Below are 57,671 nucleotides of genomic sequence, written 5' to 3' on the forward strand. Positions count from 1 at the left end.
TCCGCTCACGCTCCCAAGCTTCATCCAATTCCGCCGCGTAGCACTCGCTGAGCAGGTCTGCGAGCATCATAGCCAAACTAGCTCTACGACCTGCTCGCTTCTCAAACCGCGCTAACTAGACGGTGCCGGTTCACCGGACGTATCCGATCGACGGACGGTCCTCAAAACGTTGGGTGCCGCCGGTGGACTGACAGCGACTGCCGGATGTACGCTGTTGAGCAGCAGCGGTTCCAGCGATTTCGACGGCCGAGACGAGATCCGGTTCGGACTGGTCACGGCGACGCAGTCCACCCTCGGCAAGGGCATGGTGCGGTGTGCCGAGACAGCAATCGAGGATATCAACGACAACGGAGGCATCGCCGGGAAGGACGCGAAGTTAGTCGTCGGTGATACGAAGGCCGATCCACAGGAGGGGCTGACCGCCTACCAAGAACTCCGCGACAGCGAGGAGATCGACGTCCTCTCGGGGATCTGGATCAGCGAGGTCGGCATGACGCTCCTCGAGCGAATCGCTCGGGACAACATGGTGACGATGGCCACGGCGATGGGGACGCCGGAGGCGACCAAGAAGGTCGACGAGAACTACGAGAAGTACAAGTACTACTTCCGGTCGCAGGTCCACACGAACCAGATGGTGGAGTGGTCGAAAGACTACATCCAGGAGTACATGCTCGAGCAGTTCGACGTCGGACGAGTCGGACTGCTCGTCGAGGACGCGCTCTGGACCGAACCCTACGGGGCCGGGCTCCGTGACTTCTTCGAGAACGAGACCGACGTGACGCTCGCGTACGACGAACGGCCCGCGACGGACACGAACGACTTCAGTCCGCTTCTGCAAAGCGCCGCAGACTCGGACGTAGACGTGCTGTATACGATCTTCTCGCATCTCAGCGGAACGAACTTCTTCCAGCCGTGGAAACAGAACGAGTTCGACTACCTCCTCGACGGGTTCATCGCCACGGCCGGGAGCTTCAACTACTGGAAACAGACGAACGGAACGTCGAACTACGCGGCCTCACAGCTTCAGGCGGGGATGTCGTCGAAATCGCCGGACTTCTACCAGCGGTTCATCGAGCGCCAGCCCGACGACGATATCGTGTTCCCCAATCCGCAGACGTACGACGGTATCCGCATCCTCGCGAACGCCATCGGCTCCGCCGAGACGCTGGATCCGGACGAACTCGTCTCTCAACTCGAGCAGACGAGCCACGACGGGCTCAACGGCCTGATCGAATTCCACGGGAAGGACGAAGACCACACGCATAACCTCGTGATGGACAAGGACCACTTCTACATGCGCAAGGTCCAGTGGCAGGGGCTCGACGAGACGGACCCCGTGACCGGCGACGGCTACCCCTACTCCATCTGGCCCGCCCACGACGTCGACGCCGACACGAGCGGTGTGCCGACCATCGAACAGGGCGAGTACGAGGTCCCGCCATGGGTCAGCCAGTAACGATCACGGAGGGACCATGGTAAACATCGGATCGATACTCATCTCGGGGCTCGTCATGAGCGCCCTGTACGCGCTCGTCTCACTGGGGTTCACACTGATCCTGAGCCTTCGAGGAGTCGTGAACCTCACGTACGGCGGGTTCTTCCTGATCAGCGCCTACACCTACTTCACGCTGGTGAGTCAGTACGGGGTCAACGCCTTCGTCGCGGCGTTCGTCGGTATCGCGGCAGCCGCCGTCGCGTCGTTGGCGTTGTACCTCGCGCTCGTACGGTACATCGAGCACAACGAGGAACAGACGTTCATGGCGACGTTCCTCATCGTGTTCATCCTTCAGGAACTGTTCACCTATCAGTACGGGAGTCCCGACCAGTTACTGGTGAATCCGGTGGAGGGCGTCGTCGACGTCGGTGGGATCGCCGTGTCGTACTCCGAGATCGGTGCGCTGCTGTCGGCGATCGTCATCATCGGCCTGTTCGTGGCGTTCGTCAACTACACGACGACCGGACAGTCGATCATCGCGATGTCCCTCGACGAGGTCGGTGCCACGCTCGTCGGCGTCGACGTCGACCGCGTCAACTACCTGACGTGGCTCATTTCGGGGGCGATGGCCGGGGTTGCCGGCATCTTCCTCGGACTGTTCTTCAGCGCGTCTCCGACGATGTGGCTCGACCCGCTGCTCATCGCGTTCGCGATCGTCATCGTCGGCGGTATCGGTAGCATCAAGGGAACGGTCGTCGCCGCGCTCCTGATCGGCTACGTACAGACGCTCACCGTCACGGTGTGGTCGCCGGCCTGGCGCGGCGTCTTCGCGTACGCCATCTTGATCGCCATCATCCTCGTCCGTCCGCAGGGCCTGTTCGGCCGGGAGGTGCTGGAATGAGCGTCGAAGAGGGACTCATCTCAGGACGGCTCACGCTACTCAGGGAACGGCCGGCGTATATCGTCCCGGTCGTGCTCGCGGCCTCGCTGTTCGTGCTTCCGTTCGTAACGACCAGATACGTCCACTCGATCGTTATCATCGCCAACATCTTCGCGATCTACGCGATGGCCTGGGACATCCTCTCCGGCTACACCGGCTACATGAACTTCGGTCCCTCGTTCTTCGTCGGTGCCGGGGCCTACGTCGTCGGGATCCTGACCGTCAACTTCGGGGTTCCGGTCTACGTAGCGATCCCCGCCGCGTTCGTCGTGTCGATCGTTACCGGCCTGATCGTCGCCTACCCGTCGTTGCGAACCAGCGGCGTGTACTTCACGCTCATCACCATCCTGCTACCGCTGCTCGGCCTGAAGTTCGTGACGATCTTCTCGGGCTACACCGGCGGGCGACTCGGACTGCAGGGGCTTCCCCTGCTGTCGGTCATGGAGAGTTACTACCTCTCGGTGGTGTTCATGATCGTGACGTTCCTCGCGCTGTACTGGCTGGCAGCCTCCGACTTCGGGCTCGTGCTCCGCAGTATCAAGGCGAACGAGCTCGCCGTGGCGAGCGCCGCCATCAACCCGACGAAGTTCAAAGTCGGCGCGTTCGTCGTCTCCGCGCTGTTCTCCTCGCTCGGCGGGATCATCTACGCCTTCTACGTGGGGATCGTCGCTCCCTCGACGACGATCGACCTCCACATCTCGATCGTCCTGATCATCGCCGCCGTCATCGGCGGAACCGGGACGATCTACGGCGCGATCGGCGGCGCGTACTTCTTCATCGTCGCGAGAGAACTACTGTCTCCCCTCGGTGATATCCGATTTGCCTTCCTCTACGCGTTCGCGCTCGTCGTCGTGCTGATCTTCCCGAAGGGACTGACCCGATTCGCCTGGGAACGAACCAAAGAGATCGTCGAAGGTGATGCAGATGACTGACCCGATCCTCGAGCTCTCGTCCGTGACCAAGGACTTCGGCGGGCTCACCGCCATCGACCGCGTCGACCTCTCCGTCGACGACGGCGAAATCCTCGGACTCATCGGTCCGAACGGCGCCGGGAAATCGACGCTGTTCAAGCTGATATTCGGCGTCCTCCCGGTCAGCGACGGAACGATCTCGTTCAACGGCGCGGAGATCACGGACGAACCGACCCACGAGATCGCCGAGAGAGGTATCGCACAGTTCTATCAGGAGTCGACCCTGATGGACGATGTCACGGTCCGGGACAACGTCCGCGTCTCCGTCGTCCCGAACTCCCTCAGGAAGTTCAGGACCAGCCGCCGGCGAAGCGACCTCGTCGACGAGACGCTGGCGATGGCGAATCTCACCCACGTCGCCGACGAGAAGCCGGCGGACCTGACGCACAAGGAGAAACAGCAGCTCGAACTGGCGAAAGCGATCGCCTGCGAACCGTCGCTACTGCTGTTAGACGAGCCGTTCGCCGGCCTCACGAAAGACGAGGCCGACGAGATCGTCGACATCATCGAAACCCTCAACCACGACGGCGTCACGATCTGTATCGTCGATCACAATCTCCGATGGCTTCGGTCGTTCGTCGACCGAATCGTCGTGCTGAACTACGGACAGATCATCGCCAACGGGCCCCCGTCGGAGATCGTCACCGACGAGGAGGTCCAGTCGGCCTACATCGGCGAGCGCAGCGAGGAGGTGACCGACGCGTGAGCCTCCTCGAGATCGACGACCTGTCGGTCAGTTACGGCCAGTCCGCAGTACTGAGCGGCATCGACCTCTCGCTCGAGGTCGGCTCCCAGACCGGCCTCATCGGCCCCAACGGGGCGGGAAAGACCACGATGTTGCGCGCTATCTCCGGCCTCAAGGAGTACGACGGGTCGATCACCTATCGGGGGACCGAGGTGAGCGAGCTCTCGACGAACGAGCTCGTCGACAGGGGTCTGGTTCAGGTCTCGGAGGCCGGCAATCTCTTCGGCCCGATGACCGTCCGGGAGAACCTCGAGTTGGGCTCGATCGCTGCCGAGGATACCGAGACACAACTCGAGCGAGTCTTCGACGTCTTCCCGCGACTCGAGGAACGAAGCGGTCAGGACGCCAACACGCTTTCCGGTGGCGAACAGCAGATGCTGGCCATCGGTCGGGGCCTCATGGCCGATCCCGATCTGCTGATGGTCGACGAACCGACCCAGGGTCTGGCCCCGGTAATCGTCGACGATCTCTCGGAGGCGATGGACAAACTGTACGACGACCTCACGCTGTTCATCGTCGAACAGAACGCGTTCTTCGTCTTCGAACACACCGACTACGCCTACCTGCTCGAGAACGGGCGGGTCCATCGGTCCGGTGCGACGGCGGACCTCAGAACTGACCAGCACATCAGGGACGCGTACCTCGGCGTCGACTGAATACGCGACGCGGAACGGGCCCGACCGACGGGATTCCCGTTCGTGTCGACGGCGGCGTGTGAGGAGGCGTTCCTCCGCGACCACAAACGCCAGTTTCTCCGACGGCGAGGCCAACGGAGGTTTCCGGCGACGGTCCTGAACTCTATCTGGAACCGGTTCGCCGGGACATCCGTGGTGTCACTCGCAGTCGCTTCGGTGCCGATGGTCGTTCCGCTGCGGTCTCGGAACCGCCAGCGGATCGATCGTCGACGCAACCGCGAGCCAACACTTCTCTGGGCTCGATCCCTGAATCGCGTTTCAGTAGTCGATACCGTTATACGACTGTCCGGTGATAAAACGTATAGCGGGGACGGGCGATATACCGTGTCGTTGACCGCATCAGTCACTCACAGTCACCCGTTCGCACCGTCCTCCGCTACCCTTTCGGCCGCGTTCTCGCTGAACCGTTCGCTGAGCGCACGGTCTCTCACCGACCGGGAACGTCGTCGCGACACGCGATAGTGAAAATATCGCTCTCGAAATGACCTTTCGACCCTGTTCTCCGGTGCGAGCGAGCATTGGGAACAGGGTAGGTACGACAACAGTCCACGTTCCGATCCGAGCCTCATACGACCGTTCCTAACGGTTCCCGCTCCGGTAGGCCAGAATAGTTTGGAGGCTTATTATTATCCGTTCATACCACATATAGTATATATCTGTTTTCTATTTCAGTTTCCACGGTTTTCACCCCGAAACGGCAGTCGTGACGGTGATCGGTAGCCTGTGACGGCAGTGCTCCACCAGCAAGGGACTGCGTCGTCGACGCGCTCTGTTTCGTGGAGTTCCCCGAGCGATCCTCGGACGATGCCGGTTATTTCGCCTGACTGCGGCGACACGAGGCAGAGGGTCGGTACGGAATCGACGCCAGTGTACGGCCGATACCGGTACTCGTCGGGTCGACCGCAGTTCATCGACCGCACCGCGACCCGGACTCGCTCCGTCGAGTAGTTATACCCCACCGTTCGCTCGTACATTATGATTCGATTATAATATAACCCAAATATAATTTTTTAGAACTGAATATTCAAGTGGTTGTTTCCAAGCGGACTTGGACACCGGGCTTCGTCGACGTCACGGTGTAGTCGTTCGTTCGAGAACCCGCAAGCGCTCTCGCTCGAGGGGTCGGTACGCCGATCGGAGGCGAGCACGTCCGCGACCGGCCGGACTCCACACCGGCTCGGCGATCGGTCTCGATGGAAACGCGACCGCGGCTCGAGACCACTACCGTTTTCAGTCGGCCCGTCGACCCCGACGTATGGGAGACGTTACTGCCACCCTGCACACGAACAAGGGCGACATCGAGGTCGAACTCTACGATGAGCGCGCGCCGCGGACGGTCGACAACTTCGTCGGGCTCGCGACCGGCGGCAAGACCTGGACCGACCCGGAGACGGGCGAAGAGGTCGAGGGCGAGCCGCTGTACGACGACGTGGCCTTCCACCGCGTCATCGAGGGCTTCATGATCCAGGGCGGTGACCCGACCGAGACCGGTCGCGGCGGCCCCGGCTACCAGTTCGACGACGAGTTCCACGAGGAACTGCGCCACGACGACGAGGGGATCCTGAGCATGGCCAACTCCGGGCCGGACACGAACGGCTCGCAGTTCTTCATCACGCTCGATCCACAGCCCCACCTCGACGACCGCCACTCCGTCTTCGGGAAGGTCATCGACGGCATGGACGTCGTCCGCGAGATCGGCAACGTCGACACCGACGCCAACGATCAGCCGAAAGAGGACGTCGTCCTCGAGTCGGTCTCCGTCGACTACGAGTAACACGTTCCGGTCACCGACGACGGGTCCCCTGCATCGCCGACTCGAGCCGGCGGACGCGTGCGATCCGACCAAGATATTTTACTGCACGCGACGCTGTATTCGGGTAGAATGGACCCGTCGTCACCCACGGACGCGGCACACGGTACGCAACTCCGTCGGCAGGAGGTGATCGCCGACCTCAGCCAGCAGGCACTGGAGACGGACGATCTCGAGGGCCTGCGACGCGACGCAGTACGCGCCGTCGCGGAGACGCTGGCGGTCGAGTACGCTGCCGTGTTCGAGGTGCCGCCGAGTACGGACGGTGCGGTACTCGAGGCGGGAGTCGGCTGGGACGCGGAGACCGTCGAACCGACGGTTCCGACGGAGCCGGGATCGCAGCCGGGGGAGGCACTCCGGGACGGGGAACCGGTGATCGTCGACGATCTGTCCGACGACGACCGAATCACTGCCAGCCAGCTGATCGCTGATCCCGACATCGAAAGCGGTGTGAGCGTCCGCCTCGGCTCGAGCGACGAACCGCTGGGCGTTCTTGGTGCGTACGCGACCGAGCGAGGGGCGTTCACCGAGGCCGACGCCGACTTCGTCGGGCGCGTCGCCGAGATCCTCTCAGTGGCCATCGAACAGGAACGGGAACGGGGTGACCTCGAGGAAGTGTACGGCCGCATCTCCGACGCCGTCTTCGCGCTCGACGAGGAATGGCGGTTCACGTACATCAACGAGCGGGCACAGGAGTTGATCAACCCCGACGAGCGGCTGCTGCTCGGTACCCGTATCTGGGACGAGTTCCCCGAAGCGCTCGAGCGGGCGTTCAAGCCGAAGTACGAGCGGGCGATGAACGAGGGCGAAACCATCGCGTTCGAGGAGTACTATCCCGAGCCCCTCGAGTCGTGGTTCGAGGTACGGGCGTATCCATCCGAGACCGGTCTCTCCGTCTACTTCCGCGATATCACCGAGCGTAAGGAACGCGAACGCGAGCGCGAACTGTTTCGAACGCTGCTCGACCAGTCCACCGACAGCGTGCTGGTCGTCGACCCCGAGTCGGGCCAGTATCTGGACGTCAACGAGACGGCCTGCCAGCGCCGCGGCTACTCGCGGGAGGAACTGCTGTCGCTGTCGGTTCCCGATATCGAGACCGAAATCGCCGATCGAGCCGAGTGGCGTGCGTTCGTCGACGAGCTACGGACGAGCGGGACGATCACGTTCGACGGCCGCCACCGGCGACGCGACGGGACGACGTATCCGGTCGAAGTCAACGTCAGCCACGTCGAACTCGATCGGGAGTACGTCCTCGCGATCGCCCGCGACGTTACCGAACGCCGAGAGCGCGAGCGTGAACTCCAGCGGACCGAGCGGCGCTTCGAGGCGATCTTCGAGGATCCGAACATCCTCGTCGGCCTCCTCGAGCCCGACGGAACGGTCGTCGACATCAACAGGACGGCGATGGAGTACGTCGACGCGGACCTCGAGGAGGTGGCCGGCAAGCCGTTCTGGGAGACGCCCTGGTGGGACGGCAGCGAGACGAGCGAGGCCGACATCAGGGGATGGATCGACCGCGCCGCGGCCGGCGAATATGTCGACTTCGAGGCCGATCTCGTTCGGCCGGACGGCGAGCAGTACACGGTCAACGGCGTCTTCAGACCGGTCACGAACGACGACGGCACCGTCGTCTCGATCATTGTCTCGGACCGCGACGTGACCGAACAAGTCGAGCGCGAACGGCAACTCGAGGAGTCCGAACGGCGGTACCGCACGCTCGTCGAACAGTTCCCGAACGGAGCCGTCGCCCTCGTCGACGAGGACCTTCGGTATCAGACCGTCGGTGGCGATCCAGTAGACGGGACCGAGGTCACGACGGCGGACCTCGAGGGGGAACCGATCGAGGACATTCTGCCATCCGCGTTAGTCGACGAACTCGTCCCGCGCTACGAGGCCGCGCTGGATGGGGAGACTAGCGCGTTCGAACTCACGTCCGGCAGCTCCGTATACAACGTCCAGACCGTTCCCGTCCGTGACGACGACGGCGACGTCTTCGCCGCGTTAGGGATGTCCCAGGACATCACCGAACGCCGCGAGTACGAACGCCGGCTCGAGGAGTCGGAACAGCGCTACCGGACTATCGCCGAGCACGTCCCGAACGGGCTCGTCACGTTGTTCGACCGGGACTTCGAGTACACGCTGGCTGCGGGCCAGGGCTTCGACCGGATCCCGGTCGAGCCCGCTGATCTCGAGGGACGGGCGTTCAGCGACGTCTGGCCAGAAGAGACCGTCGACGAACTCCGGCCGGCGTTCCAGACCGCCCTCGACGGGGCGGAGCGGTCGGTCGAAATCGAGTACGCCGGCCACGAGTGGCTCTTCCACGCGGTCCCGATCACCGACGAGCGCGGTGAGGTCTTCGCTGGGATGACGATGGCGCAGGACATCACCGAACGGAAAGAGCGCGAACGGTACCTCCGGGACGCCAAGTCCCAGCTCGAGGCGGCGACGGAGGCCGGCGCGGTCGGGACGTGGGAGTTAAACGTCCAGAACGACGAGATGTTCGTCGGTCCGTCGTTCGCCCAGACGTTCGACATCGACCCGGACGTGGCCCAGCGGGGCGTCTCGCTCGACCGATTCGTCGACGCCATCCACGAGGACGACCGCGAACGCGTGGTCGCCGAGATCGAGGACGCCGTCGAGGCCTGCGGCGAGTACGAATCGGAGTACCGCGTCTGGAACGCAGACGGCGAACTCCGCTGGGTCGTCGCCCGCGGTCGCGTCGAGTGCGACGACGACGGTGAAGCACTGACGTTCCCCGGCGCACTGACCGATATCACCGCGCGCAAGCGCGCCGAACTCGAGCGCCGGCGCAACCAGGAGCAACTCGAGACGCTGTTCGAGATACTCCCGGCTGGCGTCGTGGTCGCCGACGCCGACGGACGGCTCATCGAAGCCAACGACACCGCCAAGGAGATCTGGGGTGGCGACGTGTTCGACGCCGATTCGATCGCGGAGTACGAGCAATACGCGATGTGGTGGGCCGACTCGGGCGAGCCGGTCGCGCCCGAGGAGACGACGATGAGCCGGGTCCTCGACGGCGAGGAAGTCCGGGACCCGAACGTCTTCGAGATCGAAGCCGAAGACGGCGACCGTCGGATCATCCGCGTCGAAGGAATGCCGGTCCGAAACGCCGACGGCAACGTGACCCGCGGCGTCATCACGATCACGGACATCACCGAGCGCAAGGCTCGCGAACGGAAACTCCGCGAGCGGGAGCGCCGCCTCGAGGAATCGGAACGTCGGTACCGGACGCTCGTCGAGAACTTCCCCGAGGGAGCGGTGGGCCTCTTCGACGAGAACCTCGAGTACACGGTCGTCGGCGGACAGCTACTCGACGAACTCGGGATCGGACCGGACGAACGGATCGGACACAGCGTCGGAGACCTCCACTCGAGCGAACTCGTCGACGAAATCGAGCCGTACTTCGCTGCGGCGCTCGAGGGCGAATCCAACTCGTTCGAACTCGAGCGGTACGACCGGTATCTGTACGCCCACACGCTGCCGGTCAGAAACGGCGACGGAGAGATATTCGCCGGCATGGTCGTCGTCCAAGACGTGACCGAGCGCCGCGAGTACCAGCGCAAACTCGAGGAATCGAACGAACGGTTAGAGCAGTTCGCCTACGCGGCTTCTCACGACTTACAGGAGCCCCTGCGGATGGTCACGAGCTATCTCAAGTTACTCGAGAGCCGGTACGGCGACGCGTTTGACGACGACGGCGAAGAGTTCCTCGACTACGCCGTCGACGGGGCCGAACGCATGCGCCAGATGATCGACGCGTTGCTCGAGTACTCGCGGATCGAGACGCGAGGTGATCCGTTCGAACCGACGGACCTGAACGCAGTCGTAGACGACGTGCTTGCTGACCTCCAGTTCCAAGTCGAGGAGACCACCGCCGAGATTGCGATCGAGGACCTCCCGCGCGTCGAGGCCGACGCCAACCAGCTCCGGCAGGTGTTCCAGAACCTGCTTGGCAACGCCATCACCTACAGCGGCGACGAACCGCCGCGGATCCACGTCAGCGCCGACCGCAGAGACGGGGAGCACGTCATCTCGGTCGCAGACGAGGGGATCGGTATCGATCCCGACGATCAGGAGCGAGTGTTCACGATCTTCGACCGACTCCACAGCCGCGAGGAGTACGACGGGATGGGGATCGGGCTCGCGCTCTGTGAGCGCATCGTCGAGCGCCACGGCGGCGAGATCTGGGTCGAGTCCGAACCCGGCGACGGCTCGACGTTCTCGTTCACTCTACCCGTCTCCCCTGACGGGGAGAACTGATCCCGTCTCGTTCGTGCCGGCCGTTCGAGTCGTCACCCCGCTCGAGGACCGTCTGCGGGGCGGTCATTTAGGAGACGGAAGACATAACGCGGGTATGGGCTGGACAGCCGACGACGTTCCCGACCAGTACGGACGCACGATCGCCATCACGGGCGCGAACAGTGGCATCGGTCTCGAGGCGACCCGCGAACTCGCCCGAAACGACGCGGCGGTGATCATGGCCTGTCGGAGCGTCGAGCGCGGCGAGGACGCGGCCGACGACGTTCGTGAAGACGTTCCCGACGCCGATCTCCGCGTCGAGGAGTGCGATCTCGGGGATCTGGAGTCGGTCCGCACGTTCGCCGACCGCCTCGGCGACGAGCCGATCGACGTCCTGATCAACAACGCCGGGGTCATGGCAATCCCGCGTTCGGAGACCGAAGACGGCTTCGAGACCCAGTTCGGCGTCAACCACCTCGGCCACTTCGCACTCACCGGCCTGCTGCTCGAGAATCTCCGCCTCGACGAGGAGCCTGACTCCCGGATCGTGACCGTCTCGAGCGGCGTCCACGAGCGCGGCCGGATCGACTTCGACGACCTCCAAAGTGAGGATTCGTACGACAAGTGGGACGCCTACGCCCAGTCGAAGCTGGCGAACGTCCTCTTCGCGTACGAACTCGAGCGCCGACTGCTCACGGCGGACGCACACGCGAAGAGCATGGCGGTCCACCCGGGCTACGCGAACACCCAGTTACAGTTCCGCGGCCCCGAACAGAGCGGCAGCCGAGTTCGGAAGGCGGCGATGAAACTGATGAATACGGTCGTCGCGCAGTCGGCCGAGATGGGCGCGCTTCCCACGCTGTACGCCGCGACCGCGCCCGACGCCGAGGGCGGCGCGTACTACGGCCCCGGCGGCTTCCAGAACATGCGCGGCACGCCCGAACGGCAGGCCTCCTCGGATCGCTCCTACGACGAGGAGACGGCCCGTCGGCTGTGGCGGGTCTCGAGCGACCTGACCGGCGTCACGTACGATCTGCCGGAGCCGAAAGCGGAAATGTCGGTGTAGCCGTATCGCGCTCACTGTTCCGATTGCAGCCCCTCAGGCGTGAATCACCCGGTGAAACCGTCGGGTTCCTCGAGTCGTCGCGCCTTGAGCGTTGACCACTCGATCGTAACGTTTCCCGCGACCACGAGCGACGAGATTCCGAGTTCAGTGACCGTTCTCGAGTCGAAGAGAGCGAACAGCGGCCAGAGCAGGATCGGGTAGATGAGTTGGGCAAAGACCGTCAACAGGAACCAGAACACGATTACACGGATCGGGATTTCTGCGATCATCGGTGCCGAAAGTCGCTCGTAGCGTTGCTCGCCGAGGAATTCTCGACGAATCTGCACGAGTTGCGAGGCAAACAGGAACATCGTCGTGATCAACAGCGCGGGGGAGACGATGGCAACGATACTCTCGAGGAAAATTCCCTCCTCGCTAGACCAGACGAGAGGAGTTCCCTGTGAGGGCTGGACGATCATCAAAAACGACAGGCACCACCAGAGGCCGAGTCCCCAGCCGAGCAGGCCGATCGCGTACGGAACGTTCCGACGGTAGATCGGTGGCAACCGCTCGAACGGGCGAATCGTTCCGCTACGGGTGTTCAAAAACGGCACCGAGATACTCGGCGGGGTGATCGAGCGGCGCTCCGTTCTCGGCTTCCGGCGGACGAACAGCGCCAGTCCGCTATAGGTGACGACGAGGAGTCCGATTTCGACCCAGTATACGAACAGGACGAATGGCAGTCGCCACCCGAGGAACGCGATCCCGGCGAGCGGTAGCAGATTGCCGACGAGAATCGGGACGAACGCCGCTCGGTCGTCTCCCGATCCGGTAGCCATCGGGGTAGCATTCGCACCCACTATTGTTAATTTTTTACCACGGCGCCGAGTTCCCACACCGAAACGATCGTCGATTCACCACACGAGCGACCGTCGATCATCGCTCGCACCAACCGTAACGCGAAAGACGACTCGCTCGAAGGGGTACACATGAGCGACGACGACGGCATCCAGCGCGCCAGCGACGTCGGATCCAGCGACGCGCCGCCGGTCGAGGAGAAACCCTACAAGATCATCTTCGAGGCCAACAAGTGCTTCGGCGCGGGCAAGTGCGCCGAGGTCAGCGCCAACTGGGAGATGTCCATCGCCTCGGGCATGGCCCAACCGACGGAGTACTTCTTCGGCGAGGACGACCTCGAGCACAACGTCCGCGCGGCGGAAGTCTGCCCAGCGAAGAAAGACGACGGCTGCATCCACGTCGTCGACCGCCGGACCGACGAGGAGATCGCGCCGGATCCCCACGGCGACGGAACGCTGAGCGTCGACTGGTAGGACGCCCGTCACGATACGCCAGACGGTCACCGAAACCACACCGAAACGCACATCCCCACCCCGTGACAACGGTCGACTGCGTTCTGCGCGAGGGTAGCCAAGCAGGCCAACGGCGGTGGGCTTAAGACCCGCTCTCGTAGGAGTCCTTGGGTTCAAATCCCAACCCTCGCATGTCGCTGCGAACAACTCGTGAGCCGCGGCTGCATCCTTGGGATTTGAAGTAGAGAAGTCCCAGCACCGAGCGAAGCGAGCGAGCCGTTTTCGCGTTGTGCAAACGCAACCGAATGGCCACTCGAGCAGTTCGTGAACGGCGACTGCGCTCCTCGAGTAGCCGCTCGGGAAGCCACGGTTCCGACCGCGCGAAACACCGGTTCTGTGACGGTTCAACTCGGCAACCGCCCTGCCCGCTCGAGCGCAGCCAGAACGACGATGGTCACGCCGAGGCACAGTGCAGCGCCGGCGAACACCGCGTCGTAGGTGTAGCCGCGCTCGAGGAACAGGCCGAGGACGGACGAGCCGAGCGCCTGCGTCGTCATCCAGACCGAACTGAAGACGGCGTAGGCGCTGCCCCGCGTCGAATCGGGGAGGGTGTCGAGGAGGTAGGTGTCGGTGGCCGGGAACAGCGCGTGGACGACGAAGCCGAGGACCGCAGTGACGACGGCGATCGCCAGCAGGCCCTCGACGGCGGTCAGTGCGAGCAGGCTCGCGGCGAACGCGCCGACGATGCCGAGCAGGTAGGGGACCTTCGGGAGCCGGTCTGCCAGATCGCCGCCGACGAAGAACGCGGGGACGCCGGCGGCGAAGACGAGCGTGAGCAGCGCGCCTGCGGTTTGGTCCGAGAGCCCCTTCGCCCGCATGTACAGTTCGTAGAAGTTGAAGACGCCCTGCCAGACGAACACGGCCGCGCCGACGATCGCCAGCGCAGTCGCGATGACGCGCCACTCGGAGAGCGCACCGGCGACGAAGTCTCGGTCGGCCTGGCCCACGCCGGGCATCTCCGTCCGCTTCGCGGCGACCCACGTCGCGGCCGTGATGACCGCCGCACCGACGGCGATCGCCCACAGCGAGAGTCGCCAGTCGACGACGAGCGTGAGCGCGACGAACGGCGCGGCGACCACCGCGGCGATCTGACTCGAGGCCCCGTGGATCCCCATCACGCGGCCGACGCGGGCCGGGTAGAGTTCGCTCAGGAGGGGATTCGCCGAGACGAAGTAGATCCCGGAGGCGATGCCCATGAGGAAGGCTCCGGCCATGAGGTGGCGGACAGTGGTCGCGGTCGCGGCGATCGCGCTCGAGAGCGCGAGCACGACGCCGGATCCGACCACGATGCGGTGTCGCGGGACTCGCGTGAGCAGCCAGCCGGTGGGCAGCCGAAGCGAGGCGCTCCCGACCCACACGAGCGTCGCGATGAGGCCGGCGGTCGCCTCGGTGATCGCGAACTCGGCGATGAAGACGTCCAGCAGCGGCGCGAAGACGATTCTGGCGAGATTGATGAGAAAGACGAAGCCGCAGAGAGAGGCGAAGAGTCGGTCGCGGGACACAGCCGCTCTTTCTGACAGCGGGCCTCAAACGTTCCGAAACCGGCTGGTTCGTCGGTCGGAGTCCGAGGGCTCACTTCGAGCGCCTCTCCCGGGGACCGACTCGAGTCCCTCAGAACGGGTACTCGCGGGGCTCGTGCTGGACCGAGATCCACTTCGTCGTCGTCACTTCCTCCAAGATCTGGTCGCCGTTGTATCGCCCCATCCCGGACTGTTTCATCCCGCCGAAGGGGACGTGAGGTTCGTCGTTGACCGGCTGGTCGTTGATGTGGATCATTCCGGTCTCGATCGCGTCGGCGATATTCCGGGCCTGCTCCATGTCCTCGCTGTGGACCGACCCCGAGAGACCGTGGATCGTGTCGTTGGCGAGTTCGATCGCCTCCTCGTCGCTCGAGTAGGGGATCACGGGCGCGACGGGGCCGAAGTGTTCGTTGCAGGCCGCGGCCATGTCGTTGTCGGCGTCGGCGAGGACCGTGGCCTCGACGACGAGATCGTCGTGGTCGCCGCCGGCCGCGACGGTCGCGCCCTGATCGACCGACTCCTCGATGTAGTCGACGATCTGGTCGCGCTGGCTCTCGTCGATGATCGGGCCGACGACCGTGTCCTCGTCCCGCGGATCGCCTTTCGGCAGCGAGGCGGCCCGGTCGGCCAGCGCGTCGACGTAGTCGTCGTAGACGTCCTCGTGGACCAGATGGCGGTTGATCGAGATACAGATCTGTCCCTGGTGGAGGAAGGATCCGAAGGTCCCGCCGTCGACGGCCCGATCGAGATCCGCGTTCTCGGTGACGACGTGGACGTTGTTCCCGCCGAGCTCGAGGGCCGGCAGCGCGCAGTTGCTGGCGGCCTTCTCGGCGACGCGCTGGCCGATCTCGGTCGAGCCGGTGAAGGCGAGGACCCGCGGCGTCCCGTGACCGGCGACCGCGTCGCCGATGTCGGAGCCCCGACCGGTGACGACGTTGATGATTCCCTCCGGCGCGCCGGCTGCCTCGAAGATCCGGGCGAGCAGGAGCCCGCCGGTAATCGGCGTACTCGAGGCGGGTTTGAGGACGACGCCGTTGCCGGCCGCGATGGCGGGCGCGACGGCGCGCATCGAGAGGTGCAGCGGGAAGTTCCACGGCGAGATGACGCCGACGACGCCGACGGGCACCCGCTCGGCGATGTTCTCCTTCCCCTGCGTGATCGAGTCCGAGTGCTGGCCGTCCATCCGGAACGGGTAGCTCGCGGCCTGCTGCATCATCCCGCGTGCAGTCTGGATCTCGGCCCCGCACTTGACCTGCGTGCTGCCGCTCTCGACGGTCAGCAGTTCGGCGATCTCCTCGCGGTTGTCGCTCAGGAACTGGATCGCGGCGCTGATCACGCCCGCGCGGGCCTGGGGCGGCTGTGCGGCCCACTCCTCCTGTGCCTCGGCCGCGGCCTCGTAGGCCGCATCGACGTCGTCTTCGGTGCCCGCGGGGACGGTCGCGATCTCCTCGCGCGTGTAGGGGTTCTCGTCGCTGATCGCGTCCCGGTCGCCCGCGTCGGTCCAGTCGCCCGCGATATACAGCGAGTTCCAGCCGTTCTCGGGCGTCAGCGGTAAGTCGGTCATGCGAGTGGGCTACCCCTCGAGCGAGTAAAAAGAGCAGACGCGCAGGCGCAACGGTCGGGGGCTCGAGCGGCCGGCCGACCCGCCGTCGTCACGCGAGCCGCTGGGGGAGCAACACCGCGAGCGAGACGTAGATCACCGCCGCGATCAGAGTCGCGACGAGGGTCCCGACGAGAACGCTATCCGAAACGAACCGCCAACCGAACAGCATGATCCCGGCCGGCGGCAGCGCGAGCCCGGCCGCCGTCCGGTGGAAACCGCGGAGTCGCGTTCCGACATCGGTCGGCGTGGCTTCGTCGTCGGCCGCACCGTCGTCGGCCATGATTTCGGGCAGCAGCAGGTACATCCCGAGTCCGACGACGAGCCCGACGAACGCACCGAACACCGGATCGTCGAACAGCGTGAGGCTGACGTACGCGAACACCGGGACGTCTATCGCACCGGTTCCGAGCGCGATCAGTTGAAGCGGGGGACCCCCATCGTCGACGGAACTCGCCTGCGCGTCGCGTGACCCGTTCATTCGTATGCCGACCGAGTCACTGCAACTACATTATAGTTCTCTGTCGGCCTCGGTCCCCCGACGCTGTCCCCCTCGTGCGACATCACACCCCATCCCGGTCGACCGTGAGATAAACGGGCGGAACCGCATCGGTCGTGTACGTCTCCTGGCCTCGTTTCGCGATCCGGTGGCCGTCCGCGAGCATCGCCCGGGCGTCGACTGCGAGGATGATCGGTTCGTCGGCGTGTCGACGCCCAACCGTCCGGGCGGCGTCGCGGCTCCGCGAGAGGTGGACCCGCTGGCGAGCCATCGGCCGCAGCCCCGCTTCGCGGATCGAGTCGACGTTCGACGGCGCGGTTCCGTGATAGAGTTCATCGGGGATCGGCGCGTCCGTCGGCTCGAGGTCGATTCCGACGGAGTGACCGTAGGCGGCGCGAATGCGACCGCCGTCGCCAGCGTCCCCGTCGCCGCCACCAGTTCCGGTCCCGGCGTTCGTGCGCTCGAACCGGCCCTTCGGGTCGGTCGCGACGACGGCCGCGACGTGGCTGGCGTCGGCCCAGTCGTACTTCCGTTCGACCGCCGCAACGAGGGCGTCGTAGTCGGCCCGGCCGCGCTCGTCCAGTTCGAGGCCGACATCGTCGGGGAAGTGCCGGAGCGCTCCGCTCACGAACGTCGAGAGGCGACGGCGCTGCGAGCCGGAGAGCAACCGGGCTCCCCGCGAACCGCAGCCGGGACAGCGCCCCCGCTCGGCCGAAAACGGCCCGTGTTCCCCACAGATGCGGACGGCCTCGGTCACGGTCGTACTGTGCGCTCGAGCGGAAAAACTCGCTCGGCGGTCCGGTGGTTTCTCGCGCACTCGAGCGCGGGAACTACTCCGCGTCCGCGTCCTGTTCGCGGAGTTCCTCGCTGGCCTCGCGGACCTCGCGCATCACGCTCGAGATGCGCTCTTCGGCCTCGAGTTCGTCCTCGACCGAGAGGTCGACGCCCTCGACCTCGAGGAGGAACTTGGCGACCTCGGTGGCCTCGTACATCACGTCGTCGAGCTCCTCGGCGGTGAAGAAGTCACACATCGCGCCGTAGAGGAAGGTCGCGCCGGCCGTCCGGACCTTGTCTTCGAACGAGGAGCGGGCCTGGTTGACCGCCTGCGGCGTGTAGGTGTCGGTCATGAAGGGGACGAGTTCGGGGAGGTTCTCACCGATTTTCGTCATCTCGACGCCGGTCTCGGTCCGGAAGTCCGAACAGAGCCGCGCGATGGCCCACTCGCGGGCGGTGATGTAGGTTCGATCGCGCAGGAACTCGTTGACCCGATCGTACTGCGCGCCGTCCATCTTCTTGAAGCGGGCGTACTTCCGTACGTCCGCCGGAACGTCGCTCTCCTGTGGCTCGGGGTCGGGAACGCCCGGCATCGAGCCGTCGTCGGCGTTCTCGGTGCCGCTGGCGTCGGAGCTGGTGTCTGGAGCAGCGTCGGCGGCGCGTTCCGTAGGGCTCGCCGATTCCGCGTCGTCGACTCGAGCGGCGTTCGGTCCGTCCTCGTCCATACCCGCGTATTACCAGCAACCCGAGATAAGGGTTGTTCTCGAGCGGGTCGGATTCGGATCGCCTCGAGCCCGGATATCAGCTCTGACGGCACCGTCGGCGGCTCGTTCGCCCGTAAACGCTTCGCGGAGGGACGGCAGTTCGACCGGATTTAAGTTCGTGAGGGGCATTCGGTAGTATATGTCACAGACACCAGTCGTGGTGAAGGCAGTCCGGACGCCACAGGGGAAAGAAGACGGCGTGTACGCCGACGTTCGAAGCGAAGAGCTCTCGGTACCGCTGATCAACGAGATTCTCGCGGAGACCGGCCTCTCCGGCGAGGAGATCGACGATCTGATGTGGGGCTGTGCCCAGCAGCGCGGCGAGCAGGACAATAACCTCGCGCGCGTCATCGCCTTGCTCTCCGAACTCGGCGAGAACGTCCCGGCGACGACGATCAACCGCTGGTGTGCCTCCTCGATGCAGTCGGTCATCTCCGCGTCCGACGCCATCGCGGCCGGCAACCGCGACGCTATCATCGCCGGCGGCGTCGAGAACATGAGCCGCGTCCCGATGGGCGGCGGCTTCGAGGACATCAGCCCGCGACTGGCCGAAATGTACGACCTCGGCGATCTCCAGATGGGGATGACCGCCGAGAAGGTCGCCGAAGAGCACGGCGTCAGCCGCGAGGAACAGGACGAGTACGCCGCGCGAAGCCAGCAGCGCGCCGTCGAGGCCACCGAATCCGGCCGCTTCGACGACGAGATCGTCCCGATCGAGACCGAGGACGGCACCGTCGAGGAAGACGAGGGCCTGCGTCCCGGCACCACCGCCGAGAAGCTCGCCGAACTACCCACGGTGTTCAAAGAGGACGGCACGGTCACGCCCGGTAACGCCTCACAGATCTCCGACGGCGCGGCCGCCCTGCTCGTCACGAGCGAGGCCTTCGCCGAGGAGAACGACCTCGAGATCGTGGCCGAAGTCGGCCAGAACAACGTCGCCGGCGTCGACCCCACGGTCATGGGAATCGGCCCGGTCCCGGCCACGAGGGGGCTGCTCGAGCGCAACGGCCGCGACATCGACGACTACGACCTCGTCGAACTCAACGAGGCCTTCGCCAGTCAGGCACTGTACTCCCGCGACGAACTCGGCATCGACCCCGAGATCTTCAACGTCAACGGCGGTGCGATCGCCGTCGGTCACCCGCTCGGCGCGTCGGGTGCCCGCCTGCCGGTCACGCTGATCCACGAACTCCAGAAACGCGGCGGCGGCCGCGGTCTCGCGACGCTCTGTGTCGGCTTCGGCCAGGGTGCAGCGATCGAGTTCGACGTCAACTGAGACGGTTCGTCGGCTACCACACATTTTACGTTTCTTTGACCGAGAACGAGCGACAGCCGAAGCGATCCATATGCGGCGGCGCGCGCTGTGCAGCGGTGAGCGAATGCGAACCGCAGCTCGAAGCCGTGCGAGGGATGAGCGAACGAAGTGAGCGAATCGGTTGGGGAGGGCGTGGCGATTCCTCGTTGCCAGGATAGCAAAGCGCTCGCGTCGTCTCCGAACTCGAGCAAAACGGAACTTCCAGTCAAACTCCCGACCGTTCGGTTCGAGCGAGCAACCGGCGATTTAGGTAGCTCGAGCCCGTCAGCGTACGTATGAGTCTGCTGTTGCAGGCGGTCGTCGTGGGGATTCCGCTCGCCTGGCACCTCGGCCTGACCGCCGTCACCTACTACGACGCCGGCCGGGTCGGCCTCGAGCCCCCGAAGAAGTGGGCGGCGATCACCTTCTGCATCCCCATCATCGGCTTCTTCATCTACCTCTTCGAGCGCAGCGAACTCTCCTACGACCCGGAGACCGACCCCTACCGCGGAAACAACTTCAACGTCCACCCCTCTCGAGCCGACGACACGCCGCTACCGTCGCGGGGCGACGACCGGCTCTCGCCGCTCGAGGACGACGAGGAAGACGGCTGACGCAGCGCTCGAGCGCTATCGATGTGGCACCGTCGACGAGGGTCGTAGCTTCAAGCCGGTGGCCGTCGAACGGGCGACTGAGATGACAGCCACCGGTACCATCACCCTCGTCCCGAGCGTCCACTTCTCGGCGGTCCACCGCCGCCGGGTTCGGGAGACGATCCGCGAGACTGATCCCGACCTCGTCGCCGTCGAACTCGACGAAACGCGTTTCGACCGGCTCGAGCAGCGCGATCGCCAGGAGCCAGCCGAACTGGCCCACGAGCTGCCGCCGCCGGCCGCGGCGGCCTACGCGACCCTGCGGGCGATCCAGCGGACGGTCGTCCGACTGTACGGACTTGACCCCGAGCAAACGGACATGGAGGCGGCCGTCGAGACCGCCGCCGAACTGGACCGCGACGTGGCGCTCATCGACGAGCCGATCGCCGAGACTGTGACCGAGATTTCGGACCGGCTCGGCTTCGAGACGCTCCCGAAGCTACTGTTCCGTACGTGGGCGATGGGACCCGAAGAGTACGCGAACCAGTTCGACATGCTATCACTGCCGCTGCAGGACGTACGAGACGGCGACGACGTGCAGCCGGCGATCGACCACCTGCGACACCTCCTCCCCGAAGTCGCCGAGGTGCTGATCGATCGGCGCGACCGCGCGATGGCCGAGCGCCTCCACGTGCTCCGCCGAGAAGGGCACGACGTGGTCGCGGTGATCGGCGCGGGCCATCACAACGGCGTCGAGCGGATTCTCTCCGATCTCGAGACGGATGCTGCGGGAGCAGACGACGTGTCGGCGACGACCGTGCCGATCAGAGCGCCGGCTCGGTCGGTGACTCGGATTCCGATTCGAGAACACTAGCTTTCTACGGAAGAGAGCGCGGATTCGGCATGTCGTCAACCTGTTTCGTATTCTGTCTATCTTGGTCGAGCGAGTCAAGCACTACCATAGCATATGTGATTTGAAGAGCCAACAGCAGGGAATTGTTGTATGGAACTTATCGAAGCCACGGCGGATGACCTCGATACACTCGTCGACCACTGGTATTCTCTCGCAAGAGCAAGGAAGCATACGATGAACTGAATACACTCGCCTATACAGATATCAACGAAGTCCCGGATGATGGCTTCCGCGCCCATCTCGACGACGAATAAATTACCGACTACCTCATTCGTTACGAGGAAGAGACGATCGGCTTCGTCACCCTCCGTGAGGGCCACCATTCGTCCCGTCAGTATTCGAAATATCTTCGTATTGTGAACCTTGCTATCGATGAATCGTATCGGAGCCGAGGGTACGGCACGGAGGTGATCAAGCGTGTCAAGGAGATCGCCCACGACAGAGGGTGTGACCATCTCAAGGTCACCTGTGAGTGGCACAACGAGAACGCACGCCGATTCTACCGCGACAACGATTTCCGACCGAAGCAAGTCGATTACGCGCAACCGTTAGAGTAACTCAGAACACGCGTTCAGTACGCGATCTCTACTTCCCGCGGGGTTCACGGGTTCTTCTAAATGAAAGCTTCCTCACCGATCTACTGAGACGGATGACTAAACACTGATCGTCGCCTGTGAGCGCTCAGTCGTCGGCCGGCGCGCCGTGACCGCTCTCGAGTGCCGCCTCGGGAACCGTCCCGTCGTCGTTCCAACCGCGCTCGTCGTAGTACTCGGCCAGCCCCTGCTCGAAGTCCGGAATCTCGTAGGGGAGGCGGTCGTCGTCGCGGTCGAACCCGCGCTGGTTGTTGAAGTGGCGTTCCATCGCGACGACCTCGCCGCCGATCTCGAGCAGCTCCTCGTAGTCGGCGTCGAGTAGCGTCTCCATGCGTTCTTGACTCAGGAAGTCCCGCGAGAACTTACAGAAGACGGCGCTGTCCTTGATGGCGTTGATATTCTCGAGTTCGACGAGTTTGGGTGGTTTGCCCTCGAGGCCCTCCTTGTCGAAGGCGTCGTCGGCGTCGACCAGCGGGTACTCGTAGGGGTAGAACTCGGCGTACATGTGGTCTGCGCCGCGGTTCGAGGTGGCGAAGGCGAGTCCCTGGCCGTTTAACGTGCGCCCGTCGTGGGCGGAGAACTCCATGCCCTTGACGGTCCAGTTGTCGACGCCGAGTTCGTCGTGAACGCGGTCGACACCCTCGGCGAGGGTGTCGCCGACGCCCTCGCGGTGGGCGATCTTCTCGACGAGGTCGTGGATGAGGTCGGCGTTGCCGAACTCGTCTTCGCTCGCGAGGTAGGCCGCGACGGTGTCGCCCGCCGAAATGGTGTCGAGCCCGTACTCGTCACAGAGCTTGTTCGACTTCATCAGGTCGACGATGTCGTCGATGCCGGAGTTCGAGCCGAAGGCCATCAGCGTCTCGTATTCGGGCCCTTCGGTCTCGAGGCCGGATTCCTCGTCTCGCGTGGGCAGTTTGCAGGCGAAGGCACACGACGAGCAGGTGCCTTTCTTGTACTTCTTCTCCTCGACGCGGTCGCCGCTGATTCCGTCGATCCCCTCGAAGGACAGTTCCTCGAAGTAGTAGCTCGGCAGGGCTTCGACCATGTTCGCGTACTCCGCGACCGAAGTCGTCCCCTGGGCCTTCATGGGGTGTTCGGCCTGAGCGGCCTCGCCGTGGATCTCCATCTGGATCGGCGGTATCTCGACCTCGCGGGTCGAATCGCCGTCGAACGTGATCGCTTTGACGTTCTTCGCACCCAAAACGGCGCCGAGCCCGCCGCGACCGAAGGCCCGTTCCTTCGAGGTCATGATCGAGGCGAACCGGACCTCGTTCTCGCCGGCCGGCCCGATGACCGTGGTGTGCTCCGAGCCGAGGCCGTGTTCGTCTTCGATATACTCGCAGGTTTCGGGAACGGTCGCCTCCGCGAGGTCGGGCACCTCCTCGAACTCGACGCCCTCGTCGGTGACGTGGAGGATGACGAGTTCGTCGCTCGAGCCGGAGATCTCGACGGCGCTGTAGCCGGTTCCGGTGAAGTTCCGCGAGAGGAACCCGCCGGCGTTCGACGAGAGCAACCCGTCCGTCAGCGGCGAGACGGCGGTCGCCGACATCCGACCGGTAAAGCTCATCGTCGAGTGTTGCATCGGCCCCGTCGCGAAGTAGAGCGAGTTCTCGGCCCCCAGCGGATCGGCGTCGAACGGGATCCGATCGTGGGCGAGTTTCGTTCCGAGCGCTCGGCCGCCGATATACGACTCGAGAAGGTCGTCGATCTCCTCGGTCTCGACGGTTCGCTCGCCGACGTCGATCGAACACAGCGGTCCCCGTACGTGTTTCATGATACCACAGTGGTGGTCACGGGCGCAAAACGGTATCGGTTTTTCGAACGGTGATAGGCCGCGTATCGAACGATCGGGGCCGAACGACGTCTCACAGCGACCACATTTTCGGGTGCGTTTATGACCCCGTGGCGTCTGGGCTCGCCTATGTCGCGGCCGGACGAACCCGTCGAGGAGCCGACGATCGACGACGTCTACGAGCAACTCGAGACGCTCGCGGAGACGGTCGATACGGCCGACGAACGGACGGAGGTGCGGCGGACGATGCGGCTGGTCGATCGGCTCTCCCACAACGCGGCGGTGGGGAAGGTGATTACCGAGTTCACCCGCAAGGACAAAGCCGAGGCGTTCGTCGGCAGCGTCGTCGTCGGGCTACCGATGCTCGTCGAAGACGGCATCATCGCGATCGGAGCCTACCTCGCCACACATCCGGCGCTGTTGCTGGCGAACCTCGCGTTCACGGCCGCCCTCGTCGTCGGCATCCTCTACGTCGCCGACTTCCGGGAGGTCCAGATCCACGATCCGTACGCCGGCGTCGTTCCGCGTCGGCCCGTCTGGGTGCTGGTGATCGCCTTCGCGACTGCGGCTGGATTGATGACGCTGTGGGGCCGCGTCGGGTGGGACGAGCCGTGGCTCAATCTGTGTCAGATCTCGGTCGTCTTCACCGCGATGGCGATCGGCGGCTCGCTGGGCGACATCCTCCCCGGCGAGGACTGACGACGGGGCCCTCGAGCGAAACGGTTTTCCGGTCGACGGAGCAGTCGCCTGCATGGTCAGTGCGGCGATCGCCTTCGCGGTCGGGGCGTTACTGTTGTACGGCGGCTGGGCGGTCACGGGCGGGATCGCAACGCGGTCGCTCTCGCCCGTGAACGCGGTCTTCCTCTCTTACGTGGCGAGTCTCGTGATCGTCGGCGGCTACGTGCTCTCGGTCCGTCGCCCCGTCTCCGGAACGCGCGTCGACGTCGCCGCCGCGCTCGTCTCGGGCGTCTTCCTCGCGGCCGCCTCTATCAGCTTCTACGCCGGCCTCGCCCGCGGGAGCATGGCGATCGTCTCGGCGATCGCCGCCCTCTACTTCGTCGTCCCAGCGGTCGTCGGCGTCGTCTACTTCGACGCGGCGCTCTCCCCGACGAACGTCGCGGGGCTGGCGCTGGCCGTCGTCGCCGTCGTTCTGGTCGCGACCTGAGGAGAAGCGCGCTCGAGACGAGCGCGGTCCGGGACCCGGCGGCAGTCCTAGACCGGCGTCCCGCAGCGTTCGATCGCCTCGCGGACCGCCTCGGTCCGGCCGATGAGCGTGATGTGGTCCCCCTTCTCGAGGACCACGTCCGCGGACGGGACCTCGTTGGTCCCGTTCCGACTAACGAGCGCGATGAGAACGCCGTTGGGGAGTTCCTTCCCGACATCGACGACCTGCTTGCCGACGAGGTTCTCGTCGGTGACCTCGATCTCCTGGACGTCGCCCGAGCGGCCGAGTTCCGACATCCAGTTCGAGAGCGCCGGCCGTTCGATCACGTTGTCGATCGCCCACGCGGTCGATTCGGCCGCCGAGATGGTCTCGACGCCGAGATCCTCGAACGCCGACGCGTTCGACGGATTGTTCGCGCGGGCGATCACCGTCTCGACGTCGAAACTCGACTTCGCGAGTTGCGCTACGAGGAGGTTCACGTCGTCGTCGCCGGTCGCTCCGACGATGATCCGGGCGTTCTCTGCGCCCGCCCCCCGCAACACCTCGATGTCGGTTCCGTCGCCCTCTCGGGCCGTGAAACCGTCGTTGCGGAGTTGTTCGAGGGCCGCCCGATCGTCGTCGATCAGCACTACGTTTTCACCGCGCGCTTCGAGCCGTTCTGCCAGCGAGCGACCGACGCGGCCGCCGCCGATGATGAGTACACGCATTGGTATCACGTCGAGTTTCTCCGCGATCTGCCTGGCGAAGCCACCCTCGAAGACGACCGTCACGAGGATGACGAGAAAGACCGTCCCGACGAGCAGATCCGCGCCGGCCGGGTTCGTCGGTGCGGTGTCGGTCTGTAACCTGATCGCGAACAGGGTCGCGACCGACGCCGGAATGATCCCCCGCGGGCCGACGAAGCTCATGAACAGCGTCTCTCGGAGCGTGAATCGACCGCCCCGTGTCGAGACGAAGACCACCAACGGCCGCAGGACGAGCATCACGGTCGCGACGATGGCCACGCCGCCGACTCCCAGCGCGAGCAGCTGATCGAACTCGAGCAGCGCCGCGAGCGTGATGAAGACGAAAGAGAGGACCAGCAGCGTGACATCGCCCTTGAACGCCTCGATGTCCTCTTCGTACGGCAGATCGGCGTTGCCCAGGATGAGTCCGGCCGTCGCCGCGGCTGCGACACCGGCCTCGGAGAAGACGAAGTCGGCCAGTCCGTACGTGACGATCGCGCCCGCCAGCGTGAGCAATCTCGCGTTCTGGGGCGCGTTGTCGGGCGAGAGATCGACGTACTGGAGGACAGCCCAGACGACCGCCGCGACGACGCCGCCGATGAGCAGTCCCGTTCCGAGTCGCTCGGCGAACAACTGGAGGTAGATGTCGGCGTGGATCTCCCTGATCGTCATCGACTTGAACAGCACGACCGCGAGGATCGCCGCCGTCACGTCGTTGACGATCCCCTCCGTCTCGAGGGTCGCCGCGACCCGGTCGCGGACGGGAACGACCTTCAGGATCGGCGTGATGACCGTCGGCCCGGTCGCGACGAGCAGCGCGCCGATCAACAGCGCGATGTCCCACTGGGCCGCGAGGAAGAACCGGACCGCGGCGGCGGTCCCCAGCAGCGCGATCGCCGCGCCGACCGTCGTCAGCCGCAACGCCGCCGCGGGAGCCTTCTTGAGCTTGTCGATCTTGAGGTGGAACGCGCCCTCGAAGACGATGATGGCGACCGAGAGGCCGACGATCGCCGAGAGCCCACTCTCGCCGAACGAGTCGATAGTTAGTATACCGACCCCTTCCGGACCGAGCGCGACTCCCGAGGCGATGAGAAAGAGGACGCTCGGAACCCGAAACCGGGCCGAGAGGAGCTGTGAGAAGACACCGAGGCCGACGATCCCGGCGACGAGCAAGAGCAACTCGCCGCCGCCTTCCGCACCCGTCATAGTCGCGACTGTCGGTCCGCGAACGGTCGACGCGACGATACGGCAAGCACGTCCATTCGTCTTGAACGAGACAGTCCACGCGGTTAACTCCTGCGAGAACTAGAGAAAACGGAGCGAGTACAGCGGTTTCGATCGGGGCCGGCACCGACCGAGCCGGAAACCGAACGCGTCACTCCTGCCGGCGCGGCTGGCCACGGCCGCGAACTCAGGCGTCCTCGTAGATCCGGTCGACGCGGTCGTCGAACCGCTCGAGGATGACGCGACGCTTCTTCTTCATCGTCGGGGTGAGCATGTCGTTCTCCTCGGTGAACTCCTGGGGGACGAGTTCGAACTGTTTGATCGTCTCGTGTTTTTCGAAGTTCTCGTTGACTCGATCGACCTCCTGCCGGATGTGGTCGCGGACCCGCTCGTCGTCGCACATCGCCTGCGGGTCCTCGGGGAGATCGATCCCTTCCTCCTCGGCCCACGAGCGGACGTGAGCCGTGTTGGGGACCAGCAACGCGCCAATAAATTTCTCGCCGTCGCCGACGACCATCGCTTGCTCGACGACCTCGCTGGCGGCGAAGGCGTCCTCGAGCGGGCCGGGCGCGACGTTCTTGCCCGTCGAGAGGACGATGATCTGCTTGACGCGGTCGCGGAACTCGAGGTAGCCGTCGGGCCGGATGTGAATGATGTCGCCGGTCCGGAACCAGCGTTCGCCGTCGTCGTCCTCCGTGAACGCGCCCTGTGTCGCGCCGGGCTTGTTCCAGTAGCCCTGCGTGACGTTCGGGCCCTTCACCAGGAGTTCCCCGACGTCGCCGGGGTCGTCTGCGAACGCCTCCTGATCGGCGACGGTCTCGTCGACTGTTACGTCGACGTTGACGAGCGGCGCGCCGATAGTGCCGATCTTCACGGCGTCTGGCGGATTCGTCGAGACGACCGGCGCGGTTTCCGTCAGGCCGTACCCCTCGAAGATCGGGAGCCCCATCGCGTGGTAGAGCCGACAGAGCTCCGGCGAGAGGCTACCGCCGCCGCTGATGAGCAGTTCGATCTCGCCGCCCAGCGCCTCGCGGACCGACGAGAAGACGAGTTTGTCCGCGACCGCCTGTTTGGCTTTCAGTAGCGGCCCCGGCGACTCGGTCCGCTGGTACTGCACGCCCACGTCCGTCGCCCACTCGAAGATCCGCTCCGACACGCTCGAGCCGCTGGCCTCCTCGCGAATGGCGTCGTAGATCTTCTCGTAGACCCGTGGGACGCTCGTCGCCGTCGTCGGGCTGACGGTGCTGAAGTCCTCCTGCAGCGTGTCCGGGCTCTCCGCGTAGGCGACGCAGGCACCGCTGGCGAACAGCCCGAAGTGCCCCGCGGTTCGCTCGAAGACGTGGGCCAGCGGCAGGTACGACATCGCCAGCGACTCCTCGTCTAACACCGGCACGTCGTCGTCCCTGTCCGGGCGCGGCGCGAACCGCTTCCGGATCGCGTTGACGTTCGACCGGAAGTTCCCGTGGGTGAGTTGGACGCCCTTCGGCTGGCCCGTCGTCCCGCTGGTGTAGATCAGGCTCGCCAGATCGTCCCACTCCGTCTCGTCGATCCGTTCCTCGTAGGCCTCGAGATCGAACGTCTCCTCGCCGCGGGCGTAGACCTCGCCGAGAGTGTAGATGTCGTCGCGGTCGTCGTACCCCTCGGTCTCGTCGATCGAGACGATGAACTCGAGGTCGAGAGCGTCCTCGACGTCGAGCACCTTCTCGAGGAGCTCCTCGTTCTCGACGACGACGCCGTCTGCGTCGGGGTCGTCGAGCAGATACTCGACCTGATCGGGAGAAGAACTCGTGTAGACGGTCGTGATGACTGCGCCGGCCGAAAGCAAGGCGAAGTCAGACTGGGCCCACTCCATCCGCGTGTTCGAGAAGAGGCCGACCCGATCCCCCGTTTCGACTCCCAGGTCGCGAAAACCAGCCGAGAGGTTGCGAACGATATCGCGCATCTCGGCGTAGGAAATCGTCCGGAACTCGCCGGGCGTCGCCGCGGGCAGAACCGAGTCGGCCAGCGATCGGTCGTAGATCCCTCCCTTGTACTTCTGTGCCGGTCGATTCGTGTTCCGCTCGGCCGATTCCTCGAACATCCGTGCGAGCGTCGTCTCCCCGATGACCTCGTCTTCGTACTCCCGTTCGGTATCCAACCAGTTCATATATGCGTGAGAGTAGCTCCCGTGCGATAAAACGTGATGAAACGGATTTCATCCGCCGCTGCGTTTATATTCCGGCCCCGTTCGGCGAAAAATCAGCTCAGAAGGGTGAAATAGACCGGTACACGGAAAAGAACCGAACGTTGATTGTCGACGGACCGATGGCCGCTTGCAGGCTCACTCCCGCCCCTCGAGGTAGCCAAGCACACCACGCGTGTTCATCACCGCCTCCGAACTCGACTTCTCCGCGCCCCAGACGTCGTCCATCGCCGCCGTTTCGGCGAAGTATTCGATCACTGCCTCGTCGTCCTCGAGTTCGTCGCGTTTCGCCTCGACCGCCGCGACCCACTCCTCGAGGACGGTCGCGTACTCGTCGAGCGCGTCCGCGGCGTCGTCGCCGACGTAGCGTGGTCCGAAGTGGGGGTAGCAGAACACGTCGGGATCGAGTTCTTTCAGGGTCTCGACGTCCTCGAGACACTGCTCGAGGTCGAACTGCGAGGGCGGCGAAGTCTCCCTGATCTCCTCGGTCTGTGGCACCCAGATGCCGGCCGCGTCGGCGACGAAGACCGCGTCGTTCGCCGGATCCTCGAAGACGACCTGATGGGGCGCGTGGCCGGGTGCCGCGTGAACGCGTAGTTCGTGCGTGCCGAGGTCGATGGCGTCGCCGTCCTCGATTTCGACGATCCGGTCCTCGGGGATCGGCTCGGGTTCGACGTAGTAGTCCCACTGCTCACCGACGGCCGCTTTCGTCCCCGCGACCAGCCGCGAGGGGTCGGCCAGATGATCGGCGCCGAGCGCCGGCACGTAGACGTTTGCGTTCGGACAGTCGCGAGCGAGAAAGCCCGCGCCACCGGCGTGATCGAGGTGGATGTGCGTCACCGCGATCACCTCGAGGGCCGCCCGATCGATGCCGACCTCGTCGAGCGCCTCGAGAAGGAGGTCGTAGTTGGTTCCGATACCGGTGTCGACGACCGCGGGTCGGTCGTCGTCGATGATGTAGACGGCGCCGTACCCGCTGGTTCCGTACATTCCCGTGTCGAGATAGTAGAGATCCGAACAGTCACCGGTCGTGACTTCGTGGACGTCTCCGACTTCCATACCGGGAAACGTGTTAGCGGGGGGGATAAAAGCTCGCGTCGCGGGCGATCGGCGCAACCACGACGGAACGGGGCCGTTACAGACTTTACATCCCACCCTCTTGCACACGGTAGATGCTTCGAATCGCCCCGAAACCAACGCGGTCACCATCGCCGAGATGAGCCACGATACGCCGGACTGGCTCGGCCTGCGCCCGTCGGCCCCGTGGCTCCGACAGGAGTCGGTCCCTTGGATCGTCAGCGGCTTCGGCGGACTCTCGTTCGCCTTCCTCGTCGGCTGGTGGATCGTCTTCGCCGACCTGCTCGACGCGACCGCCGTTTTGCTCAGCCTCGCGCTGGTCGGCGGCCCGGCGCTCGGGCTCGTCTGGGGCGGTTACCACCTCGAGCGCAGTGACATCGACCCCTCCCGATACGGCCGCGTTCTCGAGTGGTTCTTCGGCGGCGCGCTCGGCTTTCTGCTGATCAACCTCCTGACGATGGCCGTCTTCCCCTGGTCGTTCGCGGGGAACGTCTCGTGGGCCCAGTTCGCGGCCAACGCGGGCGCTGTCGGCGGGTTCGCCGTCGGCTACGTCGAGGCGCGGGCGATCCAGCGCGAGGTCGAGGCGACGGCCGCCACCGTCCGCGCCGAACAGCTCGCGGACGAGCGGGAACTGCTGACCTATCTGAACGACCTCCTGCGACACGAGGTGCTGAACTCCTCACAGATCATCAGCGGCCACGCGACGCTGCTGCGCGAGGAGTGCGACGATGAGCGAACCCGCGAGCGTCTCGCGACGATCGAGCGCGAGAGCGACGACCTCGTCGGCGTCATCGAGGACGTGCGAGCGATGCTAGACGCAAACCGTGGACCGGAAGGCGGCGCCGTCGTCGATCTCACCGCCCTGCTCGAGGAGCAACTGGCCGACTGCCGCGCCCGGTACGACGACGCGACCGTCGAGGCCGAACTCCCCGAGGCCGTCGCGGTCAGGGGGAACAAGGGGCTCAGATGGGTCTTCTCGAACCTGCTCGAGAACGCGATCGAGCACAACGACGGCGACACCGCCCGCGTTCGCGTGACCGTCGACGCGGCACCCGAGACCGTCACTGTCACCGTGGCGGACGACGGGCCGGGGATTCCCGAAGCCACCAGAGAGACGCTGTTCGAGCGCAAGTCGAACAACCACGGGCTCGGGCTCTACCTCTCGCGGATCCTCGCGAACAGATACGGCGGCACGGTCGAACTCGCCGAGACGGGAGCCGACGGCAGCGCGTTCGTCGTCACGCTGCCGCGTGCGGGCGGCGACGGAGACACGGCCGCCTGATCAGCGCTCCTCGACCGACTCCTTCCACTCGCCGATGCCCGAGGGATCGAGGTGGACGTGCGCGTCGCCGACCTCCTCGAGCGCGCGCAGGCGATCGACCAGATCCGACTCGATGTCGTGGGCCTCGCGGAACGGCATATCGCCGTCGACCTCGACGTGGACCTCGACCTCGAGGACGGTCCCGTCGTAGAAGACGGTGAGGTCGTGGACGCCCTCGACGGCCGGATGCCGGCGGAGCGCCGCCGTGATCTCCCCGCGCTTTTCTGGGCCGGGCGCAGCGCCGATGAGGTAGTCGACGTTCTCCTTGCCGATCTCGACGCCCTGATAGACGACGAGGAGACTGACGAGGCCGCCGGCTGCCGGGTCGAGCAGCGGCAGGTTCACCAGTACCCCGAGGACGCCGACGATGGCGGCGATCGACGTGTAGATGTCGTTCAGACAGTCTTTGGCGAGCGCCGCGAGGGCCGTCGACTGCAGGCCCTCGTTGATCTCCACGGTGTAGCGATAGACGAGGTACATATCGAGGATCGCGAAGCCGAGTGCCCCGAGCAGCAACACGCTGAACTCGATTTCCGTCCCGTACAGCAGCCCCTGAACGGACCGGTAGAGCAGGTTGAGGCCGAGCAGGGCGATGACCGCCCCGACGAACAGCGCGGTCAGCGGTTCGATCCGGTCGTGGCCGTGGGGATGGGTGTCGTCGGGTTCGTCGAACGCGCTCCGGCCCCAGACGAGAACGACGACGCTGGCGACCAGATCCGCGAGCGAGTGGGCCGCGTCCGCGAGCAGGGCGACGCTGCCGAAGGCGAGTCCAGCCGCCCCCTCAACGACGATCTTGACGACGTTGCCGAGGACGTTCGCCCACGACGCCCGTGCGAACCCGTTCCGTCCGCCGTCCGCGGCAACGTCTCCGGACATGGCTCGATTTAGAGGGAGTCTAACCTTGGCTCTTTTCCTTCCGCGGCCGGCGGCGGGGCAGTCGATGGCCGATTCCGGGGTTTCGCAACGCTCATACCGATTCCGTGAGTCCCCTGGCACAGTCGGGCGACAGAGTTCGCTCGCCCACCGGAACCAGCTATGGCAGCCGACCACCCCCTCGTTCGACTCGAGACGCTCGCGCTGATCGCCGTCGGCGGCTTCGCCGGCGCGAACCTCCGGCTATTCGCGATGGGGCTGTTTCCGGACGTGCCCTCGATCGTCCTCGTCAACGCCGTCGGAAGCGCGGTGCTGGGCTTTCTGGTTTACGAAGCCGAGTACGCTGGCCACATCGGCTCCGAGACGCGAACCGTCTTCGCGACCGGGTTTCTCTCCTCGCTGACGACCTACAGCACGTTCGCGATGCAGACCGCGTCCGCGTCGGGGCCGCTCGCGATCGTCGGGATCGTCGCCGCCAACTACGGCCTCGGCGCTGTCGGCGTCCTCGCGGGCCGGGCGCTGGCCCGCCGCGTCGGCCAGTCGCGGCCGGCCGGAGGTGAGACGGCGTGAGCGCGGCGAGTATCAGCCCGAGCGCTGCGATGGTCGCGGCCGCGCTCCTCCGCTGGCTGCTCGCCGACGGCATCGCCGCGTTCGAACCCGAGCCGGCCCACGTCGTCGGAACTGGCGGCGCGATCGGTGCGGTCTGCCGCCACTGGGTCGGCCGGCAGGTTTCGAGACGAGTCGCGAGCTCTCGATTCCCGCTCGCGACGTTCGTCGTCAACGTCGTCGGCAGTTTCGTACTCGGACTGCTCGTCTTCGCGGGCGCGAGCGAGTCGGCGCTCCGACTCGCGGGCACCGGGATCTGCGGCTCGTTCACGACTTTTTCCTCGTTTTCCGCCGAAACGGTTCGGCTGTACGAGCGCGGCGACCGCGCCCTCGCGGTCGGCAACGCCGCGGCCAATCTCGCCTGCTCGCTCGCGGCGATCGGTCTGGCGTGGGGTCTCGTCGTCGCGACGCCGCTCTGAGACTCGGTGAGACGCAGCCCGCTCGCGCGCTCGAGACAGGTTAGCGATCGGTCAGAAGTGGTACCAAGCCGCACGGCCTCGAGCGATCGTTTCGCGTTCGACCCGCGGTAGGTTTATGTCCGGGCTGCGTTAGACGCCGCTATGGAGGCTCGCCAATCCGCGTGGCGTATCTATCGCGAGTCGCTCCCGATCCTCGTGGTCAGCCTCGCCGGCGGGATCTTCGCAGGGGCGGTACTGGGCTCGAAGGGAATGACCGAAGGATTCCAGCGGTTTCCCGGTATGCTGTTGTTGCTTCCCGCCTTCCTCGCGACCCGGGGGAACGTCTACGGGGCGCTCGGGGCGCGCATCTCGAGCGGGCTCCACCAGGGGATGATCGACCCCGAGTTCTCGTGGGATCGGCGGCTGATCAACGCCGTCGCGGCCTCGTTCATCAACGGGATCAGTATCTCGATCTTCATCGCCGTCGTCTCGTGGGGCATCCTACACGTGCTCGGGCGGGAATCCGCCAGACTCATCGAACTCGTCTCGATCATGCTGGTCTCGGGGATTCTGACCTCCACGACACTGATCTTCGGGTTGCTGGCGCTGGTCTTCGCGAGCTACCAGTACGGCCTCGACCCGGACAACCTGATCGGCCCGATCGTCACCACGCTCGGCGACGTCTTCGGCGTCGTCTTCCTCTTCATCGCGCTCACCGTCGCCGAGGTGATCTTCTGATGGCGGCCGCGGGGGCCGACGACCCGCTCGACACCTGGACGATCAGACACATCGTCGGCACGATGTTCCCCATCCTGCTCGTCCTCTCGATGCTCGAGATGGGATCGGGCTACGTCCTCTCGGCGCTCGAGGAGACCTACCTCTCGAACCCGACGCTGCTCGTGCTCGTCCCCGTGATGATCGGGATGGGCGGTAATCTCGGCGCGATCCTCTCCTCGCGGCTCTCGACCCGACTGCATCTGGGGCTGCTCGAGTTCGACCCGCGGAACGAAGTGCTGTGGACGAACGTACTGGCGATCCTGGGGCTCGCGGCGACGGTCTTCTCTGCACTCGGCGTCACCGCCTGGTTCGTCGGACAGGTCATCGCCCAACCGATGCCCCTGACCGATCTCCTCCTGATCTCGATCGTCAGCGGCATGCTACTGGCCGTGATCGCTATCGTACTGAGCCTCGGCGCGACCTACATTTCCTATACGCGGGGGCTGGACCCGGACGACACGACCATTCCGGTGGTGACGAACCTCTGTGACATCCTCGGCGTGATCGTTCTCTCGGTGGTCGCGCTCGTCGTCCTGAACTGAGCGACGACGCCGAGCGAAACAGGCGCGACTACGCGATGTGGAAACCCGAGAACGGACGATCTCCCGTCATAGCTTCACCTTGTGACCAGAGCCACTTAAACGGCGAACGGAATGGAACCGCCGTCAGGTGGTCGCCAGTTCCCGGAAAGCCGCTGCGGCCGTCCGGGTCCCTTTCGAGATGAGCACGTCGCCCCCGCGGAGTTCGGCGTCGGCATCGGCGACGAGGAGCCAGCCGTCGCTCGGCCGCCGGATGGCGATCACCGACATCGTCGAGTCGGAATCGGGAACGCCGGCGGTGACCGCGGTCCCGTCGAGGTCGCTACCCTCCTCGACCACGACGCGAGTGATGATTTCGTCGCTCTCCTGAACGGCCAACTGGACGACCGGGTGGACGTCGATGTCCCGCAGGACGCCCTCGCTGATCTCGAGTGCGGTGTCGCTGATTCGCTCCGTGCTGCTGCCCAGTTGGATCAACCCCCGCAGGACGACCGGGTCCGCCGCGTCGGCGGCCGCGCGGAGCGTCCAGGCCTCGAATCGAGACTGCATCGCGTCGACCTCGACCTCGAGGTTGCGGACCTCTTCGGCGAGTTCCTCGCTGTCGAACAGCACGCTGCTGTAGGCCAGATCGACCGCCAGTTCGGAGAAGTCCTTCATGTGGACGATCGTGTCGACGGCCCGTTCCAGGTCGTCGATGTCCGGCGCCTCGACGGTCGGCGCTTCGTAGCCGTCGCCGGTCAGCGTCTCGTAGACGTCGCCGATCGCCGTGTCGGGGCCTCGGAGGAGGGCCACGTCGTCGGCCTCGATGCGCGTGTTCGGCCCCGGATTGAGCAGCCAGTCGGTACCCCGCCGGAGTGCGATTACGCGTACGCCCGTCTCCGACTCGAGGTCGATGTCCGCGAGCGTCCGCCCGGCGTAGGGAGAGTCGGGAGCGACGACGCCCCGGACCAGCGTCTCGGCCGCCTCGGGCAGCGCCGCTCGCATCGCTTCGGGTAAGCCCATATCCTCGAGGACGATCTTCGCGATATCGCCGGCGGCGTCGCTGATCTCGTCGGCCGCACCGACGATACCTAGCACGGGCGCGAGCTGTTCCGCGTCGGCCGGTTTCCGGGCGGCCATTAAGAGACTCATTCGCGCGCGAAGCTCGAGGACGTCCATCCGCTCTTCTAACCGGAGCACCTCGGTCGCGAGCTCCTCGCTGCGGTGGAGGACAGCCGAGTACGAGAGGTCGATCAGCAGCTCCGCGGTGTCTTTCATCTCCACGAGTACGTCCTTGACGCTGACGGGCTCGTACTCGATTGGGGCCGACGACGTCTCGCCCTCGAGCGGGTCCATACCTCGAAAGAGGAAGTCCCGCGGAAAAAACGTTTCCCGCCAGCGGCGCTCGACGGCGACGCGGCCTTCCGACACGGTTTTGCCCGGGCGCAAAGAACGCACGACTAATACCAATGCTCGACCGGACCTATCTGCGCGAGAATCCCGACGAGGTACGCGATGCCCTAGAGAACCGCGGGGCCGACGTCGACATCGACGAGTTCCTCGAGCTCGACGAGCGCTGGCGAGAGCTGAAGGCGAAAGGTGACGACCTGCGCCACGACCGCAACCAGATCACCAAGAAGATCGGTAAACTCGTCGGCGAAGGCAAAGACGAGGAACGAGAGGAGGCTATCGAGCGCTCGCGGGAACTCAAAGCCGAGATCGAGGAGGTCGAAGACGAGGCCGCCGAACTGCAGGAAGAACTCAACGAGCGGCTGCTCGAGATCCCGCAGGTTCCCCACGAGAGCGTCCCGCTCGGACTCGACGAACGGCACAACGTCGAGGACCGGCGCTGGGGCTTCGACGACGTCCGCGACCTCCCCGACGAGGTGACGCCCCACTACGACCTCGGCGAAGACCTCGACATCATCGACGAGGAACGCGCCGCCAAGACCACCGGCTCCGGCTTCTACTTCCTCAAAGGCGAGGGCGCACAGCTCGAGCACGCCCTGATCCAGTTCATGATGGACCTCCACCGCGAGCAGGGGTACGTCGACCTCTTCCCGCCGGTTCCGGTCAAGAGCGCCTCGATGCGGGGTACTGGCCAGCTACCGAAGTTCGCCGACGACGCCTACCGGCTCGGCGGCAGCAACGAGGAGGAGTACGAGGACGACGACCTCTGGCTCTGCCCCACCGCGGAGGTGCCGGTCACCAACATGTACGCCAACGAGATCCTCCTCAAGGACGACCTCCCGCTCAAGCATCAGGCGTACACGCCGAACTTCAGGCGCGAGGCCGGCGAGCACGGCACCGAGACCCGTGGCATCGTTCGCGTCCACCAGTTCAACAAGGTCGAACTCGTCAACTTCGTCGAGCCAGACGAGAGCTACGACCGCCTCGAGAATCTCCTCGACGAAGCCGAAGAAGTCCTCCGGCGACTCGGCCTCCCCTACCGCATCCTCGAGCTCTGTACCGGCGATCTCACCTTCGCCTCCGCCAAGACCTACGACATCGAGGTCTGGGCCCCCGGCGACGACATGGACGACGGCCCCGAGGCGGGCGGCCGCTGGCTCGAGGTCTCTTCCGCGTCGAATTTCGAGGACTTCCAGGCCCGCCGGGCCGGCCTGCGCTACCGCCCCGAGCGTCACGAATCGGCCGAGTACCTGCACACTCTGAACGCCTCCGGGCTGGCGATTCCGCGGGTGATGGTGGCCATCCTCGAGTACTACCAGAACGAGGACGGCACGGTGACGATTCCCGAGCCCCTGCGGCCGTACATGGGCGACAAAGAGGTCATCGAGGGCCACGAGAAGGTCGGCGAATCGGCGTTGGGTGCCGGCGAGCGGGAGTAGCGCCTTACCGCCGGTTCGCCGGTTCGACAGGCTCTTTTGCTTCGATACCGGCTTGCCTCGAGTATCACAACTGACCGCCGAAGACACTACATATTTTATATTTGCCTGTTTTAATTAGATGTTATGTACATCGATCTCCGGCAGAAAGTGATCGCCTCGGTCGTCGGCGTGGTGTTCGTCCTCGGCGCGCTAGTGCTGTTCCCGTGGTGGCTCGCGCTGCTCGTCTTCTTCGCTATGGTTCCGTTTTACATGAAAATTTTGACCGCGTAACGAGCGAATTCGAGTCGCAAACGCACGAGTGACCGGTTGTGGCCGAGATTCCGGGCTCGAACGCGTCCGGAAGACGCGCGAGGATCCGTGCAAGCGGTCGGTCTCTTAGATGTAGTCGACGCTCGGCGGCAGCTCGAGCTTCATGCCCTTGCGCTCGCGGATCTCCATGATCTTGTCGCGCTGGAGCGAGTCAGACATGAATTCGAAGCCGGCGTTCTCGGTGTTCCAGGAGGCACGGCCCTCGGTCGCAGACCGGATGTCGCTTGCGAATCCGATCATCTCGTCGACGGGTGCGATACCCTCGACGACCATGAGGTCACCTTCCTGGTACATGTCGTCGACGCGACCACGGCGGCCCTGAATCTCGCCGGAGGCGGCGCCCATGTGGTCGTTCGGAACGTCGATACGGACGTCCTGCATCGGCTCCATCATCTTGATGTGACCGTCGATGAGCGACTTGTGGACGGCCTCACGCGTGGCCGGAATGACCTGTGCGGGACCGCGGTGGATGGTGTCCTCGTGGAGTTTCGCGTCGTGGAGACGGATGAGCGTTCCCTGGACCGGCTCGTTGGCGAGCGGACCGTTGTCGAGGGCTTCCTCGAGACCCTCGATGAACAGCTCCATCGTTTCGTTCAGGTGCTGGATCCCTTTAGTCTGGTCGAGCAGGATGTTCGTGCCGTGGATGTGCTCTACGACCTGGGAATCGTCTTTGTCCATGCCGGCTTCCTGGAGCGCTTCACGGCGCTCGAGTTCGGGCATGTTCATCGACGCCTCTCCCATCCGGATCGTCTCGACGATCTCTTCGCTGAGCGGCTCGGCGGAGATGTAGAACCGGTTGTGGCGGTTCGGCGAGATGCCTTCGACCTCGTCGCTCGCACGGTCGATGGCCTCGCGGTACACGACGATCGGCTCACCGGTGTTGACCGGGATGCCCTGGTTCTTCTCGATACGCTGGGTAATGACCTCGAGGTGAAGCTCACCCTGCCCGGAGATCAGGTGCTCGCCGGTGTCCTCGTTGATCGTAATCTGGATCGTCGGGTCCTCTTTCGAGACCTGTCGAAGCGTCTCGATGAGTTTGGGGAGGTCGTCCATCGTCTGGGCCTCCACGCTCTTCGTGATGACCGGCTCCGAGATGTGTTCGATCGACTCGAACGGAGTCATCTCCGCGCTCGAGACGGTCGAACCCGCGATCGCGTCGCGCAGGCCGGTGACGGCCGCGATGTTCCCTGCAGGGACGTGATCGACCTCTTCGCGTTCGCCGCCCATGTAGATACCGACGGACTGGACGCGGTTCTTGCCGGCGGTCCCGGAGACGTACAGCTCCTGACCCTTCTGGAGGGAGCCCGAGAAGACGCGGCCGGAGGCGACTTCGCCGGCGTGTGGGTCCATCGCGATGTCGGTGACCATGAAGACGACCTCGCCGTCCTCGTCGACGAGACGCATCTGTTCGGCGAGCTCGGACTCGTCGTCACCGCGCCAGATACGCGGAATACGACGGGGCTGAGCGTCGACGGGGTTCGGGAAGTGCTCACAGACCATGTCGAGCACGACGTCCGACAGCGGCGTCTTCTCGTGGAGTTCCTGGCGCTTGTCCGCGCGCTCGAGTTCCATGATCTCGGCGAAGTCCATGCCGGTGCGCTGCATCGAGGGCATCGAGACGCCCCACTTGTACAGCGCGGAGCCGAAGCCGACGGTGCCGTCCTCGACGGAGACGGTCCAGTCGTCGATGTCGTCCATGTCCTGGGTCATCCCGCGGATGAGTTCGTTGACGTCGTGGATGACCGACAGCAGACGCTGCTGCATCTCTTCGGGACCTTCCTGCAGTTCGGAGATCAGACGGTCGACCTTGTTGATGAACAGGGTCGGCTTGACGCCCTCACGGAGTGCCTGTCGCAGCACCGTCTCGGTCTGGGGCATGGCCCCTTCGACGGCGTCGACGACGACGAGCGCACCGTCGACGGCGCGCATCGCGCGGGTCACGTCGCCACCGAAGTCGACGTGGCCCGGCGTGTCGATGAGGTTGATGAGGTGGTTGGTTCCCTCGTACTCGTGGGTCATCGAAACGTTCGCCGCGTCGATGGTGATCCCACGTTCCTGCTCGTCTTCCTCCGTGTCCATCGCGAGCTGTTCGCCGGCAGTCTCGTCGGAGATCATGCCGGCACCGGCGAGGAGATTGTCAGAAAGTGTCGTTTTCCCGTGGTCGACGTGAGCGGCGATGGCGATGTTCCGGATGTTCTCCGGTTCGTCCATCAGCCGTTCACACTCTTGGACGATCTTCTTGCGTCGGCCCATATACACCCCTTTACCGCCAGCGGGGTCAAAAGGGTAGTGTTTCGTCGCCGCCGGAATTCGTCGCCTCACCCCGTCCGAACGCCGGAACGTCCAATTTACGTGAGTGAATGCCACGCAGTTAGCGGTGATTCCCCGACAGTCATCGACTTGCAACCACGGCCGTGGTTCGACGACGGTCCGCAGTCGAGTGAACTGTCCTCTCACTGCAAGGGGGCGTAAGAGACATACAGCAACAGCCCTTGGTATCACCACACATGGACATACGCGTACAGGGTCCGGGTCCGAGCGCGCCGTTTCTCAGCGCTCAAGACCTCTTCGAGACCGAACACGATCTCTCGCTGCCGGTTCAGGTCCAGCTCCGTGACGATCCCGACGAACGTACCTGGGCCGGCCACTACGACGACCGCCACGTCCTGAACATCTCGCGACAGGCCGCTTCGTCGGCGATGGCCCGGGAACTCGCCCTCCACGAGTTCGCCCACATGGCCCGCCACGAGCAACAGCATCCCTCGCATACGCAGTCGACCGAGGAAGTGCTCTACCTCGCGCTGGCCGGCCGCAGCGTCGAGCGCCGCAAACTCTCCCACTGCTACCAGATCGCGAATCACATGAAAGACATCTACGCCGACGACATCACCCTCTCGGTCGGCCCAGGGGAGAAACTGCTCTCCTTCCTCGAGTCGAGCCTCGCCGTCGCGATTGCCGATCGACCGGAGACGCCGCCACGACCGGGACTCGAGCGCCTGTCGGCGAGCGCCGATCCGGAGATTACGGCGGTGAACGCAGCCTTCGCGCTGGCGCTCGCGGAACGACACGACCTCATCGACGAGGATCATCGGCTCTACGATCTCGCCCACGCGGCCGCGATGGACGCTCCCGAGATCGACTTCGGGGAATTTAAGCGCCGATTCCGGGAACTCGCCCGCGAACCCGACGCGAGCACCTACCGACAGGTACTGGTGGACGCCACCCGCTCGTACGTCGGCGGTGACGGCCCCGCTGCGGACTAACCCTCATCGGCCGAACGGTACTGACGCCGAGGGGATCGAACCGACGTCGCACGGACAAGAAAAACGCGACAGGGCGCCGCCGGAAGCGAGTGCGAACGTGTACCCTTCAACCCGAACACTTATTGTTTAAGCCGATAAATGAATGGAACATACCAGTAATGCTCTCGGGAAGGGACTGCACAGAGGCAAACGGCGACGGGTTCTCCGACGAACTCTCACGGTTGAAACGCCAGGGTGCGGGCGTTCTCGTCGTCGGTTCCGTTCGAGCGGACCAGCGTCGGGACGCTTGCCGTCGGCTGCTGGGTCAGAACTCCGAGCAGGTCCGCAGACGGATTCTCGTCTCGACGACCGGTGAATCACACCAGCTTCCCCTGCTCGTCGACGACACCCACCCGGAGACGTTTTCGGCGATTAGCTACGATACAAAGGCTCGCAGCGCCGCTGCGAGCAGCCCCACGGCTGGACCATCGATCCCAGCATCGCCGACCGAAGTCGACACCCTCGCCGACCTCGGTGTCGCCATCTCGAGCGCGATCGAATCCTTCGAGTCCGACGCGAACGGCCTCGAGCCCGCAGAGCTCCGCGTCGGAATCGACTCGTTGCTCCCCTTACTCGAGGAGTACGGCAGACAGCAACTCTTCAAGTTCCTGCATCTGACGAACGGACGAACGCGAGACGCCGACGGGATGGCGCACTATCATCTCCCCGTCGAACGGGACGCCAGGATCGTCCCGATCCTCTCGCCGCTTTTCGATGTCGTCGTCGAACTACAGGAACGGAACGGCGACTATCAGGAGCGGTGGGTTATAGACGATGGAGCCCATTCGTCCGGGTGGGTAACGGTCGACCAGAAGTAACGTCTCGTCGCCGCAACGTCGGTCCCGATCCCGAGGCAGTACTGCGGTCGGCCCGATGATGGCCGCCCGATACGAGCATCCGTTCCGATGAAACCGAAATTCGAGCCGACACAGGAGGGTGTAGAGATAATCGATCCGATCGAGCGCCACCGGTATCGGTTGACGACCAACGAACCGGTCTCGCTCGAGTCAGCGGATGCTGATCAATTTGGATTGCCGGTCGGGTCAGTGGCACGGTTTCGGGCTAATTCGATCACGTTGCCGAAGACCGAAACCGTCCTCGTCCGCGACTCGGACGGGCTGATGCTCACCGAAGTCAGTCCAGCCGAGCAGAAAGTGCTCCAACCGAGGGAGTATACGGTAGATCTGTCCGGTCCGCTGAAAGTATATGCGCAGGTCGATAGTTCGATACGGATTTTCTCCGATAATGAGCGGACGTACATCACTTTCGGCGACGAGACGAGTGTCGTTCTGGGGGCGCGGTCGTTCCACGAGCGCCCAGCAGGAACGATCACGACGACGGCAAATCCGACGGACCTCATGGAAGCGGTGTCCGCGTTCGGTTCCGCGTTGAAAACCACGATGCCCGAGCGGTCCTATCCGACACTCCGGGGTCATCCACCACGTCTTGAGGTCGGCGACGAGCTCCACGTTCCGACGGAGTCCAATCGACCAGACCACGGCGTTCGAATAGAAGTCCCAGCGACGCGTCGGCACGTATTCGTTGTCACGCCGCTTGCCTACTACCTCGGTGCGACCGTCGGTCCGGGTTCGAACCCGCGGATTGTTACTGATGAAGGATATACGTATGCGCTCGACGAGCCAGACGGGTTCGAATCGTCGGTCCGCAAGACGCTGAAGCAAGTGTTCTTTCTCGACTGTGTCGTTCGGACCGAAGGAAAGACACCTCTACCGCTACACGAACGTCAGTCGATCGAACCACTGCTCGATTTCGACGTCGCTGACGTGTACGACCGGCCGCTCGCCAAGCGGGTCGAACGATATCTCGAGATCCCTTATATCCGTCTGAACCCCCATTTACCGAGTTGGCAGTTCGAAACTCAACTCAAACCAACTGCGGACCACATCGAATTTCTTCCGTTTCTCGCGAACGATCTCGCGGTCATTAGCACCGCACCTACAGATACCGAACTAACCCCGACGGAACCAGTCGCGGAACAGGCAATCAAGGCATTCACGCGAAACGACTTCGTCCGTGGTACACAGTCCAGACCTCTCCGCGGAAACAAGGCTGTCGTAGCATCAACTAACTCGCCAGAAGTACCGACGGTTCGGCAATCGTGGACTGGTATCGATGACTCCGAAATAACCAGTACAACGTCACTATCGGCCTATCAAAACAACGTCGGTCGAACGCCAAAAGACGGCCCTATCGAGATCGAGGTTGTCTGCAATGATTCCGAGATGAGCGCAGAACTGGAAAGTGTTGATGGTATATATGGAACTCGTGAGGAATTGCCGTTTGACACCACGGTCCATCACGATCTTTCAAAAAATGGGCTTAAGGAAGTTCTGGCAAGAGATAGTGACTTTTTACACTATATCGGACATATTGACGAAGGCGGTTTTCAGTGTTCGGATGGGAAATTGGACGCTGCAACGGTTGGTACTGTCGGTTCGAAAGCGTTTCTTTTAAACGCATGTAAATCTCACAATCAGGGCCTTCATCTCATCGAAAAGGGGAGTATAGGGGGCATCGTGACGTTCGGTAATGTCGTCAACAGCGGTGCAGTTGCAGTTGGGAGTTTGATTGCCCAGTTACTAAACCTCGGTTTTCCGCTCTACGGTGCCGTAGATGTAGTTCGTCAAGAGAATGTTACTGGGGAACAGTATCGTATGGTCGGAAACGGAGAAACAACGATTGCGCAGCCTGAAACGAGAGTTCCAAACCTGTGCTCTATTTTCAAGAAGGGGAAGGAAAATAGTATAGAGGTGACGACCTATAACTCCACCAACGTCAGGAGAGGAGGAGTGTTTTCACCATATATCGACTCGATTGACTCCTACTACGTCATTCCACGGAAGACGGAACGAATAGCGGTGACCGAACCAGAACTCAGCGATTTTTTCGATGAGGCTCTGTTCCCCGTGATCCAAAATGGTCGGATTCAGTGGAGCAAAGACCTACTCACTGACTAGCGGTTACGGGCCAAGGAACATACTACCGTTCGTTGCTGCAGCACTACTGGCCTGCGCCAGTAATAGTAAAACTGTGAACAGGACGCCGATCATTCGGGGGTGATTCTTCAGGTAGTTCGTAATGTCCGTCATAGTACATTCCAAGTATAGGCCTGGTTATTGTTTAATTTATTTTAATATACCATACATGAATAGATAAGGCCAATGTCATATAGTACTGTTCTGAATCCGATTGAGCGAAGTGGCACAGTCAATAAACTGATCCAGCGAGTGCGTTCGATGGAATTCGTGGGATCAATCCTGCCGGTTGCTGCAGCGTGAGACTCGACCGGGGAACCCAAACAGCGATACGAGAAGATTGCGATCGAATGCCGAACGGCTGTCGCTAGATAAGAACGGAAAGAGAGAACTGAATCGCGTTAACGTGCGGCTGCCGCGACGCGCTCTTTCTCTTCTTTCTGACTGACCGCGTAGGTCTGGACGTCGTAGTTGGCCGCGCCAATGAGCTGGCGGGCGATGGCCTCCTCGACGGACGTGTTCGTCTTGAAGGAGTCGTTGTAGACGCCCTCCGCGAGGAACTTCAGCGCCTGGTCAACCCGGCGCTGCGGGGCGACGTCGACGGCCTTCGGAACGGAGATGCCACCGTACTTCAGGCGGACGGTCTCCTCTCGAGGAGCCGCGTTCTCGACGGCCGTCACGAGCACCTGGATCGGGTTCTCCTCGGTGCGCTCGTGAATGAGATCGAAGGCGTCACGGACGTAGTTGAGCGACTGCTGTTTCTTGCCCGTGTTCTCCTCGGTCTGCATCAAGCGGTTGATGAAGCGCTCGACGATCGAGACCTGCGACTTCTTGAACTGCTTGCTGGCGTGACGACCCGCGGTGTGCGCGACGGGGGTCACCGTGATGTACCGCTCGGTCGAGGGATCGGCGTACTCGAGTTCGCCGATCTCCCACGTGCCGAAGAGTTTCGCCGAGACGTCCGCGTCTGCGCCGCCGGCCGGCGCGTCCGGATCCGGTTGATCTTCTGCCGCCATGGTTATCGCACCGGTTTTTCGGCGTTCCCGCGCACGAGTTCCTTCAGCGCGACGCCGTTGACCTTGTCGACCTTGTAGTTGACACCGGAGAGGTCGCCCATCGCGCGACCCTTCGCCCCACCGATACCGGCGATGGTAACTTCGTCGTGCTCGTCGATAAACGAGATCGCACCGTCACCGGGACAGAACGCGGTGACCTGCTTCCCGTTCTTGATGAGCTGTACTCGGACGCACTTTCGAATCGCCGAGTTAGGCTGTTTGGCTTCGATGCCGACCTTTTCGAGTACGATACCGCGGGCCTGGGGTGCGCCCTCGAGCGGGTCGGACTTCTCGCGAAGTCCGCGGGCGCGACGCGCGTAGTCCGAGTCGGACCACCGCTGGTTCTGGCGGTCCTTCTTGAGCTTGCGCGCGGCGTATTTGCCGTTTGCCATAGTACCCGTCGCTATCCGACGAAAGCACTTAAGCGACCCGTTTCGAGTCGCCGTTACGGCGCGAGAAGCGTCGAAGGACCCCAACGAAGGAACCTGAGCGGGTTTCACCACCGAACAGTCGCTCTCGGAGCGTCCGCGCCGTCGAGCGACCCGTGATGAACCCGGCGGATCGAGCACACGCCGTCCAGTCGATGATCCAGAGAGAGCACCGTTCGAACGCCCGACCTCGGTCGAATCCGCAAGTCGAACTCACAGCGGTTTCCGGACCGTCGACCCGTTTCGGGGTGAAGATTTATCAGTTACGACGATAGTGTTGACTCGATGAATCGTCGAAGCGTTATCGCGGGGATCGTTACGACGACGCCGCTGTTCGCGGGGTGCGCCGAGCAGGGTTCGAGCGTCCAACTCGAGCCGCGAAACGTACTGGTCGTCGGAAACGACCACGACGGATGGACGTGGGACGTGACGTTCGACGTGTGGTACCACCTGAACGCCCTCGCCGAAGGTGAAGGGTTCTACGGCGTCCGCTCACATCTCGTTGCCACCGACGGAGAAGAAATCGATCGGTTCGAGCACGGCGATTTACCGTGGCACGCCCTCGAAACCGACGAGCGGACGAGAGACGAAACCGAAGCGGGGACCGAGTACAACGGGACGTACCGTGAAACGGTGTCGGCGACCGCGGATCGGTTTCCGAACTGGATCGTGTTTACCGTCGACCGGACGGAGACCTCCGGACGGGCGCTCGTTTCGGTTTCCGGTGTGACCGCTGCCGATCCGGTCCCGTTAGAATCCCCCGAGACAGATGATCGGAACCGGACGGACACAGAGACCGGTTCGAGGGGATCCGAAGCCGATACCGGCGATCACAAAAACGAGACCGGATCGAAACGTCTCGAGATCGCAGACGACGACTGGACGAAGATCGAACTGAAACGGTATCAGTCGTTTCCGCCGACCGCCGAGATCGCGTCGGCCGCGAACGCGACGAGCAACCGGACCCAGGATACACCGACCGATCGCAACGTCACGGACGACCGCGACGTCGACTCGAACTCGAGCGGGTAGTCCCGTCGGGCAGACGGAGACCGGTCTCGTCGGGTCCTTCGAAATCACTTCGAAAAGCGGGCCAGGGCCGCGTTAGATCAGCTGAACGTCGTCGATTCCGAAGTGCCGATACGCCAGCGTTCGGGCGGCGTCGATCGTGCGACCGTTCGTCCCGATCGCGACGCCGCGGTCGTCTTCGGCGACCTCGACGTAGGCGACGGTGTCGTTGTTCTCGCTGATGGTGACGTTGTAGACGGCCGCCGGTGCGAGCGCGTTCGCGACGAATTCTTCGGGGTCGTCGGCTCCTTCGACGAGTCGTACCTGCGCGTCAGCGCGTTCTTCGAACCGCTTGACGGTCCGGCCGCCGGGGCCGATCGCCTCGCCAATCCCGCCGCTCGCGACGACGATCAGTAACTGATCGCCGCCCTCGGTGACGAGGCAGTCCCGACCATCGACGCCGGTCACGTCCTCGAACGCGGCGAGGTACTGCCGGGCGTCGTCGTCGAGGGTGACGCCCATCGATCAGTCGGCCTGACTGCTGCCGGACGTGGTCGAGCCCATCCGGAGGTCGACGTCGCCGGTGCCGAGTTTGATCGGCTTGCCGACGATGACGTTCTCCGTGACGCCGTCCAAGTCGTCGACCTCGCCGTGGATCGCGGCGTTGAGCAGGTGGTTGACCGTCACCTCGAACGCCGCGCGGGCCAGCACGGACTCCTTCGAGCCCGAGATACCGTGACGACCGATCGACTCGATCTCGCCGCGGTTGGTCATGATGTCCGCGACGAGCATCAGGTGCCGGACGTTCACGTCGTCTAACCCCTGTTCGGCCAGCGTGTTGTTCGTCTCCTCGATGATGGCCTCGCGGGCCGCCTCGATGCCGAGGTTGCGCCGGATCTCGTGGATGTTGTTACACGTCGTCCGCGAGGCGTCGACGCCCTCGATCTCGAGTACGTCGCCGAAGGCCGACCCCTCGGTGTAGAGGACGAACTCCTCGCCGTCCTCGAGTTCCTCCCGGCGAATGACGACGCGGGAGATGTCCTCGATCCCTTTGAACGTGATGTCGCGCAGCTCTTCCACGAGTTGGAGCAGGTCACGGTAGGACGGCTCCTCGGGGCCGAACTGGATCTGGGTCCCCTGCTGGACCGTGCTGACGCCCAGCGAGTCTTCGATGATCTCGGCGACCTCCTCGGGCGTGATCATCCGCTCGCGGAGGGTGTCCTCGTTGAGCGAGATCTGGACGCGCATGTCCGCGACGTTCGTCGAAACGTCGCCCAGTGCGAGGATCTTGGTCGCCTCGATCTTCCAGACGACCTCGTGGGCCTTCTCGCGCTCGGTGGCGTACTCGCCCTCGAGGTAGACCGTCATCATCGGCGTGTCCGGGGTCTTCCGGGCGTCGACCAGCTCGATCAGCCGGGGCAGCCCCTGGGTCACGTCGATCTCCGCGACCCCCGCGTAGTGGAACGTGTTCATCGTCAGCTGCGTGCCGGGTTCGCCGATCGACTGCGCGCTGACGGTGCCGACGGGGTCGAGGGGGTCGACCCGCGTGTCGAGATACCGCGTCTCGACGGCCTTCGCAAGTTCGTCCGCCTCCTCGACAGTAGCGTCCTCGCGGGCCTCGAGCGTCTCGTAGACGTCGTCTTTGAGCCGGCGTGGGAGATCGGTGTCCTCGACGACCGCGATCGTGTCGTCGTCGACGTCGTAGTGGACCTCAGTCATCGGAGCTCACCTCCGTGCCCTCGGCGAGGCGATCGTCGGCGTGTTCGGAGAGGTTCGTCGGCCGCGGTCGCGAGCCGAGGAACTCCTGGCGCTCTTCCTCGGAGTCGAACTCGGAGTCGAGGACGCGGCTTGCGATGTGTTCGACGTCGATGTTGTTCTCGTCGCCGGAGGAGACCTTGACCGGCGAGGTGCCGTCCTCGCCGAACTCGAACTGAACGATCGTGTCCGAGGTGTCCCGGACGGTGCCGTCGTACTGCGTCTCGAGTTCGGAGAGGGCGTTGATCAGCCGGCGCTGCAGGTAGCCGGACTTCGACGTTCGGACTGCAGTGTCGACCAGGCCCTCGCGGCCACCCATCGCGTGGAAGAAGAACTCCCGGGGGGTCAGACCGCTCGTGTAGGAGTTCTCGACGAAGCCGTGTGCCTCGGCCGAGAGGTCGTTGGGCTCGTAGTGAGAGAGCGTGCGGTCCTCGTAACCGCGGTTGATCCGCTCGCCCCGAACCGCCTGCTGGCCGACGGCGCCGGCCATCTGGGTCAGGTTGAGCATCGACCCACGCGCGCCGGAGTTGGCCATGACGACGGCGGGGTTCTCGTCCGAGAAGTGCTCGTCGGCGATGTTCCCGGCGTTGTCACGCGCACGCGAGAGCGTCTGCATGATCTTCATCTCGAGCGTCTCGTCGATCGTCCGACCCGGGAGACTCTCGAGTTCACCGCGCTCGTAGGCCTCGATCAGCTCCTCGACGCGGTCGTTGGCGTCCTCGATCGTCTCGTCGATGCGGGACTGGGCCTCCTCGGGGATGGTCTCGTCGTCGATCCCGATCGAGAACCCGAAGTGCATGATGGCGCGCATCGCCAGCGTCGAGACCTCGTTGATGAAGATCCGCGCGCGGGTGTTGCCGTAGATCTTCGTGATCGTGTCGACGATCTCGCCGCCGAACTCGCCGACCTCGTCCTCCGCGATCGTTCCCTGCAGCAGCTGGCCGTCCTCGATGACGACCTCGTCGCCGACGGTCCCGGTGAACTCGAGGTTCAGGTCGTCGGGCAGGAGCTCGGAGAAGACGTCGTACCCGGTCCAGAACGGTTTGCCCTCGTCGTCGATCCCGCTGGGTTCGGGCAGTTCGTCGATCCGGGTGGCCCGGAGCAGGTCCAGCGCCTGGGTCTCGTTGAATCGGGGGTTGTCGTTGGTCAGCAGGTACATCCCACTGATGTGGTCCTGAATGGCCCCGATGATGTTCTCTCCGAAGCGCGGCGAGAGGATCTGTTCCTGAACCCGCATGAGCACGCGAGCCTCGGCGCGGGCCTCCTCGTTTTGCAGCGCGTGCATGTTCATCTCGTCGCCGTCGAAGTCGGCGTTGTACGGCGGACAGACGACGGTGTTCAGCCGGAACGTCTTGTACGGCATGACCACGACCTCGTGGGCCATGATCGACATCCGGTGGAGCGACGGCTGGCGGTTGAAGATGACGATGTCGCCGTCGATGAGGTGGCGGTTGACCTCCCAGCCGGCCTCGACCTTCTCGGCGAGCTGTTCGCAGTTCTTCTCGGTCACCTTCAGCCGGCGGCCGTCGGGGCGGCGGACGTAGTTCGCGCCGGGGTGGCCCTCGGGGCCGTTCGAGACGAACCGACGGGCGTCCTGGAGGTTCCGCTCGGTGACGTTCATCGTCTGGGTCATCTCCTTGGCGACGCGGTCCGGAACGCCGACCTCGTTAAGCGAGAGGGTCGGGTCCGGCGAGATGACGGTCCGGGCGGAGAAGTTAACGCGCTTCCCGGACAGCGAGCCCCGGAAGCGACCCTCCTTGCCCTTCAGGCGCTGGGAGAGAGTCTTGAGCGGCCGGCCGGAGCGGTGTCGCGCCGGCGGCGTCCCCGAGATCTCGTTGTCCATGAACGTCGTGACGTGGTACTGCAGGAGCTCCCAGAGGTCCTCGATGATCAGCTGGGGCGCGCCGGCCTCGCGGTTCTCCATGAACCGCTGGTTGATCCGGATGATGTCGACCAGCTTGTGCGTGAGGTCGTCCTCGGAGCGCTGGCCGTTGTCGAGCGTGATCGACGGCCGTGCGGTGACCGGCGGGACGGGGAGGACGGTGAGGATCATCCACTCCGGCCGGGAGCGCTCGGGGTTGATACCGAGCACTTCGATGTCCTCGTCCGGGATGTTCTCGAACCAGTCCCGGATGTCGCTGGGCATCAGCTTGTTCGTGTCCTCCTCGGTGAGGTCGATATCCAGCGCCTTCTCGATGGCCTTGCGCTGACTCTCTCGGGGTCGGAACGAACCCGAGAGGATCTCGTTGACTCGAGTGAGTTCGATGTCGGTCTTCTCGGCGAGTTCGTCCGGCGTCGTCCGCTCGACGCCCGCCTCCTCGTCACCCTGCATCGCGCCGGCGATGCGCTGGGAGTACTCACTGGTGAGGACCTGCTGGACCTCGTAGTAGGTCGTCGGCTTCTCGTGATCGATGTCGTACTGGATTTCGCCACAGAACGGACACCGGTCCTTCTTGCGAGCCTGCCGAATCGCGGCCTTCGTCACGTCGTTTAAGTCGCGGCTCAGCTTCCGGGATTCCTCTAGCTGATCGCGGAACTCGTCGCGTTCGTCCTCCGTCAGGAGGAGTTTCGAACACTCCCGACAGGTCCCTCGCAGGAGCCGTCGGATGAGCTTCGTGAAGCCGACGTGGATGACCGGTGCTGCCAGTTCGATGTGGCCGAAGTGGCCGTTACACGACCCCGAGTGTTTGCCGCAGGTCTTGCACTCGAGTCCGGGGTCGATGACGCCCAGCCGCGGGTCCATCAGCCCCATGTCGATGGGGAAGCCGTCGTCGTCGTAGGTGTCGGCAGTGATGATCTTCGTCGCGCTCATCTCCCGATACTCCTCGGGCTCCATGAGCCCGAAGGAGATCTGCCCGATGTCTTTTGGTGTACTGTTTTGCATGGTTTAGACGGCGTCCTCCAGTTCGAGTCGCGGCGCGATACCCAGGGCCTTCATCTCGTCTAGCAGGAGCTTGAAGGCGTAGCTCATCTCGATTTCGTGGATATCGGTCTCCTCGTCGCAGTTCGGACAGTAGACGCGCCGTTGTTCGACGTTTTCGACCGCGCTCATCCCGCAGTTCGCACAGACGTGGATGAACTCGCGGTCGGACTCGTCTAACAGTCGTTCCTTCAGCGTCATGGCCGCCCCGTGGCCGATGAACACGTCGCGTTCCATCTCCCCGATACGGAGGCCACCCTCCCGGGCGCGTCCCTCCGTCGGCTGGCGGGTCAGCACCTGCACCGGCCCGCGCGAGCGGGCGTGCAGCTTGTTCGAGACCATGTGGTAGAGCTTCTGGTAGAAGATCACGCCGACGAAGATCTCCGCCTCGATCTTCTCGCCGGTGATGCCAGAATACATGGTCTCCTTGCCGGCCGAATCGAAGCCGGCGTCCTCGAGCCCGCCGCGGAGGTCGTCTTTGTCCTCGCCGAGGAACGGCGTCCCGTCGACGCGACGGCCCTCCATCGCGCCGAGCTTGCCGCCGATCATCTCGAGGATGTGACCAACCGTCATCCGCGACGGCAGCGCGTGCGGATTGAGCACGAGGTCGGGCACGACGCCCTCCTCGGTGAAGGGCATGTCCTCCTGCGGTGCGAGGTGGCCGACGACCCCCTTCTGGCCGTGGCGGCTGGCGAACTTGTCCCCGAGTTCGGGGATCCGCTCGTCGCGCACCGAGACCTTCGAGAGCTTCGAGCCGTCCTCGCCCTCCATCAGCGTGACTGTGTCGACGATACCGGACTCGCCCGAGCGCATGGTGACGGAGGTCTCACGCCGTTTCTGCGGCGAGAGGCCGCCCATGTCGTCGGGTTCCTCGAGGAACCGCGGCGGGCTCGTCTTCCCGAGGAGCACGGAGTTCTCGTCGACGTTCGTCTCGGGGTTGACGAGGCCGTCCTCGTCTAAGTGGTTGTACGCTTCCTCGCCGCGAGCGCCGCGGACGTCCTGGCTGGGGATCTCGAAGCGGTCTTCCTGGCCGCCGGGGTAGCGGCGTTCCTCGCCCTCGTAGGTGCGGAAGAAGTGCGAGCGAGCCAGCGCGCGCTCGACGCTGGCCTTGTTCATGACCAGCGCGTCCTCGATGTTGAACCCCTCGTAGCTCATCACGGCGACGACGAAGTTCTGCGCGGCGGGGCGCTCGTCGTAGCCGATCTGCTCGGTCGTCTGGGTCTTCACCATCGAGAGCTGCGGATAGTGCAGCAGGTGCTGGCGCGTGTCCGGCCGGATCCGGTAGTTGGCCGAGGGCAGCCCCAGCGACTGCTTGATCATCCCCGCCCCCATTGTAATGCGGGGCGAGGCGTTGTGCTCGGGGTAGGGGATCATTCCTGCACCGATCGAGAAGATCAGCGACGGGTCGATCTCGAGATGCGTGTGCTTCTCGGTCAGATCGTCCTCGTCGACGGCCACCAGGATGTCCTCTTCCTCCTCGGCGTCGATGAACTCGATGTAGCCGTGATCGACGAGATCCTCGAACTCGAGGTCGCCGTCCTGGAGCGCCTCGATCTCCTGGTCGGAGATGCGCGGCTCGCCGTCCTCGACGACCAGTAGCGGTCGCCGGGCGCGGCCGGCGTCGGCGTTGACGATCACTTCGCGGGTGCGGTCTTTCACCGAGACGTTGACCATCTCGGAGACGTCGCCGATGCGACGCGCTTCGCGGATCTGTTCTGCGAGTTCGTGCGGATCGGGATGGGTCCCCACCAGCGACCCGTTGACGTAGACTTTCGCCTCTCGTTCTTGGCTGCTCATGATATCAGTCGTCCCCTGACGCTGTCGTCCGTTCGATGCCCTCGAGGCCGGGAATGCCCTCGACGCCCATCGATGCCAGTTCGCGTTTGAGTTCCTGTTCGTCCTCGACGTTCTGGGAGAGCTCCATCGACTGTGCGAAGTTCTTCACCAGTCCGCAGTTCGGACCCTCCGGCGTCTCCGACGGCCCGATGCGACCCCACTGGGTCGCGTGCAGGTCCCGCGCCTCGAAGTGCGGCTGCGAGCGCGAGAGCGGGCTGCGAAGCCGGCGCAGGTGGCTCAGCACGCCCATGAAGTCCGTTCGGTCCACGAGCTGGGAAACGCCCGAACGGCCGCCGACCCAGTTGCCCGTCGCGATCGGGTGCTCGAGCCGTTCGGTCAGCACGTCGGATCGAACGACCGTGTTCACCGAGAGCTGCCGGTTGCGCATGTTGGCGCGCTCGAGCTGGTATTTCACGTCCCGGGCCAGCTTGTTCAGCGCGGTCCGGAACAGGTCCTTCATCAGATCGCCGCTGACCTTCAGGCGCTTGTTCGCGTAGTGGTCCTTGTCGTCGGCCTCGCGTCGGCCGAGCGCGAGTTCGAAGCAGGCCTCGGCCATCCGACAGAGGTAGTGAGCCTTGTTGATCCGGACGTCCTCCTCCTCAACGCCGTCCTCGTGGAGGTGTGGCAGGAGGTACCGGTCGATGACGTAGTTCGCTCGCTTGAGCTGGTAGTTCTTCCCCTGACCGGAGGCGACCCGTTTCCCAAGCGCCTCGATGGCCTGCTCTTCGGTCTGGACCTCCGCTTCCTCCAGGTTCTCGAGCATGTACTTGACGACCTCGGGGTCGTTCGAGACCTTGTGGACGATCTCCTCGTCCGATTCCAGTCCGAGGGCACGCACGAGGGTGACGAAGTTGATCGAGCCCGACACGGAGGGGAACGAGACCTCGAGCAGGCCGTCGCGCGTCCGTTCACAGAGCACCAGCGCGCGGTAGCCGCGGCGCTGGGAGAAGGTCTTGGCGACCTGGATCTCGTCGCCGTACTTGGTGTCGTACTCGGCGAGGATCTTGTTCGGCGCGAGGTCCTCGCTGGTCATCAGCACCCGCTCGGAGCCGTTGACGATGAAGTAGCCGCCGGGGTCGGCGGGGTCCTCGCCGATCTCGATCAGCTCCTCGTCGGAGAAGCCGGCGATGTTACACTTGTCGGAGCCGACCATGATCGGCATCCGGCCGATCTTCGTCTCGGTCGAGTCGACGACTCGCTGGTCGCCTTCCTCGCCCTTGACGATCGACATCTCCATGAACACCGGCGCGGAGTAGGTGATGTTTCGAAGTCGGGCCTCCTGTGGGTAGAGCAGTTCCTCGGAGCCGTCGGCCTCCCGGACCCGCGGAGTGACGACACGAACGTCGCCCAGTTCGACGTGGACCGGCTCTTCGCCCTCCTTGTCGCCGATGTCCGTGTCGATCGTCGCCTTCTCGTCGACCACTTCCTGCATCCCCCGGTTGAGGAACGCGTTGAAGGAGCGGTAGTGGTGTTCGGCGATCCGTTCCTTCGAGAAGTATTCGCGCGAGATCTCTCGTCGTTCGTCGCGGTTGAGTTCCATTGCCATTTATTCCACCACGAGTCGGTATACGACTGCTTGATCGGTCGTTCGCGAGTCCCGGACGATCTTGATTACGTCGCCGATCTCGGCGTCGTCCGGCAACGCGGGATCGTTGCGCTCTATCTTCGGTAAATCTGTACGGTCGATATCGTATTCCTCGAGCACCTCGTTGAGGACGTCCTCGTCGAGGACGGTGTGCTCGGGAACCAGGTCGTGTTGGCTTACGTCTACCATGGATTGGTGTGGGTGTGCGTGTCGGCTATCGGGAGAGAAGCGGCTGTCACGAGATACTACAGGCAGATACCGGCGGGAGGCATTTAACGGTTACTAACTCGACGCACAAGCAGGGCTACCCGGTCGGGCGGACCTGACCGGAGCGGACGATCACACTCGAGAGTATCCGGTTCTCAGTTATATTCCTTGTGGGTCGTGCCAGTCAGTGCCACGATAGGACGCGAGCGAGGGCTCGAGGCGGCGATCGTGGCGGGGCTGCCCGTACCACACGACCTCCGATTGAAAAGCCTTAATACCAGCAGCGGGCAACGATGAATCGGAAGCCCGGGTGGTGTAGTGGCCCATCATACAACCCTGTCACGGTTGTGACGCGGGTTCAAATCCCGCCTCGGGCGCTTCTCTCAAACTCTCACCGCGAGCGGCCAGCTCGCTATGTCGCGAGCACCCGAGTTCGAGAAACGCAGTCCGGAATTTGAATCACGCGAGACGAGCGTAGTGAGTCTCGACCGGGTTCAAATCCCGCTTCGGGCGCTTTCTGCTGCGATCGATTCGCGACGAGGGAGCGCGATCGAAATCCAGCCACGAAGCAACTGCGAGTCCTGTCACTGAACGGTATCTTCGACTGCGGAGCAAAACCCTTAATACCGTCACCGGGAAACGGAGAGTTGCGAGCCCGGGTGGTGTAGTGGCCCATCATACAACCCTGTCACGGTTGTGACGCGGGTTCAAATCCCGCCTCGGGCGCTTCTCTCGAACTCAACTTACCAGCGACCAGTTCGCCGTGTCGTGAGTACTCGAACGTCCGTTCTCGAGCGAGCGCGATGCGTGCGACGGAGCCGGACGTTTTTATCCGAAATGACAAATACGATCTCGTCGTCGATGACGGGACCGACCTCCACAAGATCCAGTGTAAGACGGGGTGGTCGAACAACCCGGAGACGCTTCGATTCAATACTCACTCTCAAACCACGAAAAGCGGCGTCTATCACGAGCAGACATACCACGGCTCGATCGACGCATTTTTCGTGTATTACCCGGAAAACGATCGGTTTTACTGGATCGACGCGACTGACGCGAACGACCAGAAAATGGAGCTTCGATTCGAATCCGAGATCGATCATCCGTCGATAAACTGGGCCCGAGAGTACGAATTCGATGGAGATATTCGATAAGTACTCGTCGGAAGCGAGATCGAATTTGCTAGTCTATATGATTTGAATTCGCCGTCAGCAAATGCTAATTGTTTAGTCTTCGCGCGGCAATACGTCAATAACCGAGAGGGTAGGGATAGAGGGCAATGACGAAACCGATCACCGTACTCATCGTCGACAACGAACCCGGCTTCGCGGAGCTCGCCGGAGAGATGCTCGAGCGCGAGCGTGATTCGATCACCGCGCTCGCGGCAACGAACGGCACGGAGGCGCTGTCGCTACTCGAGCGACGCGAGGTCGACTGTATCGTCAGCGATTACGAGATGCCGGAGATGACGGGACTGGAGCTGCTCGAAGCGGTTCGCGAGGACGATCCCGACCTTCCCTTCGTACTGTTCACGGGACGGGGTTCCGAAGAGATCGCCAGCGAGGCGATCGCAGCAGGAGTGACCCAGTACCTCCAGAAGGAGTCGGGGAAGGAACAGTACGCGCTGCTGGCGAATCAGATCACGAACGCCGTCGCGCAGTACCGGACGGAGACGGAGCTTCGGGAAAGCGAGCGCCGGTACGAGCGAACGCTGACGACGTTACACGAGACGACGCGGGATCTGATGCGAGCGGAGACCAAAGCGGAGATCCATCGATCGGCGGTCGAGACGGCGGGCGAGATCCTCGACGTGGCGATCGTCGCGGCCTACGCGTTCGAGCCGACGGACGGCGTCCTCGAGCACGCGGCGTCGACGCGGCGGTCCCCCGAGCGGATCGATCCGGAACAGACCTTCGAGCGCGGCGAAGGACTGGTCTGGGAGGTGTTCTCGGAGGGCGAAAGTGCGTATTACGAGGACGTCGCTCGCGAGGAGAGCGAAGGGGTAGTGACCCCGCGTGCAGAGGGGGAAGCCGGCGTCGAAACCGCGAAGACGGCGAGTCGGTGCGAGCTGGTCGTGCCGCTCGGAACCCACGGCGTGCTCGTCGCTGGAACCGAGGGCGTCGACGGATTCGACGAGACGATGACCGAGCTGTTGCACATTCTGGCGGCGAACACGGAGGCCGCGCTGGATCGAGCGGAACGCGAGCAGTTACTTCGGGATCACGATCGGACGCTCACCCAGCAAAACGAGGAGCTCACGCGGCTCAATCACACAAACGAGATCGTCCGTGAGATCAACCACGGCGTCGCACAGGCGTCGACGCGAACGGCGATCGAGGAGACGGTGTGCGATCGCCTCGCGGAGACCGATCGGTACCGCTTCGCCTGGATCGCCGCGAGCGACGACGATCCGCCGATACCAACCGCCTGGTCCGGCATCGACACGGCCTACATCGATCGGATCCGTGACGACGGCGGCCGGGCGCCCGAGATCGAACTCGTCCGTGACGTCCTCGAGTCGGGCCGAGTGCGCCTGGTAGACGACGTTCTCGAGACCGGGGCCTGGCAGACGCGACGCAAGGAAGCCTTAACATACGGTTACCAGACGGTTCTCGGCGTTCCGTTGACCGCCGACGAGCGCGAGTACGGCGTTCTGGTGGTCCACGTCGCTGGGGCCGATTCGATCGGCGAGCGCGAGCGGGAAGTGCTGGCCGAACTCGGGGAGACGATCGGGCACGCGATTCAGTCGGTCGAACGAACCAGGGCGATGCTCACCGACAGCCGGCTCGAGCTCGAGCTCACCGTGGGAGATTCCCGGCTGCTGCTCAATCGACTCTCGGAGCACGTCCCGGACGCGGAGCCGATAACGCTCGAGGGCGTCGTCGATCGGGGCGAAAACGGGATCGTCTTGTTCGTCAGTGCGCCGACGGCAGCGGACCTCG

At 64.1% G+C, this 57,671-nt stretch carries 48 protein-coding genes, 3 tRNA genes and 3 pseudogenes (1 of these 54 running past the window's edge); 31 read left to right on the forward strand and 23 right to left on the reverse strand.

The window, feature by feature from the left end:
* Positions 1-70, reverse strand: a pseudogene (locus NDO75_RS12985) (IS6 family transposase); the annotation flags it as partial.
* 144 nt (positions 71-214) lie between these two features.
* On the opposite strand from NDO75_RS12985, the gene NDO75_RS12990 reads away from it, so the two are divergent.
* From NDO75_RS12990 to NDO75_RS13010, 5 genes are read left to right on the forward strand one after another with little or no spacing between them, the layout of a single operon-like run.
* On the forward strand, positions 215-1,456 hold the full coding sequence (locus NDO75_RS12990) for an ABC transporter substrate-binding protein (RefSeq protein ID WP_310906792.1): 1,242 nt from the start codon (positions 215-217) through the stop codon (positions 1,454-1,456).
* A gap of 16 nt (positions 1,457-1,472) precedes the next feature.
* Entirely contained in the window at positions 1,473-2,336 is an 864-nt protein-coding gene (locus tag NDO75_RS12995; RefSeq protein WP_310906793.1) for a branched-chain amino acid ABC transporter permease, read from the forward strand.
* Complete coding sequence (locus NDO75_RS13000; protein WP_310906795.1) at positions 2,333-3,307, forward strand: branched-chain amino acid ABC transporter permease; 975 nt, start codon at positions 2,333-2,335, stop codon at positions 3,305-3,307. Before NDO75_RS12995 ends, NDO75_RS13000 begins: the two co-directional genes overlap by 4 nt.
* On the forward strand, positions 3,300-4,052 hold the full coding sequence (locus NDO75_RS13005; RefSeq protein WP_310906796.1) for an ABC transporter ATP-binding protein: 753 nt from the start codon (positions 3,300-3,302) through the stop codon (positions 4,050-4,052). The genes NDO75_RS13000 and NDO75_RS13005 overlap by 8 nt, the downstream gene beginning before the upstream one ends.
* Positions 4,049-4,747, forward strand: coding sequence for an ABC transporter ATP-binding protein (locus NDO75_RS13010; protein ID WP_310906797.1), 699 nt, complete (start codon positions 4,049-4,051; stop codon positions 4,745-4,747). The genes NDO75_RS13005 and NDO75_RS13010 overlap by 4 nt, the downstream gene beginning before the upstream one ends.
* 707 nt (positions 4,748-5,454) lie before the next feature.
* On the opposite strand, the gene NDO75_RS13015 is transcribed toward NDO75_RS13010, so the two are convergent.
* Positions 5,455-5,760, reverse strand: coding sequence for a hypothetical protein (locus tag NDO75_RS13015; protein ID WP_310906799.1), 306 nt, complete (start codon positions 5,758-5,760; stop codon positions 5,455-5,457).
* Positions 5,761-6,041: 281 nt separating this feature from the next.
* Between NDO75_RS13015 and NDO75_RS13020 the strand changes: the two genes are divergently transcribed.
* The 3 genes from NDO75_RS13020 to NDO75_RS13030 all read left to right on the forward strand — a co-directional run bounded on the left by NDO75_RS13020 (position 6,042) and on the right by NDO75_RS13030 (position 11,922).
* Positions 6,042-6,560, forward strand: a complete 519-nt coding sequence (locus NDO75_RS13020) for a peptidylprolyl isomerase (RefSeq protein ID WP_310906801.1) — start codon at positions 6,042-6,044, stop codon at positions 6,558-6,560.
* Positions 6,561-6,668: 108 nt separating this feature from the next.
* A complete protein-coding gene (locus NDO75_RS13025; RefSeq protein WP_310906803.1) occupies positions 6,669-10,877 on the forward strand; it encodes a PAS domain-containing protein in 4,209 nt (1,402 codons plus the stop codon).
* A gap of 94 nt (positions 10,878-10,971) precedes the next feature.
* On the forward strand, positions 10,972-11,922 hold the full coding sequence (locus NDO75_RS13030) for an oxidoreductase (RefSeq protein WP_310906804.1): 951 nt from the start codon (positions 10,972-10,974) through the stop codon (positions 11,920-11,922).
* A gap of 44 nt (positions 11,923-11,966) precedes the next feature.
* Here the strand turns inward: NDO75_RS13030 and NDO75_RS13035 are convergent, their stop codons facing one another.
* Complete coding sequence (locus NDO75_RS13035; RefSeq protein ID WP_310906806.1) at positions 11,967-12,740, reverse strand: DUF6498-containing protein; 774 nt, start codon at positions 12,738-12,740, stop codon at positions 11,967-11,969.
* Positions 12,741-12,890: 150 nt separating this feature from the next.
* Between NDO75_RS13035 and NDO75_RS13040 the strand changes: the two genes are divergently transcribed.
* Positions 12,891-13,232: a ferredoxin gene (locus NDO75_RS13040; protein WP_310906807.1), complete on the forward strand. Its 342-nt coding sequence runs from the start codon at positions 12,891-12,893 to the stop codon at positions 13,230-13,232.
* Positions 13,233-13,319: 87 nt separating this feature from the next.
* Positions 13,320-13,403 (forward strand) — tRNA-Leu (locus NDO75_RS13045).
* Between the two features lie 212 nt (positions 13,404-13,615).
* Here the strand turns inward: NDO75_RS13045 and NDO75_RS13050 are convergent.
* The 5 genes from NDO75_RS13050 to NDO75_RS13070 form a co-directional block, all read right to left on the reverse strand.
* Positions 13,616-14,773 carry an MFS transporter gene (locus tag NDO75_RS13050; RefSeq protein WP_310906808.1) on the reverse strand — a complete coding sequence of 386 codons (1,158 nt, stop codon included), beginning with the start codon at positions 14,771-14,773 and terminating at the stop codon, positions 13,616-13,618.
* 109 nt (positions 14,774-14,882) lie between these two features.
* Positions 14,883-16,355 carry an aldehyde dehydrogenase family protein gene (locus tag NDO75_RS13055; RefSeq protein ID WP_310906810.1) on the reverse strand — a complete coding sequence of 491 codons (1,473 nt, stop codon included), beginning with the start codon at positions 16,353-16,355 and terminating at the stop codon, positions 14,883-14,885.
* Positions 16,356-16,443: 88 nt separating this feature from the next.
* Entirely contained in the window at positions 16,444-16,872 is a 429-nt protein-coding gene (locus NDO75_RS13060; protein WP_310906812.1) for a hypothetical protein, read from the reverse strand.
* Between the two features lie 82 nt (positions 16,873-16,954).
* Positions 16,955-17,647, reverse strand: a complete 693-nt coding sequence (locus NDO75_RS13065; protein WP_310906814.1) for an RNA 2'-phosphotransferase — start codon at positions 17,645-17,647, stop codon at positions 16,955-16,957.
* A 73-nt stretch (positions 17,648-17,720) separates the two neighbouring features.
* Positions 17,721-18,389, reverse strand: coding sequence for a DUF5806 family protein (locus NDO75_RS13070; RefSeq protein ID WP_310906816.1), 669 nt, complete (start codon positions 18,387-18,389; stop codon positions 17,721-17,723).
* A gap of 178 nt (positions 18,390-18,567) precedes the next feature.
* On the opposite strand from NDO75_RS13070, the gene NDO75_RS13075 reads away from it, so the two are divergent.
* The 4 genes and pseudogenes from NDO75_RS13075 (at position 18,568) to NDO75_RS27765 (ending at position 21,785) form a co-directional block, all read left to right on the forward strand.
* Entirely contained in the window at positions 18,568-19,704 is a 1,137-nt protein-coding gene (locus NDO75_RS13075; RefSeq protein WP_310906818.1) for a thiolase family protein, read from the forward strand.
* Between the two features lie 314 nt (positions 19,705-20,018).
* On the forward strand, positions 20,019-20,336 hold the full coding sequence (locus NDO75_RS13080) for a hypothetical protein (protein ID WP_310906819.1): 318 nt from the start codon (positions 20,019-20,021) through the stop codon (positions 20,334-20,336).
* 82 nt (positions 20,337-20,418) lie between these two features.
* Positions 20,419-21,189: a TraB domain-containing protein gene (locus NDO75_RS13085; protein ID WP_310906820.1), complete on the forward strand. Its 771-nt coding sequence runs from the start codon at positions 20,419-20,421 to the stop codon at positions 21,187-21,189.
* 129 nt (positions 21,190-21,318) lie between these two features.
* Positions 21,319-21,785, forward strand: a pseudogene (locus NDO75_RS27765) (GNAT family N-acetyltransferase).
* A 124-nt stretch (positions 21,786-21,909) separates the two neighbouring features.
* Here the strand turns inward: NDO75_RS27765 and NDO75_RS13095 are convergent.
* Complete coding sequence (locus NDO75_RS13095) at positions 21,910-23,595, reverse strand: aldehyde ferredoxin oxidoreductase C-terminal domain-containing protein (protein ID WP_310906822.1); 1,686 nt, start codon at positions 23,593-23,595, stop codon at positions 21,910-21,912.
* Between the two features lie 147 nt (positions 23,596-23,742).
* Here NDO75_RS13095 and NDO75_RS13100 point away from each other — a divergent pair, with 147 nt between their 5' ends.
* Both NDO75_RS13100 and NDO75_RS13105 read left to right on the forward strand, forming a co-directional pair.
* A complete protein-coding gene (locus NDO75_RS13100; protein ID WP_310906823.1) occupies positions 23,743-24,312 on the forward strand; it encodes a DUF2391 family protein in 570 nt (189 codons plus the stop codon).
* 52 nt (positions 24,313-24,364) lie between these two features.
* Positions 24,365-24,778 (forward strand): EamA family transporter, encoded by a 414-nt coding sequence (locus NDO75_RS13105; protein WP_310906824.1) that lies wholly within the window; start codon positions 24,365-24,367, stop codon positions 24,776-24,778.
* Positions 24,779-24,825: 47 nt separating this feature from the next.
* On the opposite strand, the gene NDO75_RS13110 is transcribed toward NDO75_RS13105, so the two are convergent.
* The 3 genes from NDO75_RS13110 to NDO75_RS13120 form a co-directional block, all read right to left on the reverse strand.
* A complete protein-coding gene (locus NDO75_RS13110) occupies positions 24,826-26,709 on the reverse strand; it encodes a cation:proton antiporter (protein WP_310906825.1) in 1,884 nt (627 codons plus the stop codon).
* A gap of 205 nt (positions 26,710-26,914) precedes the next feature.
* Positions 26,915-28,873, reverse strand: a complete 1,959-nt coding sequence (locus NDO75_RS13115; protein ID WP_310906827.1) for a long-chain fatty acid--CoA ligase — start codon at positions 28,871-28,873, stop codon at positions 26,915-26,917.
* A gap of 174 nt (positions 28,874-29,047) precedes the next feature.
* On the reverse strand, positions 29,048-29,968 hold the full coding sequence (locus tag NDO75_RS13120; RefSeq protein ID WP_310906829.1) for an MBL fold metallo-hydrolase: 921 nt from the start codon (positions 29,966-29,968) through the stop codon (positions 29,048-29,050).
* 157 nt (positions 29,969-30,125) lie between these two features.
* On the opposite strand from NDO75_RS13120, the gene NDO75_RS13125 reads away from it, so the two are divergent.
* The gene (locus NDO75_RS13125) at positions 30,126-31,268 is read left to right on the forward strand and encodes a HAMP domain-containing sensor histidine kinase (RefSeq protein WP_310906830.1); all 1,143 of its coding nucleotides are present in this window, start codon (positions 30,126-30,128) and stop codon (positions 31,266-31,268) included.
* Here the strand turns inward: NDO75_RS13125 and NDO75_RS13130 are convergent, their stop codons facing one another.
* Complete coding sequence (locus NDO75_RS13130) at positions 31,269-32,183, reverse strand: cation diffusion facilitator family transporter (RefSeq protein ID WP_310906832.1); 915 nt, start codon at positions 32,181-32,183, stop codon at positions 31,269-31,271.
* A gap of 159 nt (positions 32,184-32,342) precedes the next feature.
* On the opposite strand from NDO75_RS13130, the gene NDO75_RS13135 reads away from it, so the two are divergent.
* The 4 genes from NDO75_RS13135 (at position 32,343) to NDO75_RS13150 (ending at position 34,503) form a co-directional block, all read left to right on the forward strand.
* Complete coding sequence (locus NDO75_RS13135; RefSeq protein WP_310906834.1) at positions 32,343-32,750, forward strand: CrcB family protein; 408 nt, start codon at positions 32,343-32,345, stop codon at positions 32,748-32,750.
* A gap of 29 nt (positions 32,751-32,779) precedes the next feature.
* A complete protein-coding gene (gene crcB, locus NDO75_RS13140; protein ID WP_310907530.1) occupies positions 32,780-33,205 on the forward strand; it encodes a fluoride efflux transporter CrcB in 426 nt (141 codons plus the stop codon).
* A 141-nt stretch (positions 33,206-33,346) separates the two neighbouring features.
* Positions 33,347-33,922: a magnesium transporter gene (locus tag NDO75_RS13145; RefSeq protein ID WP_310906836.1), complete on the forward strand. Its 576-nt coding sequence runs from the start codon at positions 33,347-33,349 to the stop codon at positions 33,920-33,922.
* A complete protein-coding gene (locus NDO75_RS13150; protein ID WP_310906838.1) occupies positions 33,922-34,503 on the forward strand; it encodes a magnesium transporter in 582 nt (193 codons plus the stop codon). Before NDO75_RS13145 ends, NDO75_RS13150 begins: the two co-directional genes overlap by 1 nt.
* A gap of 123 nt (positions 34,504-34,626) precedes the next feature.
* On the opposite strand, the gene NDO75_RS13155 is transcribed toward NDO75_RS13150, so the two are convergent.
* Positions 34,627-35,835: a TrkA C-terminal domain-containing protein gene (locus NDO75_RS13155; protein WP_310906839.1), complete on the reverse strand. Its 1,209-nt coding sequence runs from the start codon at positions 35,833-35,835 to the stop codon at positions 34,627-34,629.
* Positions 35,836-35,948: 113 nt separating this feature from the next.
* Here NDO75_RS13155 and serS point away from each other — a divergent pair, with 113 nt between their 5' ends.
* Positions 35,949-37,328, forward strand: a complete 1,380-nt coding sequence (serS, locus tag NDO75_RS13160; protein ID WP_310906841.1) for a serine--tRNA ligase — start codon at positions 35,949-35,951, stop codon at positions 37,326-37,328.
* A 123-nt stretch (positions 37,329-37,451) separates the two neighbouring features.
* The gene (locus NDO75_RS13165; RefSeq protein ID WP_310906842.1) at positions 37,452-37,598 is read left to right on the forward strand and encodes a hypothetical protein; all 147 of its coding nucleotides are present in this window, start codon (positions 37,452-37,454) and stop codon (positions 37,596-37,598) included.
* A 105-nt stretch (positions 37,599-37,703) separates the two neighbouring features.
* Here the strand turns inward: NDO75_RS13165 and NDO75_RS13170 are convergent, their stop codons facing one another.
* Complete coding sequence (locus NDO75_RS13170) at positions 37,704-39,890, reverse strand: elongation factor EF-2 (protein ID WP_310906843.1); 2,187 nt, start codon at positions 39,888-39,890, stop codon at positions 37,704-37,706.
* Between the two features lie 254 nt (positions 39,891-40,144).
* On the opposite strand from NDO75_RS13170, the gene NDO75_RS13175 reads away from it, so the two are divergent.
* The 3 genes from NDO75_RS13175 to NDO75_RS13185 all read left to right on the forward strand — a co-directional run bounded on the left by NDO75_RS13175 (position 40,145) and on the right by NDO75_RS13185 (position 43,917).
* Complete coding sequence (locus NDO75_RS13175; RefSeq protein ID WP_310906844.1) at positions 40,145-40,900, forward strand: DUF5781 family protein; 756 nt, start codon at positions 40,145-40,147, stop codon at positions 40,898-40,900.
* A 158-nt stretch (positions 40,901-41,058) separates the two neighbouring features.
* Positions 41,059-41,757, forward strand: coding sequence for a hypothetical protein (locus NDO75_RS13180; RefSeq protein ID WP_310906846.1), 699 nt, complete (start codon positions 41,059-41,061; stop codon positions 41,755-41,757).
* An 87-nt stretch (positions 41,758-41,844) separates the two neighbouring features.
* Positions 41,845-43,917, forward strand: coding sequence for a hypothetical protein (locus tag NDO75_RS13185; protein ID WP_310906848.1), 2,073 nt, complete (start codon positions 41,845-41,847; stop codon positions 43,915-43,917).
* A gap of 419 nt (positions 43,918-44,336) precedes the next feature.
* Here the strand turns inward: NDO75_RS13185 and NDO75_RS13190 are convergent, their stop codons facing one another.
* Together NDO75_RS13190 and NDO75_RS13195 are read right to left on the reverse strand one after the other, a co-directional pair.
* The gene (locus tag NDO75_RS13190; RefSeq protein ID WP_310906849.1) at positions 44,337-44,951 is read right to left on the reverse strand and encodes a 30S ribosomal protein S7; all 615 of its coding nucleotides are present in this window, start codon (positions 44,949-44,951) and stop codon (positions 44,337-44,339) included.
* A 2-nt stretch (positions 44,952-44,953) separates the two neighbouring features.
* Positions 44,954-45,382 (reverse strand): 30S ribosomal protein S12, encoded by a 429-nt coding sequence (locus NDO75_RS13195; RefSeq protein ID WP_004267302.1) that lies wholly within the window; start codon positions 45,380-45,382, stop codon positions 44,954-44,956.
* A gap of 321 nt (positions 45,383-45,703) precedes the next feature.
* Here NDO75_RS13195 and NDO75_RS13200 point away from each other — a divergent pair, with 321 nt between their 5' ends.
* Positions 45,704-46,450, forward strand: a complete 747-nt coding sequence (locus NDO75_RS13200; protein WP_310906865.1) for a hypothetical protein — start codon at positions 45,704-45,706, stop codon at positions 46,448-46,450.
* 72 nt (positions 46,451-46,522) lie between these two features.
* Here NDO75_RS13200 and NDO75_RS13205 read toward each other — a convergent pair whose 3' ends face one another.
* The 6 genes from NDO75_RS13205 to NDO75_RS13230 are packed head-to-tail and all read right to left on the reverse strand — an operon-like array spanning position 46,523 to position 54,711.
* Positions 46,523-46,948, reverse strand: coding sequence for a NusA-like transcription termination signal-binding factor (locus tag NDO75_RS13205; RefSeq protein ID WP_310906867.1), 426 nt, complete (start codon positions 46,946-46,948; stop codon positions 46,523-46,525).
* Between the two features lie 3 nt (positions 46,949-46,951).
* Complete coding sequence (gene rpoA2, locus NDO75_RS13210; protein ID WP_310906868.1) at positions 46,952-48,145, reverse strand: DNA-directed RNA polymerase subunit A''; 1,194 nt, start codon at positions 48,143-48,145, stop codon at positions 46,952-46,954.
* On the reverse strand, positions 48,138-51,065 hold the full coding sequence (locus tag NDO75_RS13215; RefSeq protein WP_310906869.1) for a DNA-directed RNA polymerase subunit A': 2,928 nt from the start codon (positions 51,063-51,065) through the stop codon (positions 48,138-48,140). Before NDO75_RS13215 ends, rpoA2 begins: the two co-directional genes overlap by 8 nt.
* 3 nt (positions 51,066-51,068) lie before the next feature.
* Positions 51,069-52,898, reverse strand: a complete 1,830-nt coding sequence (gene rpoB, locus NDO75_RS13220; RefSeq protein ID WP_310906871.1) for a DNA-directed RNA polymerase subunit B — start codon at positions 52,896-52,898, stop codon at positions 51,069-51,071.
* Positions 52,899-52,902: 4 nt separating this feature from the next.
* Positions 52,903-54,483, reverse strand: coding sequence for a DNA-directed RNA polymerase subunit B'' (locus tag NDO75_RS13225; RefSeq protein ID WP_310906872.1), 1,581 nt, complete (start codon positions 54,481-54,483; stop codon positions 52,903-52,905).
* Positions 54,484-54,711, reverse strand: coding sequence for a DNA-directed RNA polymerase subunit H (locus NDO75_RS13230; RefSeq protein WP_310906873.1), 228 nt, complete (start codon positions 54,709-54,711; stop codon positions 54,484-54,486).
* 322 nt (positions 54,712-55,033) lie between these two features.
* On the opposite strand from NDO75_RS13230, the gene NDO75_RS13235 reads away from it, so the two are divergent.
* The 4 genes and pseudogenes from NDO75_RS13235 to NDO75_RS13250 form a co-directional block, all read left to right on the forward strand.
* A tRNA-Asp gene (locus NDO75_RS13235) sits at positions 55,034-55,106 on the forward strand.
* A gap of 276 nt (positions 55,107-55,382) precedes the next feature.
* A tRNA-Asp gene (locus tag NDO75_RS13240) sits at positions 55,383-55,455 on the forward strand.
* A 110-nt stretch (positions 55,456-55,565) separates the two neighbouring features.
* Positions 55,566-55,883 (forward strand): annotated as a pseudogene (locus NDO75_RS13245) (group I intron-associated PD-(D/E)XK endonuclease); the annotation flags it as partial.
* 125 nt (positions 55,884-56,008) lie between these two features.
* Positions 56,009-57,671: the 5' portion of a bacterio-opsin activator domain-containing protein gene (locus tag NDO75_RS13250; protein ID WP_310906874.1), read on the forward strand. It continues 500 nt past the right edge of the window; the window shows 1,663 of its 2,163 coding nt (coding positions 1-1,663); it begins with the start codon at positions 56,009-56,011; its stop codon lies off the right edge, out of view.

Origin of the sequence: Natrinema sp. 1APR25-10V2 (assembly GCF_031626495.1) — an archaeon.
Classification (GTDB): Archaea; Halobacteriota; Halobacteria; order Halobacteriales; family Natrialbaceae; genus Natrinema.

Bases quoted from the DNA above. Each gene is read 5' to 3' on its own strand.
- NDO75_RS12995 (WP_310906793.1), top strand. From the start codon at position 1,473: ATGGTAAACATCGGATCGATACTCATCTCGGGGCTCGTCATGAGCGCC.
- NDO75_RS13000 (WP_310906795.1), top strand. From the start codon at position 2,333: ATGAGCGTCGAAGAGGGACTCATCTCAGGACGGCTCACGCTACTCAGG.
- NDO75_RS13005 (WP_310906796.1), top strand. From the start codon at position 3,300: ATGACTGACCCGATCCTCGAGCTCTCGTCCGTGACCAAGGACTTCGGC.
- NDO75_RS13015 (WP_310906799.1), bottom strand. From the start codon at position 5,760: ATGTACGAGCGAACGGTGGGGTATAACTACTCGACGGAGCGAGTCCGG.
- NDO75_RS13020 (WP_310906801.1), top strand. From the start codon at position 6,042: ATGGGAGACGTTACTGCCACCCTGCACACGAACAAGGGCGACATCGAG.
- NDO75_RS13025 (WP_310906803.1), top strand. From the start codon at position 6,669: ATGGACCCGTCGTCACCCACGGACGCGGCACACGGTACGCAACTCCGT.
- NDO75_RS13030 (WP_310906804.1), top strand. From the start codon at position 10,972: ATGGGCTGGACAGCCGACGACGTTCCCGACCAGTACGGACGCACGATC.
- NDO75_RS13035 (WP_310906806.1), bottom strand. From the start codon at position 12,740: ATGGCTACCGGATCGGGAGACGACCGAGCGGCGTTCGTCCCGATTCTC.
- NDO75_RS13040 (WP_310906807.1), top strand. From the start codon at position 12,891: ATGAGCGACGACGACGGCATCCAGCGCGCCAGCGACGTCGGATCCAGC.
- NDO75_RS13055 (WP_310906810.1), bottom strand. From the start codon at position 16,355: ATGACCGACTTACCGCTGACGCCCGAGAACGGCTGGAACTCGCTGTAT.
- NDO75_RS13060 (WP_310906812.1), bottom strand. From the start codon at position 16,872: ATGAACGGGTCACGCGACGCGCAGGCGAGTTCCGTCGACGATGGGGGT.
- NDO75_RS13070 (WP_310906816.1), bottom strand. From the start codon at position 18,389: ATGGACGAGGACGGACCGAACGCCGCTCGAGTCGACGACGCGGAATCG.
- NDO75_RS13075 (WP_310906818.1), top strand. From the start codon at position 18,568: ATGTCACAGACACCAGTCGTGGTGAAGGCAGTCCGGACGCCACAGGGG.
- NDO75_RS13080 (WP_310906819.1), top strand. From the start codon at position 20,019: ATGAGTCTGCTGTTGCAGGCGGTCGTCGTGGGGATTCCGCTCGCCTGG.
- NDO75_RS13085 (WP_310906820.1), top strand. From the start codon at position 20,419: ATGACAGCCACCGGTACCATCACCCTCGTCCCGAGCGTCCACTTCTCG.
- NDO75_RS13095 (WP_310906822.1), bottom strand. From the start codon at position 23,595: ATGAAACACGTACGGGGACCGCTGTGTTCGATCGACGTCGGCGAGCGA.
- NDO75_RS13100 (WP_310906823.1), top strand. From the start codon at position 23,743: ATGTCGCGGCCGGACGAACCCGTCGAGGAGCCGACGATCGACGACGTC.
- NDO75_RS13105 (WP_310906824.1), top strand. From the start codon at position 24,365: ATGGTCAGTGCGGCGATCGCCTTCGCGGTCGGGGCGTTACTGTTGTAC.
- NDO75_RS13110 (WP_310906825.1), bottom strand. From the start codon at position 26,709: ATGACGGGTGCGGAAGGCGGCGGCGAGTTGCTCTTGCTCGTCGCCGGG.
- NDO75_RS13115 (WP_310906827.1), bottom strand. From the start codon at position 28,873: ATGAACTGGTTGGATACCGAACGGGAGTACGAAGACGAGGTCATCGGG.
- NDO75_RS13120 (WP_310906829.1), bottom strand. From the start codon at position 29,968: ATGGAAGTCGGAGACGTCCACGAAGTCACGACCGGTGACTGTTCGGAT.
- NDO75_RS13125 (WP_310906830.1), top strand. From the start codon at position 30,126: ATGAGCCACGATACGCCGGACTGGCTCGGCCTGCGCCCGTCGGCCCCG.
- NDO75_RS13130 (WP_310906832.1), bottom strand. From the start codon at position 32,183: ATGTCCGGAGACGTTGCCGCGGACGGCGGACGGAACGGGTTCGCACGG.
- NDO75_RS13135 (WP_310906834.1), top strand. From the start codon at position 32,343: ATGGCAGCCGACCACCCCCTCGTTCGACTCGAGACGCTCGCGCTGATC.
- crcB (WP_310907530.1), top strand. From the start codon at position 32,780: ATGGTCGCGGCCGCGCTCCTCCGCTGGCTGCTCGCCGACGGCATCGCC.
- NDO75_RS13145 (WP_310906836.1), top strand. From the start codon at position 33,347: ATGGAGGCTCGCCAATCCGCGTGGCGTATCTATCGCGAGTCGCTCCCG.
- NDO75_RS13150 (WP_310906838.1), top strand. From the start codon at position 33,922: ATGGCGGCCGCGGGGGCCGACGACCCGCTCGACACCTGGACGATCAGA.
- NDO75_RS13155 (WP_310906839.1), bottom strand. From the start codon at position 35,835: ATGGACCCGCTCGAGGGCGAGACGTCGTCGGCCCCAATCGAGTACGAG.
- serS (WP_310906841.1), top strand. From the start codon at position 35,949: ATGCTCGACCGGACCTATCTGCGCGAGAATCCCGACGAGGTACGCGAT.
- NDO75_RS13165 (WP_310906842.1), top strand. From the start codon at position 37,452: ATGTACATCGATCTCCGGCAGAAAGTGATCGCCTCGGTCGTCGGCGTG.
- NDO75_RS13170 (WP_310906843.1), bottom strand. From the start codon at position 39,890: ATGGGCCGACGCAAGAAGATCGTCCAAGAGTGTGAACGGCTGATGGAC.
- NDO75_RS13175 (WP_310906844.1), top strand. From the start codon at position 40,145: ATGGACATACGCGTACAGGGTCCGGGTCCGAGCGCGCCGTTTCTCAGC.
- NDO75_RS13180 (WP_310906846.1), top strand. From the start codon at position 41,059: ATGCTCTCGGGAAGGGACTGCACAGAGGCAAACGGCGACGGGTTCTCC.
- NDO75_RS13185 (WP_310906848.1), top strand. From the start codon at position 41,845: ATGAAACCGAAATTCGAGCCGACACAGGAGGGTGTAGAGATAATCGAT.
- NDO75_RS13190 (WP_310906849.1), bottom strand. From the start codon at position 44,951: ATGGCGGCAGAAGATCAACCGGATCCGGACGCGCCGGCCGGCGGCGCA.
- NDO75_RS13195 (WP_004267302.1), bottom strand. From the start codon at position 45,382: ATGGCAAACGGCAAATACGCCGCGCGCAAGCTCAAGAAGGACCGCCAG.
- NDO75_RS13200 (WP_310906865.1), top strand. From the start codon at position 45,704: ATGAATCGTCGAAGCGTTATCGCGGGGATCGTTACGACGACGCCGCTG.
- NDO75_RS13205 (WP_310906867.1), bottom strand. From the start codon at position 46,948: ATGGGCGTCACCCTCGACGACGACGCCCGGCAGTACCTCGCCGCGTTC.
- rpoA2 (WP_310906868.1), bottom strand. From the start codon at position 48,145: ATGACTGAGGTCCACTACGACGTCGACGACGACACGATCGCGGTCGTC.
- NDO75_RS13215 (WP_310906869.1), bottom strand. From the start codon at position 51,065: ATGCAAAACAGTACACCAAAAGACATCGGGCAGATCTCCTTCGGGCTC.
- rpoB (WP_310906871.1), bottom strand. From the start codon at position 52,898: ATGAGCAGCCAAGAACGAGAGGCGAAAGTCTACGTCAACGGGTCGCTG.
- NDO75_RS13225 (WP_310906872.1), bottom strand. From the start codon at position 54,483: ATGGCAATGGAACTCAACCGCGACGAACGACGAGAGATCTCGCGCGAA.
- NDO75_RS13230 (WP_310906873.1), bottom strand. From the start codon at position 54,711: ATGGTAGACGTAAGCCAACACGACCTGGTTCCCGAGCACACCGTCCTC.